Annotated in this window: 42 protein-coding genes (1 of these 42 running past the window's edge); 19 read left to right on the forward strand and 23 right to left on the reverse strand. The window is 66.0% G+C overall.

All coding sequences use genetic code 11. The features are described from left to right. Both ASD87_RS23850 and ASD87_RS23855 read left to right on the forward strand, forming a co-directional pair. Window positions 1–682: the 3' portion of a toxin VasX gene (locus ASD87_RS23850; RefSeq protein ID WP_056327308.1), read on the forward strand. Its footprint begins 2,159 nt before the window's first position; only the last 682 of its 2,841 coding nucleotides appear in the window; the start codon falls outside the window, past its left edge; its stop codon occupies window positions 680–682. Window positions 683–858: 176 nt separating this feature from the next. Beyond that, entirely contained in the window at window positions 859–1,626 is a 768-nt protein-coding gene (locus tag ASD87_RS23855) for a DUF6708 domain-containing protein (protein ID WP_056327311.1), read from the forward strand. Window positions 1,627–1,858: 232 nt separating this feature from the next. On the opposite strand, the gene ASD87_RS23860 is transcribed toward ASD87_RS23855, so the two are convergent. Both ASD87_RS23860 and ASD87_RS23865 read right to left on the reverse strand, forming a co-directional pair. Further along, window positions 1,859–2,857, reverse strand: a complete 999-nt coding sequence (locus ASD87_RS23860; RefSeq protein ID WP_056327313.1) for a tripartite tricarboxylate transporter substrate-binding protein — start codon at window positions 2,855–2,857, stop codon at window positions 1,859–1,861. 261 nt (window positions 2,858–3,118) lie between these two features. Further along, window positions 3,119–4,186 (reverse strand): LacI family DNA-binding transcriptional regulator, encoded by a 1,068-nt coding sequence (locus ASD87_RS23865; protein ID WP_056327315.1) that lies wholly within the window; start codon window positions 4,184–4,186, stop codon window positions 3,119–3,121. A 225-nt stretch (window positions 4,187–4,411) separates the two neighbouring features. Here ASD87_RS23865 and ASD87_RS23870 point away from each other — a divergent pair, with 225 nt between their 5' ends. From ASD87_RS23870 to ASD87_RS23900, 7 genes are all read left to right on the forward strand, one after another. Next, window positions 4,412–5,503: a Gfo/Idh/MocA family protein gene (locus ASD87_RS23870; RefSeq protein ID WP_056327317.1), complete on the forward strand. Its 1,092-nt coding sequence runs from the start codon at window positions 4,412–4,414 to the stop codon at window positions 5,501–5,503. A 31-nt stretch (window positions 5,504–5,534) separates the two neighbouring features. Next, window positions 5,535–6,449, forward strand: a complete 915-nt coding sequence (locus ASD87_RS23875; protein ID WP_056327319.1) for a sugar phosphate isomerase/epimerase — start codon at window positions 5,535–5,537, stop codon at window positions 6,447–6,449. 130 nt (window positions 6,450–6,579) lie between these two features. Then, a complete protein-coding gene (locus ASD87_RS23880; protein WP_056327320.1) occupies window positions 6,580–7,758 on the forward strand; it encodes an aldose 1-epimerase family protein in 1,179 nt (392 codons plus the stop codon). Continuing rightward, window positions 7,755–8,516 (forward strand): SDR family NAD(P)-dependent oxidoreductase, encoded by a 762-nt coding sequence (locus ASD87_RS23885; protein ID WP_056327323.1) that lies wholly within the window; start codon window positions 7,755–7,757, stop codon window positions 8,514–8,516. Before ASD87_RS23880 ends, ASD87_RS23885 begins: the two co-directional genes overlap by 4 nt. 34 nt (window positions 8,517–8,550) lie before the next feature. Continuing rightward, complete coding sequence (locus ASD87_RS23890; protein WP_056327325.1) at window positions 8,551–9,747, forward strand: CaiB/BaiF CoA-transferase family protein; 1,197 nt, start codon at window positions 8,551–8,553, stop codon at window positions 9,745–9,747. Continuing rightward, on the forward strand, window positions 9,744–10,892 hold the full coding sequence (locus ASD87_RS23895) for a hypothetical protein (RefSeq protein WP_056327327.1): 1,149 nt from the start codon (window positions 9,744–9,746) through the stop codon (window positions 10,890–10,892). Before ASD87_RS23890 ends, ASD87_RS23895 begins: the two co-directional genes overlap by 4 nt. Before the next feature lie 10 nt (window positions 10,893–10,902). Further along, a complete protein-coding gene (locus tag ASD87_RS23900; protein WP_056327330.1) occupies window positions 10,903–11,673 on the forward strand; it encodes an enoyl-CoA hydratase/isomerase family protein in 771 nt (256 codons plus the stop codon). A gap of 37 nt (window positions 11,674–11,710) precedes the next feature. Here the strand turns inward: ASD87_RS23900 and ASD87_RS23905 are convergent, their stop codons facing one another. From ASD87_RS23905 to ASD87_RS23925, 5 genes are all read right to left on the reverse strand, one after another. Next, window positions 11,711–12,574 carry a proteasome-type protease gene (locus ASD87_RS23905; protein ID WP_056327404.1) on the reverse strand — a complete coding sequence of 288 codons (864 nt, stop codon included), beginning with the start codon at window positions 12,572–12,574 and terminating at the stop codon, window positions 11,711–11,713. 63 nt (window positions 12,575–12,637) lie between these two features. Further along, window positions 12,638–13,441 (reverse strand): transglutaminase family protein, encoded by an 804-nt coding sequence (locus ASD87_RS23910; protein WP_056327332.1) that lies wholly within the window; start codon window positions 13,439–13,441, stop codon window positions 12,638–12,640. A gap of 13 nt (window positions 13,442–13,454) precedes the next feature. Then, window positions 13,455–14,429 (reverse strand): alpha-E domain-containing protein, encoded by a 975-nt coding sequence (locus tag ASD87_RS23915; RefSeq protein ID WP_056327334.1) that lies wholly within the window; start codon window positions 14,427–14,429, stop codon window positions 13,455–13,457. Window positions 14,430–14,431: 2 nt separating this feature from the next. After that, on the reverse strand, window positions 14,432–15,862 hold the full coding sequence (locus tag ASD87_RS23920; protein ID WP_056327336.1) for a circularly permuted type 2 ATP-grasp protein: 1,431 nt from the start codon (window positions 15,860–15,862) through the stop codon (window positions 14,432–14,434). Window positions 15,863–16,148: 286 nt separating this feature from the next. Beyond that, window positions 16,149–16,820, reverse strand: a complete 672-nt coding sequence (locus ASD87_RS23925; protein WP_056327339.1) for a 5-formyltetrahydrofolate cyclo-ligase — start codon at window positions 16,818–16,820, stop codon at window positions 16,149–16,151. Window positions 16,821–16,889: 69 nt separating this feature from the next. Between ASD87_RS23925 and ASD87_RS23930 the strand changes: the two genes are divergently transcribed. Next, entirely contained in the window at window positions 16,890–19,016 is a 2,127-nt protein-coding gene (locus tag ASD87_RS23930) for a lytic transglycosylase domain-containing protein (RefSeq protein WP_142055916.1), read from the forward strand. Beyond that, the gene (locus ASD87_RS23935) at window positions 19,013–20,131 is read left to right on the forward strand and encodes a tRNA CCA-pyrophosphorylase (RefSeq protein ID WP_056327341.1); all 1,119 of its coding nucleotides are present in this window, start codon (window positions 19,013–19,015) and stop codon (window positions 20,129–20,131) included. The genes ASD87_RS23930 and ASD87_RS23935 overlap by 4 nt, the downstream gene beginning before the upstream one ends. Before the next feature lie 13 nt (window positions 20,132–20,144). Here the strand turns inward: ASD87_RS23935 and ASD87_RS23940 are convergent, their stop codons facing one another. The 5 genes from ASD87_RS23940 to ASD87_RS23960 form a co-directional block, all read right to left on the reverse strand. Continuing rightward, window positions 20,145–21,332 carry a class I SAM-dependent methyltransferase gene (locus tag ASD87_RS23940; protein WP_056327343.1) on the reverse strand — a complete coding sequence of 396 codons (1,188 nt, stop codon included), beginning with the start codon at window positions 21,330–21,332 and terminating at the stop codon, window positions 20,145–20,147. Between the two features lie 88 nt (window positions 21,333–21,420). Next, entirely contained in the window at window positions 21,421–23,217 is a 1,797-nt protein-coding gene (locus tag ASD87_RS23945; RefSeq protein WP_056327345.1) for a DEAD/DEAH box helicase, read from the reverse strand. 276 nt (window positions 23,218–23,493) lie between these two features. Next, window positions 23,494–24,258, reverse strand: coding sequence for a uracil-DNA glycosylase (locus tag ASD87_RS23950; protein ID WP_056327347.1), 765 nt, complete (start codon window positions 24,256–24,258; stop codon window positions 23,494–23,496). Between the two features lie 54 nt (window positions 24,259–24,312). Then, window positions 24,313–24,975 (reverse strand): thiaminase II, encoded by a 663-nt coding sequence (tenA, locus tag ASD87_RS23955; RefSeq protein ID WP_056327349.1) that lies wholly within the window; start codon window positions 24,973–24,975, stop codon window positions 24,313–24,315. Between the two features lie 82 nt (window positions 24,976–25,057). Then, window positions 25,058–25,447: a DUF488 domain-containing protein gene (locus tag ASD87_RS23960; RefSeq protein WP_056327351.1), complete on the reverse strand. Its 390-nt coding sequence runs from the start codon at window positions 25,445–25,447 to the stop codon at window positions 25,058–25,060. A 470-nt stretch (window positions 25,448–25,917) separates the two neighbouring features. Between ASD87_RS23960 and ASD87_RS23965 the strand changes: the two genes are divergently transcribed. Next, complete coding sequence (locus ASD87_RS23965) at window positions 25,918–27,093, forward strand: glycosyltransferase family 4 protein (RefSeq protein ID WP_082586419.1); 1,176 nt, start codon at window positions 25,918–25,920, stop codon at window positions 27,091–27,093. Window positions 27,094–27,149: 56 nt separating this feature from the next. Here the strand turns inward: ASD87_RS23965 and ASD87_RS23970 are convergent, their stop codons facing one another. From ASD87_RS23970 to ASD87_RS23985, 4 genes are all read right to left on the reverse strand, one after another. Beyond that, window positions 27,150–27,614 carry an HIT family protein gene (locus tag ASD87_RS23970; RefSeq protein WP_056327353.1) on the reverse strand — a complete coding sequence of 155 codons (465 nt, stop codon included), beginning with the start codon at window positions 27,612–27,614 and terminating at the stop codon, window positions 27,150–27,152. After that, window positions 27,611–28,060 (reverse strand): GNAT family N-acetyltransferase, encoded by a 450-nt coding sequence (locus tag ASD87_RS23975; RefSeq protein ID WP_056327355.1) that lies wholly within the window; start codon window positions 28,058–28,060, stop codon window positions 27,611–27,613. The genes ASD87_RS23970 and ASD87_RS23975 overlap by 4 nt, the downstream gene beginning before the upstream one ends. 23 nt (window positions 28,061–28,083) lie before the next feature. After that, entirely contained in the window at window positions 28,084–29,550 is a 1,467-nt protein-coding gene (gene pap / locus ASD87_RS23980; RefSeq protein WP_056327357.1) for a polyphosphate:AMP phosphotransferase, read from the reverse strand. An 80-nt stretch (window positions 29,551–29,630) separates the two neighbouring features. Beyond that, the gene (locus ASD87_RS23985; protein WP_056327359.1) at window positions 29,631–30,494 is read right to left on the reverse strand and encodes an MBL fold metallo-hydrolase; all 864 of its coding nucleotides are present in this window, start codon (window positions 30,492–30,494) and stop codon (window positions 29,631–29,633) included. 130 nt (window positions 30,495–30,624) lie between these two features. On the opposite strand from ASD87_RS23985, the gene ASD87_RS23990 reads away from it, so the two are divergent. Genes ASD87_RS23990 through ASD87_RS24000 form a run of 3 tightly spaced genes read left to right on the forward strand, consistent with a single transcriptional unit; the run spans window position 30,625 to window position 31,815 of the window. Beyond that, entirely contained in the window at window positions 30,625–30,960 is a 336-nt protein-coding gene (locus tag ASD87_RS23990; RefSeq protein ID WP_056327361.1) for a helix-turn-helix transcriptional regulator, read from the forward strand. Further along, window positions 30,957–31,388 carry a YeeE/YedE family protein gene (locus ASD87_RS23995; RefSeq protein ID WP_056327362.1) on the forward strand — a complete coding sequence of 144 codons (432 nt, stop codon included), beginning with the start codon at window positions 30,957–30,959 and terminating at the stop codon, window positions 31,386–31,388. Before ASD87_RS23990 ends, ASD87_RS23995 begins: the two co-directional genes overlap by 4 nt. A 1-nt stretch (window position 31,389) precedes the next feature. Then, a complete protein-coding gene (locus ASD87_RS24000; protein ID WP_056327364.1) occupies window positions 31,390–31,815 on the forward strand; it encodes a DUF6691 family protein in 426 nt (141 codons plus the stop codon). A 16-nt stretch (window positions 31,816–31,831) separates the two neighbouring features. Here the strand turns inward: ASD87_RS24000 and ASD87_RS24005 are convergent, their stop codons facing one another. From ASD87_RS24005 to ASD87_RS24035, 7 genes are all read right to left on the reverse strand, one after another. Next, window positions 31,832–33,100 carry a phenylacetate--CoA ligase family protein gene (locus ASD87_RS24005; protein ID WP_056327366.1) on the reverse strand — a complete coding sequence of 423 codons (1,269 nt, stop codon included), beginning with the start codon at window positions 33,098–33,100 and terminating at the stop codon, window positions 31,832–31,834. 81 nt (window positions 33,101–33,181) lie between these two features. After that, on the reverse strand, window positions 33,182–34,018 hold the full coding sequence (locus ASD87_RS24010) for an ABC transporter ATP-binding protein (RefSeq protein ID WP_056327368.1): 837 nt from the start codon (window positions 34,016–34,018) through the stop codon (window positions 33,182–33,184). 106 nt (window positions 34,019–34,124) lie between these two features. After that, window positions 34,125–35,462: an ABC transporter substrate-binding protein gene (locus ASD87_RS24015; protein WP_081100873.1), complete on the reverse strand. Its 1,338-nt coding sequence runs from the start codon at window positions 35,460–35,462 to the stop codon at window positions 34,125–34,127. A gap of 134 nt (window positions 35,463–35,596) precedes the next feature. Beyond that, entirely contained in the window at window positions 35,597–36,661 is a 1,065-nt protein-coding gene (locus tag ASD87_RS24020) for a branched-chain amino acid ABC transporter permease (RefSeq protein WP_056327370.1), read from the reverse strand. A gap of 23 nt (window positions 36,662–36,684) precedes the next feature. Then, window positions 36,685–37,614, reverse strand: a complete 930-nt coding sequence (locus ASD87_RS24025; protein WP_056327372.1) for a branched-chain amino acid ABC transporter permease — start codon at window positions 37,612–37,614, stop codon at window positions 36,685–36,687. Between the two features lie 24 nt (window positions 37,615–37,638). Beyond that, window positions 37,639–38,436 carry an ABC transporter ATP-binding protein gene (locus ASD87_RS24030; protein ID WP_056327375.1) on the reverse strand — a complete coding sequence of 266 codons (798 nt, stop codon included), beginning with the start codon at window positions 38,434–38,436 and terminating at the stop codon, window positions 37,639–37,641. Between the two features lie 5 nt (window positions 38,437–38,441). After that, a complete protein-coding gene (locus tag ASD87_RS24035) occupies window positions 38,442–40,418 on the reverse strand; it encodes a long-chain fatty acid--CoA ligase (RefSeq protein WP_056327376.1) in 1,977 nt (658 codons plus the stop codon). Window positions 40,419–40,586: 168 nt separating this feature from the next. Between ASD87_RS24035 and ASD87_RS24040 the strand changes: the two genes are divergently transcribed. From ASD87_RS24040 to ASD87_RS24055, 4 genes are all read left to right on the forward strand, one after another. Further along, window positions 40,587–41,294, forward strand: coding sequence for a Crp/Fnr family transcriptional regulator (locus ASD87_RS24040; RefSeq protein ID WP_056327378.1), 708 nt, complete (start codon window positions 40,587–40,589; stop codon window positions 41,292–41,294). A 65-nt stretch (window positions 41,295–41,359) separates the two neighbouring features. After that, window positions 41,360–41,821 (forward strand): MarR family winged helix-turn-helix transcriptional regulator, encoded by a 462-nt coding sequence (locus ASD87_RS24045; RefSeq protein ID WP_056327380.1) that lies wholly within the window; start codon window positions 41,360–41,362, stop codon window positions 41,819–41,821. Window positions 41,822–41,983: 162 nt separating this feature from the next. Continuing rightward, on the forward strand, window positions 41,984–42,409 hold the full coding sequence (locus ASD87_RS24050) for an organic hydroperoxide resistance protein (RefSeq protein ID WP_056327382.1): 426 nt from the start codon (window positions 41,984–41,986) through the stop codon (window positions 42,407–42,409). Between the two features lie 791 nt (window positions 42,410–43,200). Continuing rightward, window positions 43,201–43,403, forward strand: a 203-nt coding sequence (locus ASD87_RS24055; RefSeq protein ID WP_156403500.1) for a transposase, incomplete at its 3' end; no start/stop codon positions are given.

The raw sequence follows: 43,403 nt of genomic DNA on the forward strand, positions 1-43,403 counted from the left end.
CATGGCAGCAGCCGCGACTATCAGCAATGGCGGGGCAGCCGTTGCCGCCCTCGGGCTCACTCCGTTGGGCTGGACAATTGTCGCGGGCGTCGCAGTTATTTTCATTGTGGGGTTTGCATTCGGTGCCGACCTGGCCAAACACGGTCCGGTCGAAATCTGGCTTAAACACAGTGCGTGGGGGGTTCACGAACGTCATTATTCCAACCATGAAGAACTCGACGTTATCCACAGTTTGTACTACCGACCGCGTTTGACACCCGCCTGGAATAATGCGCCAGATCATTCAGTGGGCAACCTCCGGATCAGTTGCCAAATCCCTGGAATATGCGACATGCCGGCAGAAAGATTCCAGACAAAACTGGTCTTCTCCTTAAGCGGCATAAAGCTTTCTCCCGTGCATGGACCAATCATCCTCGCCCGCGGGTCGAGCGCGATCGACTACCGCCGAGAATGCCTCGTTACCTCATTAGGCAGCACTGGCAATGAGTGCGGCTGGGCGATTCAAATGCATAAGGACACAAAAGTAGAACTGCAATATCTCTACTTCCCCGACCCCGATGAACACCCTGATCTCATGCTGCGACAACCTGATGCGCCTGCGCCAATGGTATTCACTTCGAGTGGTTGGTTTCGTAACTCAATCGATCCGGCAAAACTCGAACCCATAGGTGCGCCGAGATGACCGGCACAATAAAGCGCCTCCCAAAGAGCTTTCGCTTTGGAGGCACACCTCTATCTGAAAGGGACGCCCTGTCTGCAAGTCCGGAACCGGATGGAGTACGAAGGGTCAACGCGAACTGCATTGAGCTCGATACCTATGCCAACTATGCACAACGCGGTGCCGCAGCATCAATCGGCATGTCCATAAACATCGCCATCGCAACATTTATCGTCGGCGTCCTTGCGGTTGGCCTCGAAAATATGACCCTGGAACGGACCATGATGATGATTGCCCTGTCGCCTGCTCTGACCGTCATGGCGTTTATCTTTTATCTCGCCAGCGGCGCCCACAGAAGTCGTGGCGCGTTCGTACGCATCCATCGAGGCACTCGTAAACTGTATTTCGTCTATCCAAGCCGGAAGCTCCTTCACGTTCTCGACTGGGGCGAACTTGAAGCGATGGCCGGCTACATCCCTATCGTCTCAGCGAGCGGCTATACCAGCCGACACCCGCTTTACCTGATCGGCGTCGACTATGCGATGGATCCGCCAACTGAAATCTGTGCGGCATGCGGCAACCTCGGCCTGTTGGACGGAGACCGATCAGCCAAGTCGCTGTGGTCTTATCTCCAAGCCTTTATGGCTCATGGACCCGAAGGTTTGCCCCAGCCTGCGCCGTTACCCCCTCGACTTAGCCGCACACAAGAGACCCTTCAACCTTACCGAGACTGGTATGCCGGATTGCGCGGCAGACTCGTTCGGCCCTACGGCGTGTTGAAAGCGCCGATCACCATTCCGCTGTGGATCGGCTGGCTCTTGATCATTGTTTTCCCCGACAGCGTGGAGGCCTTCATTCAGTACAACGTGCCTTACGCTCGGTTTCCCAAGGAAATTGACCAGCTGTGCGGATTCGACGATATCCAGCCAGGGGCCATTGGCATCAGCGGCGACCGCATTCCCCCCTAGAGCAGGCTCAAGCGATGACGTCATAAGCCTGCGTCATCGTGAACCAGCGCGGGTCTACCGCCTAGAGCGAAGCCGTCCGAACGCCAACGTCCCTGGCTGCATCAAGTGTTTTCCGACAAGGCCACCGCTTCTGAGGCGTACCCCTTCATTTAGAGGCGTACCCCTTCATACGGGCGGTGCCGAGATGGCCTTGTTTTGTTCCGCCGCGGCGCGCAGGCGGGCGCTGCAGGCCTCAATCCGCGTACACGCCCGCCTTGCGAATTACGCCGCCCCACTTGTCGACTTCAGACTTCAGCCACGTCTGCAGGCCCTCAGGCGTCTGCTTGGCCTCGGGCACGATTTCGGCGCCCAGCTCGGCCATCTTCTGCGTGAAAGCTGGGTCTTTCAGTGCGGCGCGCAGCGCGGCGTTGAACTTGTTGATGGCCTCGGGCGGCGTGCCCTTGGGCGCGTAGACGCCGTGCCATACCTTGACTTCGAAATCCTTCAGGCCGCCTTCCTGCAGGGTGGGCGCGTCGGGCAGGGTCTTGATGCGTTCCTGGGTGGTGACGCCGTACAGCTTGACGCGTTCGGCCTTGATCTGCGGGATGGTCTGCGTGGTCTGGTCGCACAGCACGTCCACCTGGCCGCCCAGCAGCGCGGTCATGGCGGGCGCGGTGCCCGCGTAGGGCACGGTCGTGAACTGCACGCCCAGCGACTCCTGCAGCAGCATGCCGCACAGCTGCGACACGGCGCCCAGGCCGGCATTGGCCAGGTTGATCTTGTTGCCGTTTTCCTTGGCGTACTTGATGAAGTTGGCCATGCCGTCGGCCGGCAGATCCTTGCGGCCCAGCAGGGTCATGGGCACGTCGGCGACCTGGCCGACATAGGCGAAGTCGGTCAGCGGATTGAACGACAGCTTGCGATACAGCGCGGGCGCCGTGGCCATGCCATTGTGGTGGATCAGGAAGGTGTAGCCGTCGGGCGCGGCGCGTGCCACGTGTTGCGAGGCCAGCGTGCCGCCCGCGCCGGTGCGGTTTTCGATGACGACGCTCTGGCCCAGCGTCTTCGCCATGGAGGCGCCCAGGCTGCGCGCCACGACGTCGGTGGGACCGCCCGCGGCAAACGGCACGACCAGTGAAATCGGGTGATTCGGGTAGGCCCCCTGCGCGCCGGCGTTGCCAACAGCCAGGCAGGACAGGGCCAGCATGGGCCAGGCTGCGCGCTTGATCGCGCGCGCGTATCGGTGGGACATGTCTCGCTCCTTGTAGTGTCTTTGGCCCGCGATGCCGCGCATGGCGGGCAGGCATCGGCAGTGTGGCGCGACAAGGGCGAGGTTGGGAATTCGCGGTTTCGCAAGCCGGCCTTCGGCGTGCGGAAAGGAGGGTTTACGTGGACTTGCCCGCAGAAGCGCTAAAAAGCGTGCGTGTAGCGCCTCGGATGGGCTGGATCTTGCCTGGGCCCGGGCAGGTGCGAACTGCGCGCACGGGCTCGCTACTGCGCCCGCGCCGGGCCATCACGGCTCCGGGATGTTTTCCCGGAAGATCACCTGCAGCCGCGGCAGGTAGCTGGGTTCGGGCGCGCCCTTGACGGCCGCCACCAGCAGCTTGACGATCTCGCGCGCCTCGACGCGCGGGTTCTGGTCGATCACGGCGTCCATGGTGCGATCGAGCAGCAGGCGGCGCGTGGCCTCGGTGAGGTCGTGACCGACGAAGACGATGCGAGACGCAGAGGACGCCTTGCTCGGTCGGGCCGCGTCAGGCCCCGCGTCGCCCGCCCATGCCTCAGCCGGCCGCGCCTCCTTCAGCGCCCGCGCGATACCTTGATTGCCGGCGCCGATGTTGTAGATTGCGTGCGGCGGGTCCTTGCGCAGCAGATCCTGCGTGACGGCAAAGGCGCGATCGCGGTCGTCGCCGATCTCAAGAATGTGGGCGATGCGCAGGTGCGGAAACTCTTCGCTCAGCAGCGACCGAAAGCCCATTTCGCGTTCTTCGTGGCCGCGATAGGCCAATGACCCGACGAACACGGCGACCTTCCGTTCGGTGTGCTGCGGCAGAAACCGGCCCAGCAACAGCGCGGCCAGACGGCCCGCGGCGCGGTTGTCGATGCCCACGTACCCCAGGCGCGCCGAGATCGGAATGTCCGACACCAGGGTGCTTACGTGCACGCCGCTGTCGCGCAGCGCCATGATGGCGTCGCGCACCTGGGGATGGTCCAGTCCGACCAGGCCAACGGCCTGCGTCTGTTCGCGCAGCTCGTAGAGCTTTTTTGCGAGCTTGTTGGCATCGAACCCCTCGATCAGATGCAGGCGGGCCTGCACATCGGGGCGGGTGGCGGCTTCTTCGAGCAGGTGCCGGCCCAACGCGGTCATGAAGCTGTTGGTGCCGGCGGGCAAAACGAAATCGACCCGCACGTCCTGACTGGCGGCCTCGGCGCCCGGGACGAAGTAGCCCAGGCGATTGGCAATCGCCAGCACGCGGTCGCGGGTCTTGCCGCGCACGCCGTCGCGGTCGTTCAGTACCCGGTCCACGGTGGCGGTGGACATGCCGGCTTCGCGGGCAATGAGGGAAATGGTGGGGCGCATGCGGGATCGGGCTCTCAAGACACCATCAGGACGATGGCGGCGCGGCCATCATAAGCCATCATTTGCAATCATTCGAGATCAAAAAGGTAACGCTGCCGCCCTATGAGCGCCTTCCGCCTTTACCCCTGATTGTTTTGATGTGAATATCGCGGCTCAATACATCAAACACCGCACGGCAGGGTGCCAGGCAGTCGACAGGGCACACCAGGCCGGCAGGAGGAGACCATGTCGCACCCCACCTTGGTGCCCGACCCGCCCGTCCGGGAACGGCGCTTTCGCATCGGCTGCATCGGCGCCGGCATGATCATGGCCGAATGCCATCTGGCCGCCTACCAGCAGGCCGGCTTCACGGTGGCGGCGATTGCGTCGCGTACCCGCAGCAAAGCGGCCGCGGTCGCCGAACGCTACGGCATCCCGCGTGTGCACGAGGATCCGCTGGCCCTGATCGCCGATCCGCAGGTCGAGATCGTGGACATCGCGTATCCGCCCGACCTGCAGCCCGCGCTGATTCGCGCCGCATTGGCCGCCCCGCACGTGCGCGGCGTGCTGGCGCAAAAGCCCCTCGCCCTCTCGCTGGATGAAGCCCGCGCCTTGCGCGACGAGGCGCGTGCCGCCGGCAAGATCCTGTCGGTCAACCAGAACATGCGCTACGACCAGTCGATGCGTACGCTCAAGCAGCTGCTCGACCAGGGCGTGCTGGGCACGCCGGTGTTCGCGCAGATCGACATGCATGCGATCCCGCACTGGCAGGATTTCTTGCGCGGCTATGACCGGCTGACGCTCTCGAACATGAGCGTTCATCACCTCGATGCCCTGCGCTACCTGTTTGGCGAGCCCACCGAGATCACCAGCATCACCCGCCCCGACCCGCGCACCGAGTTCGCGCATCGGGATGGGCTGGTCTGCACCACGCTGCGATTTGGCAACGGCCTGCTCGCGCTGTCGCTCGAAGACGTGTGGTCCGGCCCGCGGGCCGACGGATACCCCGACGACCAGCACATCCGCTGGCGCGTGGAAGGCACCGAGGGCGTGGCGCGCGGCACCATCGGCTGGCCCACCGGCGAGCCGTCGACCCTGAGCTACGCCTCGCGCGCGGCCCAAGGCCATACCGACGGCCGATGGGTGACGCCCACGTGGGACACGATGTGGTTTCCGCATGCCTTCATTGGCGTGATGGAGCAGTTGCAGTACGCGCTGGCCAGCGGCACCGAGCCTGCGTTGAGCGTGACCGACAACGTACGCACGATGGCGCTGGTCGAGGCCGCGTATACGTCCATCGCCGAAGGCCGCACGGTACGGCTGCCGGCTGTTGAATAACCAGACAGAAAAACAGACGGAGACAACCATCATGATCCAGACCGGAATCTTCTCGGGCTACTTTCCCTATGAGCTGGAGCGCACCGCCAAGGTGATCCGCTCGCACGGCTTCAACACCGTGCAGCTGGACCTGCATTTCAAGGACATGGAGCTCGGTCCGGGGCAGCTGACCGCGCAGAAATGCACGCAGATCCGCGACACGTTCCGCAACTATGACCTGCCGGTGTCCTGCATCTCGGCCTATACCAACATCGTTCATCCCGACCCCGCCGAGCGCCAGCGCCGTAACGGCTATCTCAAGGAAATCCTCACGCACGCGCGCCAGCTGGGTTCGCCTTACGTGATCTCGGAAACGGGCACGTTCGACACCGAAAGCGACTGGGTGCATCACCCCAAGAACAAGACCGAGGAAGGCTGGGACCAGTGCCGCGCGGTGATCGCCGAGCTGTCGCAACATGCCTATGACCATGGCGCGGTGTTCCTGCTGGAGACCTACGTGAACAACGTGGTGGGATCGGTCGAGGAGACGCTGCGCATGTTTGCCGAGGTGGATCACCCGGGCCTGGGCCTCCTGATGGATCCGACGAACTACTTCGAAGCGCACAACATCGACCAGATGGACCGCACGCTCAATCAGGTGTTCGACGCGCTCTCGGACAAGATCTGCATCGCGCATGCCAAGGACGTGAAGCGTTCGGGCGATGACAAGTCCGAAAAGCACAGCGATATCGGTGACGAGGGCGCGGCCGAAAGCCATACGTTCCGCGGGGTCGGCGAGATCGAGCTGCCCGCGCCGGGCCTGGGCGCGCTCAACTACGACCTGTACTTGCAGCGCCTGGCAAAGAAGCACCCCAACATTCCCATCATCATCGAACACCTGACCGAAGACGACGTGCCGCGCGCCAAGCAATTCCTCGACGAGCGGCTGCGCGCGAACGGTCTGTAGGCCGGCGCCGCACGCAAGCCAGGCGCACCGCGAAGCCATCCTCGAACAAGGCCCGCGGCGCGCCGCTCGAACACGATTCTGAACACCGACACCGGCAGACGCGCGCCCGCGCATCTGCCAGGGAGAACTCATGCCTGATATTTACGGAACCTGGATGACGCGCCGCGACGTAGAGGCGCGCACCGGACAGCTTGCGCAGTTTGCCGGCGTACGCCTGATGACGCTGGACGACGGGCTGGAGCGCGGTATCCGCATGCTGGAGTTCCGCAGCGGCACGGGCCTGCGTTTCACGGTGCTGGTGGATCGTGCGATGGACATCGCCGATTGCGAATACCGCGGTTTTGCCATGGGATGGCAATCGCCCTCGGGCTTTCGCCATCCCGGACTGCATGACTACGAAGGCGAGGGCGGGCTGGGCTGGATGCGCTCGTTTTCGGGACTCATGGTCACCTGCGGGCTGGACCACATCCTGTTCATGTACGACGCGCCGGCCGACAACTATGTGTATGGCCCCCGCAAGACGGCCAAGCAATCCATCCACGGCCGCGTCGGCACCATTCCCGCGCGGCTGACCGGCTACGGCGAACGCTGGGACGGCGATCGCTGCGTGCTGTGGGCCGAAGGGGTCGTGAGCCAGGGCACTGTCTTTGGCGAGCATCTGGAGCTGCACCGCCGCATCGAGATCGAGGTGGGCACCAACGACATCAAGCTGTCGGACCGTGTGGTGAATCGCGGCTTTTACCGCACGCCCCATATGCTCTGCTATCACATCAACCTGGGGTATCCGGTGCTGGACGCCGGTTCGCGCTATCTGGCGCCGATCCGCGAGGTGGTGTGGGCCGCGCACGAGCAGGACTACCGCAAGCAGGGCGTGGGCTATCGCCGCATGCCGGCGCCGCAGCTGGGCTTTCATGAGCAGGTGTGGCAGCACGAGATGGCGGCCGGGGCCGACGGCAGCGTGCCGGTCGCTCTGGTGAACGATGCGCTGGGCCTCGGGATGCAGGTCAGCACCTACAAGCATCAATTCCCCTGCCAGTATCAATGGCAGAACCTGCAATCGGGCCAGTACGCGATGGGCATCGAACCGTCCACCAACCATGTGCTGGGCCAGGGCGCGGCGCGCGAGCGCAACGAGCTCATCTGGCTGGAGCATGGCGAGGAGCGCTGCTACGACACCACGTTCAGCGTGCTGGGCTCGGCCGCCGACATCGCAGCTTGCGAAGCACGCATCCGCGCGATCGCGGAGCAGCCCGAGACCGACTATCCGCCGTTGTCGGGTCGCTTTGCGCCCATCGCGGGGCGCACATGAACGCGCGCTTCTCCTTGCAAGGCCGCCGTGTTCTGTACACGGGCGCGGCGGGCGGCTTTGGCGTGGACACCACGGTCGCGCTGCTGCAAGCGGGCGCCCATGTGATCGCGCTGGATAACCACGCCGGGCATATCGATCGCCTGCGCAGCACCGTGCCGGCGCAGCTTGCCGGACAGCTTCAGATCCTGCAGGCAGACCTTGCCGACGCCAGCGCGCTGCAAGCGCATCTTGAGCGGCTGACCGGGGAGGGCACGATCGACGTGGTCATCAACAACGCGGCCATCTATCCCTCGCGCCCGTTCGAGGAATACAGCGATGCCGAGCTGGCGCGCGTGCACCGCGTGAACGTGGAGGCCGCCGTGCAGATCGTGCGCGCGGCGCTGCCGGGCATGCGCGAGCAGCAATGGGGCCGCGTGATCAATATCTCGTCGATCACGCTGTCGGGCGGGTGGGAAAACCTGCTGCCCTACGTGCAGTCCAAAGGCGCGATGGTGGGCGTCACGCGCGCCTTCGCCCGCGAGTTTGGCAAGTGGGGCATCACGGTCAACGCCATTTCGCCGGGCGCGTTCCCGACCGACGCCGAGAAGATCCATCCCGATCCCGAGGGCTACAACCGCATGGTGCTCGAACGCCAGTCGGTCAAGCGCCGCGGGCACGCCGGCGACATCGCCGCGGCCATCGTTTTCCTGGCCTCGGACGAGGCGGGTTTCATTTCCGGACAGACGCTGGCGGTGGACGGCGGCTGGGTCATGCATTGAAAGGCGCATCGGCGCCACGCAGAGGGTAGAAGCAATGAGCATTCTTTCTGGCTACAAGGTTCTGGACTGCTCCATCGCCATGGCGGGGCCGTTCGCGGCGCAGCGCCTGGGCGACCTGGGCGCCGACGTCATCAAGATCGAGCCGCCCACCGGCGAATGGCAGCGGCACGCGCCCGCCGGCGGCATCACGGGCAACAAGATCAACGTGTCCTTTCTTTCGCTGAACCGCAACAAGCGTTCGCTCGCGATCGACCTGAAGAGCGCCGGCGGCAAGGAGATCATCCAGAAGCTCGCGGCGCAGGCCGATGTGTTCATCCAGAACTACCGGCCGGGTGTCGCCGGCCGCCTGGGCGTGGACTACGAGACTTTGTCGGCCCTGAACCCGCGCCTGATTTATGTATCGATGTCGGGTTTCGGCGAGGACGGCCCCTATGCCACGCGTCCCGGACAGGATCTGCTGCTGCAGGCGATGTCGGGCGCGATGCTGTCGTCGGGCCGGGCCGGCGAGGCGCCGCGCGCGGCGGGCCAGTATGTGGTTGACGCCGTCACCGCGTATTGCGCGTTCGAAGGCGTGCTGGCCGCGCTGCTGCACCGCGAGCGCACCGGCGAAGGCCAGAAGGTCGAGGTCAACATGCTGGATGCCATCACCACGATCCAGATGCAGGAGCTCTCGGTGTACACGGTGGGGCACAAGCCGCAGGTGCGCAGTGCCGAGCCGCATGCCCACGTGTACATCCGCGCGCCCTACGGCACCTTTGCGACCAGCGACGGCTATCTGGCGCTGGCCATGCCCGACATGAAGGTGCTGGCGCGCGTGACCGAAGAGCCGCGCCTGGCGGACTACGCCGGCGAGCGCGACGGTTGGGAAAAGCGCGACGAGATCTACGCGCTGGTGCGCGACACGTTGGCCCGCGCCTCGACCGCCGACTGGTTCGCCAAGCTGGACGCCGCCGGCATCTGGTGCAGCCCCGTGTATGGCTACGCCGATCTGGTCGACGATCCGCAGATCGCGCACAACGGCACGTTCGTCGAATACGAGCATCCGACCGAAGGCCGGATCAAGACGCCGGGCTTTCCGATCCGCTTTTCCAAGACCCCTAGCCAAGTGGTGCGCGGCGCGCCGCTTACCGGTCAGCACACCGACGAAGTGCTCCGCGACTTCGGCTTCAATGCCGACGAGATCGCCGCGCATGCGGCCTCGGGCGCGGTGCTGCGAGGGGCCTCGGAATGAGCGAGCGCGCGTTGCCCTATCGCGGCCTGACCTGGGATCACCCGCGCGGCTACAACGCCCTGCACGCGGCCACCGCTCACACGCCGCTGGTGCACTGGGACAAGCAATCGCTCGAGGGTTTCGAGTCGGCGCCCATTGCCGAACTCTGCGCCCGCTATGACCTGGTGGTGCTGGATCACCCTCATCTTGGCGAAGCCCTGGCGCACGATTGCCTGCAAGCGCTGGACACCGTGTTCGCGCCCGACGAGCTGGCGCGGATCGCGCGCGACAGCATCGGGCTGTCGTACGACAGTTATCGCATGGCCGGCCGCCAATGGGCGCTGCCGCTGGACGCCGCCACGCAGGTGATGGCCACGCGCGCCGATCGGTTGGACGGCCCCGTGCCGCGCACCTGGCATGAGGTGCTGACACTGTCACAACGCAGCGGCTCGGTCGCGCTCAGCTGGGGTGGACCGCATCCGTTTCTGTCGCTGCTGTCGATCGCCGCCGCGCTCGCGCCCGATACGGATCTGCGGCCGCACGGCGCCTGGCACGACGAGGCGACGCTCGCCGACGCATGCGACGTGCTTGCCGAACTGGCGCGGCGCACGCCCGCGCACGCCTTGGCTTACAACCCGATCGCGCTGCTGGGCCACATGAGCGCGCGCGACGACATCACGCTCTGCCCGCTGGTCTATGGCTACGTGAACTACGCCACTTCCGCGGTCGCCAAGCCGCTCACGTTCCGCGACGCGCCCCAGGCCGACGCTGGCCGGCCTGGATCGATCCTGGGCGGGACCGGCATTGCGATATCGCGGCGCTGCATCGTGGGCCCAGAGTTGCGCGCGCACCTGTTGTGGTTGCTGGCAGCCGACACCCAAAGCCGCTTCATCCCGCAGCACGAGGGCCAGCCCAGCCATCGCGGCAGCTGGGCCGATGCAGACGTGAACGCGGCCAGCGGCAACTTCTATGCCAACACGGCCCGCACATTGGAAGCGGCCTCGATCCGGCCACGGCACGACGGCTACATCGCCTTCCAGAGCGAGGCCTCGCAGTTCCTGCGCGACGGCGTTGCCGCCCGCGCACCCTCCCACACCTTGGCGCGCGGCCTGACCCAGCGCTTTCAGGCCAGTCTGGCCGCCGCCTCCCCGCACACCGCTGCATAAGGATTTCGACATGAGCGCACTCGTCAATCTCAGTATCGATGGCCATGTCGCCATCATCGAACTCAACCGTCCCGAGAAGCTGAACGCGATGACGCCCGAGATGGCCGACCTGCTGATCGCGGCGGTGGAGCAATGCAATAGCGACGCGCAGGTGCGCGCGGTGATCCTGACCGGCGCGGGTCCCAAGGCCTTTTGCGCCGGCTCGGACATTACCGAGCTGGACCGCTATGCCACGCCCTGGGATTTTCGGAATCGCCTCGATTACTGCGACTGCGTGCGCATGTTGAAGAAGCCCACCGTGGCCGCGATCAACGGTTATACGTTCGGCGGTGGCCTGGAGATGGCATTGGCCTGCGATATCCGCATCGCCTCCGACAACGCGCGCCTGGGCGCGCCCGAGATCAAGCTGGGATGGATTGGCGGCGGCGGCATGACCGCGCAGCTCGTCCATGCGATCGGCCCGAGCAATGCCGCCCTGATGGTGCTGACGGGCGATCCCATCCGCGCCGAGCAGGCGCTGGCCTGGGGGTTGGTGAGCGAGGTGGTGCCGCAGGAGCAGCTGCGCGAGCGCGCGCAGGCGCTTGCCGCCACCATCGCCTCGCGCGCGCCCATTGCGGCCGAGACGGCCCGCGTCAATCTGCGCGCCGCGCTGTCGATGCCGCTGGAAAAGGCCGTGGAATACGAACGCGATCTGCAGGCGATCTGCTTTGCCACCGCCGACGCCAAGGAAGGCCGCAAGGCATTCGAAGAAAAGCGCGCGCCGAAGTTCGAGCGGCGCTGACGCGGGCGGCGCCGTCCAGCGCGGCGCCGCAACCCTATCAGTTGGGCTGGTCCTTGCCCGGGTCTTCGGCCAGCACCTGCGGTGTCACATAGGCGCTGCGCGCCGCATCGGCCGGCTCCATGCGCAGGGGCTGGTGCACCCGCGACGGCGGCACTAGCGAGCCCGGCGCGTCCGGGTTGGTCCACAGCGGATCGGGGATCTCGGCAAAGACCTGGCGCAGGCGTTCGCCCCAGGTGCCGCGGATCATGCGGAAATACTCGTTGTGCTCGTCGATGCTGGCAAAGTGCGTGACGCGCAGCGAATTGGCGTCGTACACCAGCAGATCCAGCGGCAGGCCCACCGAGATATTCGAGCGCAGCGTGGAATCCATCGAGATCAGGGCGCACTTGGCGGCTTCGTCCAGCGAGGTGTCCGGTTGCAGCACGCGGTCCAGGATGGGCTTGCCGTACTTGGCCTCGCCGATCTGGAAGTACGGGCATTCCTGGCCCGCCTCGATGAAGTTGCCGGCCGAATACACCTGGAACAGGCGGCATTGCTCCATGCCGATCTGCCCGCCGAAGATCATGCTGACGTTGAAGTCGACACCCTGTTCGTGCAGGGCGGCGGCCTCGCTGTGGTAGACCTCGCGCACTGCCGCGCCCACCAGGCGCGTGGCCGTGAACATGTCGGGCGCGTTCCAGAGCGTGTCGGCGCCTTCCTCGCGCTGGCGGGTCAGCACGTTCAGCACGGCCTGGCTGACCGCCAGGTTGCCGGAGGTCATCAGGACCATGACGCGCTCGCCCGGCCGTTCGAAGACGGTCATCTTGCGAAAGACACTGATCTGGTCGACCCCGGCATTGGTGCGGGAGTCGGAAAGAAACACCAGGCCGGCGTCCAGGCGGGCAGCTACACAGTAGGTCATGATCGGAAAGAGGGAAAAGCCACCCCGCATTGTATTGCGGCGGAGCGGGTCGGATGTTACGGCTTACTGCTGCGCGCCGGCCTGGACCTGGACGCTGATTTCCATCGATTCCTCGCCGCCGCCGGTGCGCACGCCCCGCACGGGCGACGCCGAGTCGTAATCCCGGCCCACGGCCAGCCGGCAATGGCATTCCGAGGCGAACTGGCTGTTGGTGATGTCCACGCTGGTCCAGCCCAGGTCGGGCAGCCAGACGTCGGCCCAGGCGTGGCTGGCCGCGTGTTCGGCCGTGGTGTACAGGTAGCCGCTGACGTAGCGCGCGGGCACGTTCAGGCCGCGCACGCACGCTAGGAACAGGTGGGCGTGGTCCTGGCATACGCCATGACCCAACGCCAGCACCTGGTTGGCGGCGGTGGTGACGTCCGTGGTGCCGGGCTCATACGCCACGCGCCCGTGGATGGCGTCCGCCAGCGTCAGGATGTCGTCCGAGGTTGACAGTCCGTTTGGCAGCACCGCGCGCGCGAACGCAAGAACCGTCTCGTCCGCCTGCGTCAGCCGTGTCTGCACGCAATAGGCATGCACCGGCAGCCGGCTGTCCTCGCCGCCCAGCACGCCGCGCACCAACGGCGCCACCAGCACCTGGCCGGACACGCGCAGCTCGATGTCGCTGTGCGGCTGGTTCAACGTCAGCGTGTGCGTGATGTTGCCGTAGGCGTCGACCTGCTTGTCCAGCTCGCCCGGCGCCTCGATGTTCCAGCGCAGAACACGCTGGTGTTCGTCGTCGCGCGGCGTCAGGCGCAGGGTCTGGATGCTGTAGTTGACCGGCGCGGTGTAGCGGTAATGCGTGACGTGCGTGATGATCTGCTTCATGGCTGTCTCCGTGTTATGCCGACAGCGGCACCAGGAAGTCCTGGCTGATCCGGTTGCCCAGGTCGTTGATGCGGTCCAGGAACCGGTCCAGGTACCGGTGCAGTCCGCTCGCCAGGATGTCCTCGACGCGGCCGTACTGCAGCTCAGCACACAACATGCCCGCGCGCCGCTCGGTCTCGGTCGAGCGCTGGTTCGCCACGCGCGCCAGGTCGTCGGCCACCGCCCGCATCGAGGCCAGCAGCGACCGCGGCATGTCGCCATGCAGGATCAGCAGTTCGGCCACGCGGTCGGGGGTAATGACGTCACGGTACACCTTGCGGTAGATCTCCAGGCCGGACACGGAGCTGAGCAGCGCCGACCAGCGGTAGAACTCGCTTTGCACGGCCGCGGCGCTGGCCGGTTCCGCGCGGCTCTCCTGCGCGCCCGCGCTGCTGCGTTCATGGAACTTCACGTCCAGCATGCGGGCGGTGTTGTCGGCGCGCTCAAGGTGCATGCCGATGCGCATGAAGTACAGCGCCTCGTCTTCCAGCATGGTGCCGATCGTGACGCCGCGCGCCAGGTGCGAACGGAACTTGACCCACTCGAAGAATTCGCCCGGATTGCGTTCCAGCAGCCCCGTGTGCAGATGCTTGAGCAGTTCGAGCCACGTCGTGTTGTAGGTTTCCCAGACTTCCGTCGTGAGGCTGCCGCGCACGGCGCGCGCGTTTTCGCGGGCGGCGCGCATGCACGAATAGATCGACGAGGAATTCTCCGGGTCGCGCACCATGTATTCCAGCACGTCGTGCGGCGAGATCGACGCGTACTTGCTCTGATACAGCCCCTGCAATTCGGAGATGCGCAGCACGCCCAGCCACGAGCCTTCTCGCGTATGCGTGTCCTGCGGCAGCAGCGACATCTGCAGGTTCACGTCCAGCATGCGGGCGGTGTTTTCGGCGCGCTCGGTGTAGCGGCACATCCAGAACAGGTTGTCGGCGGTTCGGCTCAGCATGATCAGTCCTCCAGCACCCAGGTGTCCTTCGTGCCGCCGCCCTGGCTGCTGTTGACCACCAGCGAGCCCTCGGTCAGCGCCACGCGGCACAGGCCGCCCGGCACGGTGCGGATCTCCTTGCCGCACAGCACGTACGGCCGCAGATCCACGTGGCGCGGCGCGACGCCCGATTCCACGTAGGTGGGCGTGGTCGACAGCGCCAGCGTGGGCTGTGCGATGTAGTTGGCGGGATTGGCACGCACGCGGTCCCGGAACGATTCCACCTCGGCGCGCGAGGCGGAAGGCCCCACCAGCATCCCGTATCCGCCCGCGCCATGCACTTCCTTGACGACCAGGTCCTGCATGTTGGCCAGCACGTGCGACAGCTCGTCCGGCCGGCCGCAGCGCCAGGTCGGTACGTTCGACAGGATGGGTTCCTCGCCCAGATAGAAGCGGATCATGTCGGGCACATAGAGATACGTGGACTTGTCGTCGGCGATGCCGGTGCCGATCGCGTTGGCGAGCGTGACGCGTCCGGCGCGATACACCGACAAGAGGCCCGGCACGCCCAGCGCGGAGTCGGCGCGAAAGGACAGCGGATCGAGAAAATCGTCGTCCAGCCGGCGGTAGATCACGTCGACCTTGCGCGGCCCGCGCGTGGTGCGCATGTAGACGGTGTTCTGCTCGACGAACAGGTCCTGGCCTTCCACCAGTTCTACGCCCATCTGCTGGGCCAGGAAGGCGTGCTCGAAGTAGGCCGAGTTGTACATGCCCGGCGTCAGCACCACCACGGTGGGATCGTCGCCGCCGTGCGGCGCGACCTCGCGCAGGTTGTCCAGCAGCAGGTCGGGGTAGTGCGCGACGGGTTCGACCTTGATTCGGCCGAACGCGTCGGGCATGAGCCGCATCGACATCTTGCGGTTCTCCAGCATGTACGACACGCCCGACGGCACGCGCAGGTTGTCCTCCAGCACATAGAATTCACCGGCGCCCGCCCGCACGAGGTCCACGCCGGCGATGTGGCAGTAGATGTCCTCGGCAACATCGACGTCCTGCATCTCCGGACGGTATTGCGCGTTCAGGAAGACCTGCTCGGCCGGCACGATGCCCGCGCGCACGATGTCGTGGCCGTGATAGATGTCGCGGATGAACAGGTTCAGTGCGCGCACGCGCTGTTTGAGGCCGGCTTCCAGGTGGCGCCATTCCTCGGCGGGAATGATGCGCGGGATGAGGTCGAAAGGGATCAGGCGCTCGGTGCCGGCGGCGTCGCCCGCGACCGAGAATGTGATGCCGACGCGGCGAAAGCTCAGGTCGGCCTCCAGCCGGCGCACCGACATGGCTTCGTCCGTCTGCTCGTTGTGCCAGCGCTCGAACGCCTGGTAGTGGGAGCGGATGCGGTTCTCGCCATCGCGCATTTCGTCGTAGGCGGATGGACGGGCGGGTAGGTCCTTCATGGCTCCTCCGTGCAGATGCTTGCGGCCGCTTGCACGCGGCCGTCATCCGGCCGTGGCCGGCCGGTCAAGGTGTACAAGCAACCCGCATGCCAGCTTTGGCGGCAGACGGGGCGACACTGCATCAATATGCGCTGCGGGCGGGGGAAATGCCATCCCCGGGGCGGACGACGGCGTAATCCGGGGACGGGAGGCCGCCAGGGGGCGAAGGCGGCTGGAGCGCTGCCCGGGCGCGCGCACCAAGCTGGTGCGTCACGCCGGACGAAACTGGTGCGTCAGCGGGGACGCGTCAATTCATGCGATAGGAATGCAGTACCGATCCGCTTTTGCCGCCTTGCTCCAGCGGCGCGTGCGGCACCCAGCCGTCCTGCGTCAGCACCGCGTCCAGCCGGACATCGTGTGCTGCGGGGACATATCCCGGGTCCAGCTCGCCGCAGCTCCAGGCGATGCCGATGGCGGTGAAGGGGTGGCCGCGGTCGCGCAGCGCGGCCAGGGTGCGGTCGTAATAGCCGCCGCCATAGCCCAGGCGGTCGCCGAGTTCGGTGTAGCCCAGCGTGGGCACCAGCACCACGTCGGGCAAGAGTTCCGGACCGGCCACGGGTTCCTGGATGCCGTAGGGGCCTGCGCGCAGCTCGGCCTCGGGCGTCCAGGGCAGAAAGGCGAGCGGCGCGTTGCGCTCGCGCACGACCGGCAGCGCCACCGTCATGCCGGCCTCGCTCCATTGCGTCAGGAGCGGGCGCAGATCGGGCTCATCGGCCATGGGCCAGAAGGCGGCGACAGTGGTGGGTGCCGGATTGCCGGCCTGCACGGCTTGGTCGCGGGCCACATTCAGCCAGGTGAAAAGGCGTGCGCGCATGAGCAAAGCGCCCCGGCTGCGCTGGTCTTCAGGCATTTCGGTGCGCAATTTCCGCAATCGCGTGCGGTGGACTGCGGTATCCTCTGGAGTATTTTGCGTAGTCATGCGGTGGCTGTAACCGGGGGGTTGAATATGAAGGCAAACATGCTGAAGACGAACATGCGTATGCTCAGCATGCGGGTGCGTCGCGAGACAGGCGCCCGGCAGCCCCCACGGTATCAGAATTCGTCGTTGCAAGCCGCCGACGCCCGCGCCGGGCTGCGCCGCTTGCTGCCGCTGGTGGCGCTTTTCACGGCTGCCTGTGCGCCCGTTGATGCGCAGCAGCGCAGCGCTGCCGTCAATCCCCAGCCTCAGCCCGCCGTGCAGGCGGCCCAGCCGATGATCGCCGTGCCTCCCGTGGTGCTGGCGGGCCTGCCGCCGACCGCGGAAACGCCCGCGCTGGCCGCCGTGGTCGCCGCCCGCGAAGCCATGAACCGCAAGCAGTGGTCGGTGCTGGGCGCCCTGGTGCCGCAGGCCAAGGGCGACCCGCTGGGCATGTATCCGGAATACTGGCTGCTGCGCTATCAGCTCTGGACGCCGCCCGCCTCGGGCCGGCCCGTGGCGGCGCTGCAGCAGTTCATCAACAGCAATGGCGACGCCTACCTGGCCGACCGCCTGCGCGGCGACTGGCTGCTCGCCGCCGCCCGCAGCGGCGACTTCGAAACGGTGCGCAAGCTGGCGCCCGTCAAAAACAGCAACGCGCAGATCGAATGCGCCATCCTGGACGGCAAGCACATGACCGGCCAGCGCGCGACGGCCGCGCAGGCAATGGCCGTGTTCTCGCCCGGCAGCGCATGCTGGGCGCTGTACGACCAGCTCGTGGCCGACGGCATCCTGGGCTGGGAGCAACTCGAGCCGCAGCTGCGCGACGCCATCGAGGCCAACAAGACCACCGATGCGCGCAAGTTCGTGCAGTACATGTTCGAACCGCGCGACGTGAAGACCTACGACGTCATCATGAAAGACCCCATGAAGTGGCTGACGCGGCAGGACCGCATGCCCGTGGGTCGCAACGAAAAGGAACTGGTCACGATCGCGCTGGCCCGCCTGGCGCGCTCGGACGTCAGCGTCGCCGACTCCTACCTGCGCCGGGAATGGGCCAAGTCGATGTCCAAGTCGAACCTGGCCTGGGTGCGCGGCCAGTACGCGCTGACCGCCGCGCTGGGCCTGGACAGCCGGGCGAACGATTGGTACCGCGAGGCGGGCCATATCCGCATGACCGAATACAACGCCGCCTGGAAGGTGCGCGCCGCGTTGCGCCAGCCGAAAATCGACTGGAAGTGGGTCATCGAATCCATCGACGAAATGCCGCCTTCGCAACAGGCCGAGACGGTCTGGGTGTACTGGAAGGCCCGCGGGCAGGCCGCGACGGGCAATAAAGACAAGGCGCAGGCCGCCTACGCCAGCATCGCCGACCGCTTTGATTTCTACGGCCAGCTGGCTGCGGAAGAGCTTGGCCGCCGTATCAATGTGCCACCGCGCCCCGCGCCCATCAGCGACCGCGAGATCGCCGAGGCCCGCGCCAATCCGGGCCTGCAACGCGCCGTGCTGCTGTTCCGCCTGGGCTGGCGCGCCGAAGCCGTGCCCGAGTGGAACTTCACGCTGCGCGGCATGAGCGACCGCCAGCTGTTGGCCGCCGCCGAGCTGGCCCGCGCCGAGAACATCTACGACCGCGTGGTCAACACGTCGGACCGCACCGAAAAGGAATTCGACTTCAGCCAGCGCTTCATCGCGCCGTTCGAGGGCCGCGTCACCGCCAAGGCCAACGCCATCGCGCTGGATCCGGCCTGGGTGTACGGGCTGATCCGCCAGGAATCGCGCTTCATCATGGATGCGCGCTCGCACGTGGGCGCCTCGGGGCTGATGCAGCTCATGCCCGCCACGGCCAAGTGGGTGGCCGGCAAGATCGGCATGAGCGACTTCACGCCGGCCAGCGTCAACGATTTCGACACCAATACCGTACTGGGCACGAACTACCTGAACATCGTGCTGCGCGATTTGAACGGCTCGCAGATGCTGGCCAGCGCCGGTTACAACGCGGGTCCGGGCCGGCCGCGTAATTGGCGTTCGACGTTCACGCATCCCGTCGAAGGCGCCATCTTTGCCGAGACCATTCCGTTCACCGAAACCCGCATCTACGTCAAGAACGTGATGTCCAACGCCACGTATTACGCGGCCATGTTCACCGGCCAGCCGCAATCGCTGAAGGAGCGCCTGGGCAACGTCGTGCCGGCAGGCACCGAAACCGCCGCCGCGCCATGACGCGCGATCCGGCGACCGAAGGCCTGCGCGCCTATATCGTTGGCGGCGCGGTGCGAGATGCGCTGCTCGGCCTGCCGCACGGCGATCACGATTGGGTCGTGGTGGGCGCCACGCCTGAAGACATGACCGGCCGCGGCTTCATCCCCGTCGGCGGCGATTTTCCCGTCTTCCTGCACCCCCGCACCAAAGAGGAATACGCCCTGGCGCGCACCGAACGCAAGTCGGGGCGCGGCTACAAGGGCTTCACCTTCTACACGGGCGCGGACGTCACGCTGGAGGACGACCTGCGCCGGCGCGACCTGACGGTAAATGCCATTGCCCAGGACGAAGACGGCCGGCTCGTCGACCCGCTGGGCGGCGTGGACGACCTGCGCGCCCGGGTCTTTCGTCATGTGGGCGATGCGTTCGAAGAGGATCCCGTACGCATCCTGCGCCTCGCCCGCTTTGCCGCGCGGTTCGGCGATTTCAGCATCGCGCCGGAAACGATGGCGCTGTGCCGCCGCATGGTCGAGGCCGGCGAGGCCGATGCGCTGGTGGCCGAACGCGTCTGGAAGGAATTGTCGCGCGGCCTGATGGCGCAGGCGCCTTCGCGCATGCTGGGCGTGCTGAACGAATCCGGCGCGCTGGCGCGCGTAATGCCCGAATTGCAGGGCGTGGACGAAGTGGCTGCGCAGTTGGATCGCGCCGCGCGGCAGGGCTTGCCGCTGCCAAGCCGCTATGCGCTGATGTGCCGCCTGACGCCCCAGCGTGAAGCGCTGGGACGGCGGATGCGCGTGCCCACGGAATGCAACGACTACGCGCGGCTCTTGCCTGAAGTCCTCGACGCATTGGGTGCGCAGGATGGCATGCCGGATGGCCCGGACAGGGCCGATGCGCAGTTGGCGCTGATGGAGCGCGCCGATGCCTTGCGCAAGCCGGAACGCTTTTTTGAACTGTTGGATGCCGCGGCCGTGTTGCGCGCGGTGGACCTTCCCGCGTGGCAATCGCGGGTGGCGGCGGTGCGGGGCGTGGATGCGGGCGCCATCGCCAAGGCTTGCGCGGGCGAGCCGGCGCGCATCAAGGAAAGCGTGCGTCAGGCGCGCCTGGCGCGTCTGGCCGATTTGCAGGCAGTCTGATCCGGGTTCCGCGCTACAGCTTGCCCAGCCGGTCACCGCGCGAGAACCCGCTCAACGGCGCCGTCATGCCGCGGCCGACGGCCAGCACCTTGAACAACTCACCCATCTCCGCCTCCGACAGCAGCTTCTGCACCGGTGCCACCGCCTGCGCGTAGGCCTGCGCATCGGACGGATCCAGTCCGGCCAGCAGGTCCATGAGGCCCGCGTTCATCAGGAAGCGCGCCTGCGACGTGTAGCCCAGCACCTGCATTCCCGCCGCCAGCGCCGCGTCCGCCATCGCGGTGAAATCCACGTGCGCCGTGATGTCCTGCAGGCCCGGTGCGGTGAAGGGGTCGCCGTGCGCGTGGTGCCGCAGGTGGCACATCAGCGTGCCGCCCGCGCGCTGCGGGTGGTAGTACTCGCTGCGCGGAAAGCCGTAGTCCACCAGCAGCGCCGCGCCGCGTTCCAGCCAGCTGCCCATCGCCGCGATCCACGCCTCGCCCTGCAGATTGATTTCCGACACGTAGCCCGGCAGCGCCGGCATGCGCGCCGCGACCGCGGCCGCCAGGGTGGCCGGGGCGGGGCGATCTTCCCAGGTGAAACCGCCGTCGGCATCCACCGCCACGCCACGTTCCAGCACCTGGCCGGCGTCGCTCCAGACAAAAAGGGAAACCGGCATCGCGTCCAGCACTTCGTTGGCCAGCACGCATCCGGAAAACGCGTGGGGCAGGGCGTCCAGCCATTGCACCCGGTCGCCGAAGGGCGCCAGCCGTTCGGCCTGGCGCGCGCGCAGGTCCGCCGACACTTCCAGAATCAGATAGCGCGTGTCCGACAGCCCCAACGCGTCCAGTTCGCGCAGCACGCCTTCGGCGAGCGCGCCGGTGCCGGCCCCGAATTCCAGCACGGCGCGCGTGTCCGTCTGACGCAGCACCTCGGCCGCCTGGCGCGCCAGCGTGCGCGAGAACAGCGGCGTGAGCTGCGGCGCGGTCACGAAGTCGCCGGCGGGTGTCTTGCCGCCGTCGTCGGCATCGGCCAGCTTGACGTTGCCCGCCGCGTAATAGCCCAGTCCCGGCGCGTACAGGGCCTCGGCCATCCAGTGATCGAACGGCAGCCAGCCGCCGCTCGCCGCGATGGCGGCGCGCAGGTGGGCGGCCGTCGCGTCGCTGTGTTCGCGCGCGGATGGGGACAGGGGCGGAAGATTGGCGGGGGCGGGGCGTTGCATGAGCGGAAGGTACGGGGCAAACCGGCATTTTCCCAAAAAAAAGCCCCGCAGCATCGCCGCGGGGCTTTTTTCGGATCAGACGGACAGATTAGCCGCGGCGATCGGTCGACTTGGTGAAACGCTTGGCGGGACCACCGGGGCGCTTGTCGAACGAGGGCTTGCCACGGAAGCCGCCTTCGGGACGATCGCCGCCACGGAAGCCGCCTTCGCGCTGGGGACGGTCACCGAAGCTGGGACGGTCGCCAAAGCTGGGGCGCGCGTCGCGATCGCCACCGCGGAAACCGCCTTCACGGGGGCCGCGCTCGCTGAACGGACGGGCGTCGCGCTGGGGACGGTCGCCGTAGCTGGGGCGGTCGCCAAAGCTGGGACGCGAATCGCGGTCGCCGCCACGGAAGCCGCCTTCACGCTGGGGACGGTCGCCGAAGGGGCGATTGCCCTGGTAGCCGCCTTCGCGCTGCGGACGATCGCCGAAGCTGGGACGGTCGCCAAACGAACGCTGCGGGCGGTCGCCGAACGGACGGTCTTCAAAGGAACGGTTGCCCTGGTAGCCGCCGTCGCGCGGCTTGAACTCGCCACGCGGGCCGCCGAAGGAACGGCCTTCACGCGGGGCGCCATCGCGGGCGCCGTCGCGGGCGCCAGCAAAGCCGCCCGATGCATGACGCGAACCGCCGAAGCCGCCGGGACGCTTGCCGAAAGGCTTGCCAAAGGGCTTGCCGCTGCCGCCACCGGTGGACGGACGCGGGGTGCGCTTGGGTTCCAGACCGGCGATCACTTCAGGCGTGATCGACTGGCCGATGTAGTGCTCGATGCGGCGGACCTTGTGGCGCTCGGAATGCGTGGCCAGCGTGAACGCCAGGCCGCTGCGGCCGGCGCGGCCCGTACGGCCAATGCGGTGCACGTAGTCTTCAGCCTGCATCGGCAGGTCGAAGTTGACGGCGTGGCTGATGCCTTGCACGTCGATGCCGCGGGCGGCCACGTCGGTGGCCACCAGGATGCGCAGCTGGCCGCGTTGCAGTTGCGACAGCGTGCGGGTGCGCTGGCGCTGGTTCATGTCGCCGTGCAGGGCGGCGGCGGCAAAGCCCTGGTCGGCCAGGCGGTCGGCCAGGTCGTCCGCGCCGCGCTTGGTCGACGTGAAGACGATGGCCTGATCCAGCGAGGCGTCGCGCAGCACGTGGTCCAGCAGCTGCATCTTGTGGCTGGCGTCGTCCGCGTACAGCAGGCTTTGCGTGATGTTGGTGTGCTTTTCCTTGGCGCCGGCGATCTCGATGCGCTGCGGCTCGCGCATCATGCGCGCGGCCAGCTTGGCAACGGTGCCGTCCAGGGTGGCCGAGAACAGCAGCGTCTGGCGCTCTTGCGGCAGGCGCTCGATGATGGTCTCGATATCTTCGATGAAGCCCATGTCGAGCATGCGGTCGGCTTCATCCAGCACCAGGGTGTGCACGGTGTTGAGTTTGACGCGGCCCGATTGCAGGTGATCGATCAGGCGGCCGGGGGTGGCGACCAGCACGTCGACGCGGCGCGACAGCGCCTTCAGTTGCGCGCCGTAGGGCATGCCGCCCACGACGGTCGCGGTGCGCAGGTCGGCCAGCTTGCGGCCATACGTGGCGGTGGCTTCCGTGACTTGCAGGGCCAGTTCGCGGGTCGGGGTCAGCACCAGCACTTGCACGCCGACGCCCTTGTTGGCGGGCATCTGGGCAATGCGGTGCAGGGCGGGCAGCATGAAGGCCGCGGTCTTGCCGCTGCCGGTCTGCGAGGACACCATCAGGTCATGGCCGGCCAGCGCTTGCGGAATGGCGGCGGCTTGAACGGTGGTGGGGGTGGTGAAGCCAGCTTCTTGAACGGCCGACAACAGGGCGGGCGCGAGACCCAGGGTTTCGAAAGACATTACTTTCCCTTGCCGCAATCAATGCGACGCAGTGCTTGGTCGGGCCAGGGGATTAGGCGGCCGGATCCAGGCGACGGTTGATGGAGCATCGTGCCGACCGGATCAACCATGCGCGTGGCGCGTTCTCTTGTACTGATGGAACGCAGGGCGAAAGGAAAGGGGTCAGGAATCGATGATAGTTCGGCATGAGGCCGGGGGTTGGTTTCCCGGCGGACTGCAAAAAATTCCGCTAAATCAAGGCGGTAAATGCCGAACTCGTTTTGTGCAGTGCGGCGATCATAACCTGAATTCACCCTGCAAGGGAATTATTTTTTTGTCCAGCCCCCAATCAATAGGGTTTTTCCCTTGATTTTCCAGCCACGCGTTGGTGGCCCGGAAATGACCGCAGCCCAGGAACGGCACCGGGGGGCGTCGGGCGGACAGCGGTGAGGGGTGGTTGGACATCAGCACCAGATGGCCGCTGTCGGGCGGCAGCAACAGCCGCTTGGCCTGGGCGTGGGCGCCCCACAGCATGAACACCTTGGGCGACGGATCGCGCGCGACGTGCTTGATGAGGGCATCGGTCACCGTTTCCCAGCCGCGTTTGGCGTGCGAGGCGGGCTGGCCGTCTTCCACGGTGAGCGCCGTGTTCAACAGCAGCACGCCCTGCTCGGCCCAGACGGTTAGGTCATTGCCCGCCGGTACGCCCACATCCGGATAGTCGCGCGCAATCTCGTTGAAGATGTTGCGCAGGCTGGGGGGGCGCTTGCAGTCGTCCGGCACCGAGAACGCCAGCCCCTGCGCCTGGCCGGGGCCGTGGTAGGGGTCCTGGCCCAGGATCACGACCCGTACGTCCGAGGGCGCCAGGCCTTGCAGGGCGCGAAAGGGCGTGGCGGGATACACCACGGCGCCCTGCGCCAGGCGCGCTTCGACATGGCTGGTCGCGGCGGCAAGGGCCGCGGCCACGGCGGGATCGGTGGACAGGGCGGCCTGCCAGGCGGAAGGCAGTTGCCCGGCCTGCGTGGCCAGGGCGTTGGGTGTAAGGCGGTTGTCGGTCGGCATGGGCGCGATTTTGGCATATCCGCCTGGTCAGCCCGACCGGCGCCGCCCGCCCGTTCAGACCGGCCAGCCGGCCTGCCGGTGCGCCGAGTCCCAGAACATCCACTCCAGTTGGGCGGCGCGCGTGTAGGCCTGGTGCATCGCTTCGACGGTCTGCGGCGAGGCGGTTTGGGCGGCCCGGTCCACGGTGGCGATCACCGCGCGGACCAGCGCGTGAAAGTCATCGCCGGCGTAGGTGTCGATCCAGGCGGCGTACGGATTGGGCCGAACGGCGCGCGCGTGGATGTCGCGCCCGATCTCCGCGTAGATCCAGAAGCAGGGGAGCAGGGCAGCCAGGGCGACCGGATAGGGTGCGCTCCAGGCGGTGGCGATGAGGAAGCTGGTGTAGTGATGGCTCGCCGGCGTCAGCGGCGTGGCCTCGAACGTGGCCGCGTCGATGCCGAACTGCTGCATGAAACCGGCATGCAGGCTGCGTTCGGCCACAACGGCGCCCTTGGCGGCTTCGGCAAACTGCACGACGCCGTCTGCGTCGTCGGCCTTGGCGGCGGCAATGGCCAGCGCGCGTCCAAACGCGACCAGATAGTGCGCGTCCTGGATCATGTAGTGCTTGAACGCGTCCTCGGCAAGCTGGCCGCTGGCCAGTTCGCGGTTGAACGGCATGTCGCGCGTCTTTTCATAGAGCGCGGCGTTGCGGGTCCAGGCGTCGGAGCTGAAAGACATGGAATTCCTCTTAGGCGTCGCCTCGCGCGCGCGTGGATGCGCGGCGCCGGCGGGGCATAAGCGTACCAAGACAGCGGGAGATTCAGGCCGCGCGCTTGCGGTGATGGCGGGCGAATTCCAGGAGCGCGTCGCGCAGCACCACGGCCTGATTGTGTTCGGTGTTGCGCGCACCGTACAGCAGGGTCAGGGGGCGATCGCCCGCGGCCTCCAGCAGGGCCGCCATGCGCGCTTGCTGCTCGGGCGTGGCCAGTTGGGCCAGGTATTTGGCGCGGAATGCGTCCCAGCGTTCCTCGACGTGGCTGAACCATTTGCACAGTTCAGCGCTGGGGGCGATGTCGCGGGCCCATTCGTCCAGGCCGAGGTCCGCGCGGCGCAGGCCGCGAGGCCACATGCGGTCGACGAGGGCAAGGTAATGTCCTTGCGGACCGGTGCCTTCGTAAACGCGCTGCACGATGATGCGGGACGATTTCATGCCGGCTCCTGCGACGTGGGTGCGGACAGTCTACTTCACGGGCCGAGCGGCCAAGGCCACGCGCGCGGTCAGCTCGCACGTCGTTGAGCCGCCACGGCAAGAACCTGAACGGTAACTGAATGTATATAACCTGCGTCTTTCTTCCCTGAAATCGAGGTCTATTGCCACGGAAGTCACGTCATCTGCGGGCTGTGTCCCCGCCTCGAGACAGAGAGGCTTGTCGGGCTGCGGAGTTGTGGTTTACATTCGCTTAAATTCTATGTAACAACTCCGTTGGAGGCCGACCCAGTCGGCCTTTTTTTGAACCCACGCCCAACAGTCGTGGCTTGGCCAGGCTGCCTGGCGCCCCTTGCCGTCATGCCGCCACGCCATCATCCCGTCCTCCTTGCCTTGCCTGGCACCGCCGACACCCTTTGCCGGCATCGGCAGGCCCCTGCGCAACCCCCCTGCAGCAGCCCGCTGCTCCGTCCATGCTGAACTCCGACGATCTTCCCGCTAGCCACGCCGGGACGGGCGGCCCCTTGCGCATCCTGCATACGGAAGCCGCCACGGCCTTTGGCGGCCAGGAATTCTGTATCTATAAGGAGATGGTCGCCATGCGCGAGCGCGGCCATCACCTGGAAGCGGTCTGCCAGCCGCACGCCGAACTGGCGCAGCGGCTTCGCGACACCGGTTTCACCGTGCACACCGTGAACATGGACGGCGCCGTCAATTTCGTGCGCAGCGTGGCGTTCGTGCGGCGCGTGGCGGCGCGCGGCCGCTTCGACGTGGTCAACACGCACAGCCGCAGCGACACGGTGCGCGCGGCAATGGGCGCGCGCCTTGCCCGCACCCCGCTCATCGTGCGCACCCGCCACCTGGCCAAGCCAATCAACTCGCTGTATGCCTATACGTGGCTGGCCCACCGCGTCATCGCCGTGAGCCGGCACGTGCAACGCCAATTGCTGGATGGCGGCGCGCCGCCCGAGGCCGTCGCCACCATCCATTCGCCGATTGTGTTGCCCGAAGGCGACGGCAAGGGCAGTCTGCGGCAGGAACTCGGCCTGCCGGGCGATGCGCTGGTCGTGGGCTGTGTGGCCGTCATGCGCACGGAAAAGGGCCATGCCGACCTGATCGACGCCTTCCAGCGGGTGCTGGCCGCGTTTCCGCAAGCCCATCTGGTGCTGGCCGGGGACGGCATGCCGGTGTTCGAGCGCCTGAAGGGACAGGTTCAGGCGCTGGGCCTGGCGTCCCGCGTGCACTTCCTGGGCCGGCGGCATGACATCGGCAACGTGCTGCAGGCGTTTGACGTGTTCGCCTTGCCGACCCATCGCGAAGCCTTCGGCACGGCATTTGTCGAAGCTGCCGCCATGGGCGTGCCCGTGATTGGCACGGACGTGGGGGGCGTTCCCGAAACCATGCAGGCGGGCGTGACCGGCCTGCTCGTGCCGCCGCGCGATCCCGCGGCGTTGGCCGCCGCGCTGGAAAGCCTGCTGGCCGACCCCGAACGCCGCCGCCGCATGGGCGAGGCGGGCCGGGAGCTCATTCGGGGGCAGGGGCTTTTCAGCGTCGACCGCGCGGCGCAGTTGGTCGAAGCGGCCTACGCACGCTGGCTGGGAGAACGGCGGGGGCGGGCCCCCGCGGCGCCCAGCGGCTCGATGCCGTAGAACGGTTGGTGCGGTAGAAAGCCCAGTGCGGTAGAACGCTCAGTGCGCTGGGCCGCTCAATGCCACAGCAGCGCGTTCATCGCTTCGACCAGACGGTCGCGGTAGCGCGGCAGCAGGGCCGACACCGCTTCTTGCCGGCGCTTCCAGGAATCGGGCTCGGCGCCCGGCGCGATGCGCGGCGCCGCCCAGATCGGATCCGGAAAATGCCGGTCGCCGCGCCAGCGCGGGATCACGTGCCAATGCAGATGCGGCACCATGTTGCCGAGCGATGCCAGGTTGACCTTGTCGGGCGTCAGGATCGCCTGCTGCGTTTCCTCGACCACATACACCGCCCGCATGAGCAGGTCGCGCCCGTGCGTGGACAGGCTGGTCATCTCGGCCAGGTGAGCGTTCCAGATCACCCGCGTAAACCCCGGATAGTCGGGGTCCTCGACCTCGATGATGCGCAGGTGCGGTCCCCGCCACAAGAGCGTGCCGCCGTCTTCCTGGCACAGCGGACAGTTGGGATCGCGCGCGCTCAAGCCATCACCTTGCGGTACTGAATGAAGCCGGACCGGTCGGCAATGCGGTCGTAGAGCTGCATGGCGGTCGCGTTGGTTTCGTGCGTCAGCCAGTAGACGCGGGCGCAATTGGCCGCGGCGGCTTCGGCGTAGACGTGCTCAATCAGCTTGCGCCCGGCGCCCGTGCCGCGGGCCTCCTGGTCCACATACAGATCCTGCAAATAGCAGTAATCGCCCGCGGTCCAGGTGGAGCGGTGGAAGATCCAGTGCACCAAGCCCACCGCGCGGCCGCTTTCGTAGGCCAGCGCCGCGTGCATGGGCTCGGCCGGATCCAGAAAGCGCGCCCACGTGTTGCGCGTGACGGCATCATCGATGTTGACGCGGTAGAAGTCCTGGTAGCCCTTCCACAGCGGCAGCCATGCGTCGAAGTCAGCGGCAACGATGGGACGGATATCTGCGGTACTCATGGGGCGGAGCCTCCTGGCGGAATTCAGAGTTGGTTTTCCATGGCTTCGACGATATGCCGCAGCACTTGCAGCCGAGCGTAACGCTTGTCGTTGGCCGACACCAGATGCCAGGGCGCGTGGGGCACATCGGTCCGCATCATCATCTCATTGGCCGCCGCCGAGTATTCGGGCCATTTTTCGCGGTTGCGCCAGTCCTCGGGCGTGATCTTGAAATTCTTGAACGGCGATTTTTCGCGTTCGCGAAAGCGGGCGAGCTGTTCGTCGGGCGTGACCGCCAGCCAGAACTTGAGCACCAGCGCGCCGCTGGCCGCCAGCTGTTCTTCGAAGTCGTTGATCTCTGCGTAGGCCCGGCGCCACTTGGCGGGGGGAATCAGCTTCTCGACTCGCTCGACCAGCACGCGGCCATACCAGGAGCGGTCGAAAATCGCGATCCGGCCATGGCGGGGAATGCGGCGCCAGAACCGCCACAGGTAAGGGCGTGCCAGTTCTTCGGAGCTGGGCGCGGACACGGGCGTGATGTCGAATTGCCGGGCGTCCAGCGCGTGCGTGACGCGGCGGATGGCGCCGCCCTTGCCGGCTGCATCCTGTCCCTCGAACACCACGATCAGCGAGCGATCCTTGAACTTGTCGGAGCGGGCGGCGAGCGCCAGCCGGCCTTGCAGCAGGCCGAGTTCGGATTCGTAGTCTTCCTTCTCGACCTTGGCGTCATAGTCCAGCTTGCCCAGGCGGTCGACGATGCGCGTCGTGCTGGAATGCGCCACGAAGGCGGGCGGCAGGCGCGGCACGCCGCGCCGGCGCAGCGCCGTCAGCACCGCTTCGGCCGTGCGCGCGGTGCGCATGTTCTCGTCGGCGCTGGGGATCACCACCCAGGGCGCGTGACCGCAGTCCGTGTGATTGAGCACGACGTGCGCGCCCGACCGGATGCGGTCGAAACGCTTGTTGACCTTCATGTCGACCGGGCTGACCTGCCACGCGGTCTCGGGACTGGCGAGCAGGCGCTGCGCCCGTTCCTTTTGCGCCTTGGCCGACAGGTGGAACCATAGCTTGACGATCTGCACGCCTTCCGAGGCCAGCATCGTTTCAAAGCGCATGATGGCGGCGGCATGGGCCTCGATGGCGTCTGCATTGGGCTTTTTGCGCACGGCTTCGATGACCAGCGGCGTGTACCAGGAGCCGAACACGATGCCGGTGCTGCCCTTGGGCGGCAGATCGCGCCAGTAGCGCCACAACGGCGGGCGATCCAGTTCGTCGCCCTCGCGCGGCCCATAGGCCAGCGTGCGGATGTGGCGCGGATCCATCCATTCGTTGAGCAGGTTGATCGTGGCGCCCTTGCCGGCCCCGTCGATGCCCGCCACGACGACCAGAAGCGTCTTATCGGCCTGGCGCAGGCGTTCGTACTGCGCATTCAGCAGTCCGACCCGCAGCCGCGTTTCCAGCGCCTTGAATTCATCTTTTGAGAGGGTAGGGTCTGCTTCGGCTTCGGCGAACATGGATGCGTCGGATCGGGTTGCTGCGATCGGGCGATCTTGCGGGATATGGCCGTGCGGCGCAAGTGCGCCGCGGCCAGGTGTCAAAGCGCGTTGACGGGAATCTTCAGATACCGCACGCCGTTGTCCTCGGCCGGCGGGAAATGTCCCGCGCGGATGTTCACCTGGATGGCGGGCAGGATCAGCGTGGGCATCGACAGTGTCGCGTCCCGCCGGGTGCGCATGGCGACGAATTCATCTTCGGTGATGCCATCGCGCACGTGGATGTTGCCGCGGCGCTGGTCGGCCACGGTGGTCTGCCAGGCGGCGTCGCGGCCCTCGGGCGGATAGTCGTGACACATGAAGAGGCGCGTGTCGTCGGGCAGGCTCAAGAGGCGCCGGATCGACTGGTACAGCAGGTGCGCATCGCCGCCCGGGAAATCGCAGCGCGCCGTGCCGACATCGGGCATGAACAGCGTGTCGCCCACAAACGCTGCGTCGCCGATCAGGTAGGCCATGTCGGCTGGCGTGTGACCCGGCACGTGCACCGCCGTGGCGGTCAGCGCGCCGATCTGCAAGGTCTCGCCGTCGGCGAACAGATGGCCGAACTGCGATCCATCGAGCTGAAACGCCGGCTCCAGGTTCAGGATCTTCTTGAACACGCCCTGCACGCTGCGGATGCTCTGGCCGATGGCGATGACGCCGCCCAGTTGCCGTTGCAGATAAGGCGCGGCGGACAGGTGATCGGCGTGGGCATGGGTTTCCAGCAGCCAGACCGTCCGCAACCCCCGCTCGCGGACATAGTCGGCCACGCGGTCCGCGTTGGCGGTGCTGGTGCGGCCCGATTTGGGGTCGAAGTCCAGCACCGAATCGATGATGGCGCAGGCGCCGCCGGGCCCTGCCTCGTGAACGACGTAGGTGATGGTCGAGGTGACAGTGTCAAAAAAGGCCTGGATGTGCGGATTCATGGGGGCTCGGGAATGGAGGGCGGGCACGTCGGAACAGTTTACGTAAAAAAATAATATTTGCGAATAGTTTATTCAGAAATATAATGACGACGCTGTTGCCTCGTTTTTCCTCCTCTGTCAGCGCCCCGCCATGAATGCCCCGCTTACCGAATGTGAAGTCTCCTCCCTGCGTGAATCGGCCTCCCAGGCCTGCACGCTGCTCAAGGCCCTGGCCAACGAAGACCGCTTGCTCCTCCTGTGCCAGCTGGTCCACCATGAACGCAACGTCGGCGAGCTGGAATCGCTGACCGGGATCCGCCAGCCCACGCTCTCGCAGCAGCTTGGCGTGCTGCGCGACGAAGGCCTCGTCGTCACGCGGCGCGAAGGCAAGTACGTCTACTACCAGATGGCCAGTTTCGAGGTCAGCCAGGTGATGAAAACCCTGTCCAGCCTGTACTGCGGACGCGCACTGGAGTCCCTCAAATGAACGTGGACTGGTCTGCCTTTACGCCGATCGCCGGTACGGCGGGGGGGGTCCTTATCGGCGCCGGCGCGGTCTTGCTGATGCTTGGCGCCGGGCGCATTGCCGGCATCAGCGGCATCGTGGGCGGTCTTTTCACCCCGACGCGAGGCGACGGTTGGCGCGTGGCCTTCCTGCTGGGACTGTGCGCCGCGCCGTGGATTTACCGGCTGTTCGCCACCTTGCCGTCCATCACGGTCGATGCCAGCACGCCCCGGCTGATCGTGGCTGGCCTGCTCGTCGGGATCGGCACGCGATACGGGTCCGGCTGCACCAGCGGCCACGGCGTCTGCGGCCTGTCCCGCGGATCTCGCCGCTCGTTCGTCGCCACGGCGATCTTCATGGCGGCCGGATTCGTGACGGTCTACGTCTTGCGCCACGCGGTGGGAGGCTGACATGGCTGCGATCTACGCTTTTGCCGCCGGGCTCGTCTTCGGATTCGGCCTGTTGGTGTCGGGACTTGCCGACCCCGCGCGCGTGTTGGGATTTCTGGACCTGGCAGGCTTGTGGAATCCCACCCTGGCGTTTGTGATGGGCGGCGCCGTCGTCGTGGCCAGCATCGGATTTGCGCTCTTGCGTCGCCGCCACGCCAGCCTGTCGGGCGAACCCATGCGCTGGCCGCAGGCCACGCAGCTGGACTGGCGTCTGGCCGGCGGCAGCCTGGCGTTTGGCGTGGGCTGGGGCGTGGCGGGATTTTGTCCCGGCCCCGCCGTCGTCGCCGCGGCGGCCGGCATCGGCGAGGCCGGTATTTTTGTGGTCGCCATGCTTGCGGGGATGGCGATCCACGCCATCATCGAACGCGCCCGGCGCGGCGGGGCCTGACCCGGCGTCCGCCGCCTTACTCGTACGTGCGGATGTCGTCGATCACCTTGCCGTCGTTCGGCAGGCCGCCTTCGTCCACCCATTGCACATCGGCGCGCAGCTTGGTCACGTCGCGCGCCGAATCGGCGATGCGCTTGGCCAGGTCATCGTTCTGCTCGCGCGACTCCACCTTGAGCACCATGCGGTCCGAGCCCGTGCTGCCGCTGATGACCAGCCGCGCCCGCAGGATTTCCGGATGCCGCCGGACCACGTCGGCCACCTGCGAGGGGTGCACGAACATGCCGCGCACCTTGGTCGTCTGGTCGGCGCGCCCCATCCAGCCCTTGATGCGGGTGTTGGTGCGCCCGCACGGCGAAATGCCCGGCATCACCGCCGACAGGTCGCCGGTGCTGAATCGCACCAGCGGGTAATCGGGGTTCAGCGTGGTCACCACGACCTCGCCAACTTCGCCGTCGCGCACGGGTTCGCCAGTGCCCGGACGCACGATTTCGACGATGATGTCCTCGCCCACCACCAGCCCCTCGCGGGCAGGCGTCTCGAAAGCGATCATGCCCAGGTCGGCGCTGCCGTACGCCTGGTAGCCATCGATGCCGCGCGCCGCCAGCCAGTCGCGCAGCGAGGGCGGGAAGGCCTCTCCGGAAACCAGCGCGCGGCGCAGCGAATCGAGCTTCACGCCCAGTTCATCGGACTTTTCCAGAATGATCTTCAGGAAGCTGGGCGTGCCGGTGTAGCCGCTGGGCGATAGGTCCTGAATCGCGCGCACCTGCTGTTCGGTCTGTCCGGTACCGCCGGGGAATACGGTGCAACCCACCGCGTGCGCGGCCGTCTCCATCATCGAGCCGGCCGGCGTGAAGTGATAGGAAAAGCAGTTGTAGGCCAGTTCGCCGGCGCGAAAGCCCGCCGCGTACAGGGCGCGCGCAAAGCGCCAGTAATCCGAGCGCGCGCTTTCCGGTTCGTAGATCGGGCCGGGCGAGGCAAACACCCGCATCGCTTCGCCCCAGCCGATCGCGGAAAAGCCGCCGAAGGCCTTGGCGGGCCCAGCGGGCCGGGCGGCGTCATCGCGGCTGTGCTGCTGGCGTTCAAGCAATTCGTGCTTGCGCAGCACCGGCAGCCGGGCCAGCGCCTCGCGCGAGGTGACCGTGGCCGGGTCCACGCCGCGCAATTGCTCGGCGATGGCCGGCGCGCGCGCGATGGCCCGCGCAATCGCCCCAGGCAGGGCCGCCATCAGATCGCGCTCGCGTTGCTCGGGCGCTCGGGTTTCGAGGTCATCGAAAAACTCGGACATGGAATCGCACCTTCTCGTGTGCCGGTTGGCGGCGCCGTTGCCGGCGCCATGCGGCAAGCGCTGGCTTGCCCGCGTCGGAAATCAGGCCAGCCAGCGTTTGCGGCGGCGGTAGAACTTGTTGTCCCGGAAACTCTTGCGCTCGCCGCTGGAGATGCCCAGGTAAAACTCCTTGACGTCCTCGTTCTGCGCCAGGTCGGACGCGGCGCCGTCCATCATCACGCGCCCGTTCTCCAGGATGTAGCCGTAATCGGCGTAGCGCAGGGCGATGTTGGTGTTCTGCTCGGCCAACAGGAAGCTCACGCGCTCGCGCTGGTTCAGGTCGCGCACGATCTCGAAGATTTCTTCGACGATCTGCGGCGCAAGACCCATCGACGGTTCATCCAGCAGGATCATGTTCGGGTTGGCCATCAGCGCGCGGCCGATCGCGGTCATCTGCTGCTCGCCGCCCGAGGTGTATCCGGACTGGCTGGTGCGCCGCTGCTTCAAGCGCGGGAAATACTGGTAGACCCGTTCAAGCGCGGCCGTGGTGTCGCCGCGGGTCATGCTGCGCGTATAGGCGCCGGTCAGCAGGTTTTCCTCGATGGTGAGGTGGGCAAAGCAGTGCCGGCCTTCCATCACCTGCACGACGCCGCGCTTGACCAGCTCGGCCGGCGTCAGCTTTTCGATGCGCTGGCCGCGGTACTGGATGTGGCCTTTGGTGACGTCGCCGCGCTCGCCCTTGAGCAGATTGGAGATCGCGCGCAGCGTGGTGGTCTTGCCCGCGCCGTTCGCGCCCAGCAGCGCCACGATCCTGCCTTCGGGCACCTGCAGGGACACGCCCTTGAGCACCAGGATCACGTGGTTGTAGATCACCTCGATGCCGTTCACATCGAGCAGCACCGGCGGGGCGCCTGCGGCGGCAATATTGGCGTCGTTCATAAACATTCCTGCAGCGTGGCGGCGGCCGGCCGGAAAGCCGGCCGCCGGGTCATATCAACATGCGTTGCGCACCCGCGGCGTGGCCGCCGCGGGCGCTCCAGGGGCATCACTCACACTTGCGGGGCGTAATGTTCTTTTCCTTGGCGTACTTGGCCGCCGATTCCTTGACCATCGGGTCCAGGATCGTCTTGTCGGCCTGATACCAGTCGGAAACGACCTTGAACTTGGAACCGTCCCACTGCACGATGCGGGCCCAGTCGTCGCCCTTGTGGTTGGCGCACGAGGTCTTGACCGGACGCATGATCTGGCCAAAGCCCAGCTTGTCGAGCTTTTCCTGCGTCAGGTCCAGGTTCTCGAAGCCCCAGCGCACCTGCTCCGGCGTCAGCGCCTTGCCCTTGCCGTACTTCTCCTGCGCGGCGCGGATCGCTTCCACCTGCAGCATCGAGATCATCATGCCGCGCGTGTGGGCGATGGTGCCCAACGTGGTCTTGCCGGTCTTGTCCGCGCCCTGGCCCTTGTCGTAGACGTATTTCTTCAGATCGTCGTAGACCTTGTCGCTGTCGGCGCCGCTGTTGTGGATGGTGATGGCGTTGTAGCCCTTGGCGACATCGCCCAGGTCCTTGACGTCGCCTTCCGAGCCGGCCCACCAGATCGCGTACATCTTGTCGCGCGGATAGCCGCTGGCCTGCGCTTCGCGGATGGCGGTGGGCGTCATGATGCCCGCGCTCCACAGCAGCACGTAGTTCGGGCGCGCCTGGCGGATCTGCAGCCAGGTGGACTTCTGCTCCACGCCCGGCGCCGTCACCGGGTACAGCAGCAATTCAAAGCCTTCCTTGGCGGCGCGTTTTTGCAGCAGGGGGATCGGTTCCTTGCCGTAGGGCGAGTCGTGATAAACCAGGGCGATCTTCTTGCCCTTGAGCTTGTCCATGCCGCCTTCTTTCTTGGCGATGTCCTGGATCATCACGTCGGCGGCGGTCCAGTACGTGCCCAAGAGCGGGAAGTTCCACTCGAACACGCTGCCGTCCACCGATTGCGACAGGCCGTAGCCCATCGTTTCCACGGGCACCTTGTCGACGATGGCCTTGTCGCTGACCGCGAAGGTGATGCCGGTGGACTGTGTGTCGAAGCCCGATGCGCCGGTGCCCTTGCCCTTCAGGCGCTCGTAGCATTCCACGCCGCGGTCCGTGGCGTAGGCGGTTTCGCATTCTTCATACGTGATCTTGACGCCGTTCACGCCGCCATCGCGCTCGTTCACGAGCTTCAGGTAATCCAGCTTGCCATCGGCCCAGGGAATGCCCAGCGGCGCGAACGATCCCGTGCGATACACCAGCAACGGAACGAACTGCTCTTCGGCCGCCATTGCCGGCGTGGCCACGGCGCCTGCGGCGCCGGCTGCGGCCATTAAGGCTGCCGCCAACTTCAGGTTAAGACGCTTCATCTCCATTTACCTCCTGCGTGGTGTTTGGGTCGGTCAACCCTGTGACACCGGGATTGGCCCGGTCTTGAGCCGGGTATTCGGGGCGGGGGTCCAGCGCGGTTGTGCTGCGATGAACCCACGGAAATCAAAACGAAACACGATCAGTGCGGGAACGGCCAGATCCTCAACTTCTCCTTGCCGATGCTCCACAGCCGGGCCAGGCCGTGCGGCTCGGCGATCAGGAAGAACACGATCAGCGCGCCGAACACCATGTGCTCGATGTGGGCGGCGGTGTCCACTGACAGCGGCAGGCCCAGCATGTGCGGGATGTTGGACAGCGCCACGGGCACCAGCACGATGAACGCGGCGCCAAAGAAGCTCCCGATGATCGAGCCCAGCCCGCCGATGATGACCATGAACAGCAGCTGGAACGAGCGGCCCAGGTCGAACGCCAGCGGCTCCCACGATCCCAGGTGGATGTAGCCCCACAACGCGCCGGCCACGCCGACGATGAACGAGCTGACGGCAAACGCCGTCAGCTTGGCGTACATGGGCCGGATGCCGATGACGGAAGCGGCGACGTCCATGTCGCGGATCGCCATCCATTGGCGTCCGATGGCGCCGCGCACCAGGTTCTTGGCCAACAGGCTGAAGATGACGACCAGGATCAGCACGAACAGGTACTTCTCCATGGCGCTCTGCACCGGCAGCCCGAAGGCCGTGAGCGGCGGCACCGACACGCTGCCCGAGGACGAATAGTTGGTGAAGAAGGGAATGCGCAGGAACGCCCAGTCCACGAAGAACTGCGCGGCCAGTGTCGCCACCGCGAGGTACAGGCCACGGATGCGCAGGCTGGGGATGCCGAAGATCACGCCGACAAGGGTGGCAAAGCAGCCGCCCAACAGAATCTGCACCACCAGCGGCATGCCGGGAAAGCGCACGCCGAAGTTCCACGCCGCATACGCGCCCACCGCCATGAAGGCGCCCGTGCCCAGCGAAATCTGGCCGCAGTAGCCGACCAGGATGTTCAGGCCCACGGCGGCCAGCGCCAGGATCAGGAACGGAATCAGGATGGCGCGCAGCAGATAGTCGCTGGCCATCGCCGGCACGGCGATGAACGCCACCGCCATCAGCAGCCAGATGAAGACGCGATCCTGGCGGATCGGGAAGATCTGCTGGTCAGCGCGATAGCTGGTCTTGAATTGGCCGTTTTCGCGATAGAACATGTTTTATCCTCGGTGACGCAGGCTTAGACGCGGTCGATGATCTTCTCGCCGAACAGCCCTTGCGGACGGAACAGCAGGAACACCAGCGCCAGCACATAGGCGAACCAGATTTCGATGCCGCCGCCCACCAGCGACCCCAGATACACCTCGGACAGCTTTTCCCCCACCCCGATGATGAGCCCGCCCAGAATGGCGCCCGGCACCGACGTCAAACCGCCCAGGATCACCACCGGCAACGCGCGCAGCGCGGCGGTGGACAACGTGAACTGCACGCCGAACTTCGATCCCCAGATGATCCCGGCCACCAGCGCCACCAGACCCGCCACGCTCCACACGATCACCCAGATGCGGTTCAGCGGAATGCCGATCGACTGCGCGGCCTGATGGTCGTCGGCCACCGCTCGCAGCGCACGGCCCGTCGAGGTGTACTGGAAGAAGAGCGCCAGCGCCGCCACCAGCAGCGCCGCAATGACCGCGGCGGTCAGGTCCTCCAGGTTGATGAGCAGCCCCCCCTCGAACACCGAGTCCAGGATCAACAGCGGATCCTTGGGCATGCCGACATTGATGGAATACACCGAGCTGCCGAACGTGATCTGGCCCAGTCCGTCCAGGAAATAGCTGATGCCCAGCGTGGCCATCAGGAGCGTGGTGGCTTCCTGGTTGACCAGATGGCGCAGCACGAAGCGTTCGATCGCCACGGCCAGCAGGAACATCACGATCGCGCTGACAATGAACGCCAGCACGTTGGCCAGGATCATGTTGTCAAAGCCGAGCCAGCGCGGCAGCCATTCCGAAAAGCGCGCCATCGACAGCGCCGCCACCAGCACCATCGCGCCCTGCGCGAAGTTGAAGACGCCGGACGCCTTGAAGATCAGCACGAAGCCCAGGCCGATCAGCGCGTACAGCATGCCGCTCATCAGGCCGCCGAATAAGGTCTCTAGAAAAAATCCCATGTCTTTTCGCCTTGGTTGTCCGGCTTAGTGCGACACGCCGAGATAGGCGCGGATGACGTCCTCGTTGGCGCGGACCTCATCGGGCTTGCCGTCGCCGATCTTCTTGCCGTAGTCCAGCACGACCACGCGGTCCGAGATGTCCATGACCACGCCCATGTCGTGTTCGATCAGCACGATGGTCGTGCCGAACTCATCGTTCACATCCAGGATGAAGCGGCTCATGTCCTGCTTTTCCTCGATGTTCATCCCGGCCATCGGTTCGTCCAGCAGCAACAGGCGCGGCTCCATCGCCAGCGCGCGGCCCAGGTCCACGCGCTTCTGCAGCCCGTAGGGCAGGCGGCCGACCGGCGTCTTGCGGTAGGCCTGGATTTCCAGGAAGTCGATGATGTTTTCGACGAACTCGCGATGCTGGATCTCTTCGCGCTCGGCGGGCCCCAGGCGGAACGCCTGCGCCAGCAGGCCGCTCTTCATGCGCAGGTTGCGGCCCGTCATGATGTTGTCCAGCACGCTCATGCCCTTGAACAGCGCCAGGTTCTGGAACGTGCGCGCGATGCCCATCTCGGCGGCGCGGCGCGGGTTCATGCGCGAGAATCGCTGGTTGCGGAATTCAATGCCGCCTTGCTGCGGCGTGTACACGCCGTTGATGACGTTGAGCATGGAGCTCTTGCCCGCGCCGTTGGGCCCGATGATGGCGCGGATCTCGTGCTCGCGCACGTTGAAGGAAATATCGGTCAGCGCCTTGACGCCGCCGAAAGACAGGGAGATGTTCTGCATGTCCAGCATGACATCGCCGATACGCTGGTCGCGGTCGTTATGGCTCATGATCTCTACGCGGCTCGGGCGGTGATGGCGGGAAACGTCTTGACGGGGCAGATCCGCAGGTCCGCCGAAATCTTGCCGGTGCGTCCGTCTTCGAATTTCACTTCGGTCTCGATGAACTGCGACTGCTTGCCGCCAAAGAGCGCCTCGATCAGCACGCCATACTTCTGCGCGATGAAGGCGCGGCGCACCTTGCGCGTGCGGGTCAGCTCGTCGTCATCGGGGTCCAGTTCCTTGTGCAGGATCAGGAAGCGGCTGATCTGCGAGGCGGCCAGCTTGGGATCGGTCGCCAGGTCCGCATTGACCTGCTCCACGCATTCGGCAATGAGCTGATAGACCTCGTCCTTGCCCGCCAGGTCGGTGTAGCCGGCGTAGGCCAGGCCGCGGCGCTCGGCCCAGTTGCCCACGGCTTCCAGGTCGATGTTGATGAACGCGCACACATCCTCGCGGTTCGCGCCAAACGCCACCGCTTCCTTGATGTGCTGGAAGAACTTGAGCTTGTTCTCGATGTACTTGGGCGCGAAGAGGCTGCCGTTGGCCAGCTTGCCCACGTCCTTGGCGCGATCGATGATCTTGAGCTGTCCGTCGGTGTCCAGGTAACCGGCATCGCCCGTGTGGAACCAGCCGTCGGCGCTGCGCGCCTCGGCCGTGGCGTCCGGATTGCGGTAGTACTCCTTGAACAGGCCCGGGCTCTTGACCAGGATCTCGCCGTTGTCGGCCACGCGGATTTCCACGCCGGCCACGGGCGGTCCGACGGTGTCGTCGCGCACCTGACCGTCGGGCTGCACGCAGACGAACACCGAGGTCTCGGTGGACCCGTACAACTGCTTGAGGTTGATGCCGATGGAGCGGTAGAACACAAAGAGGTCCGGCCCGATCGCTTCGCCAGCCGTGTACGCCACGCGCACGCGGCTCATGCCCAGCGCGTTGCGCAACGGGCCATAGATCAGCACGTTGCCCAATGCATAGCGCATGCGGTCCCAGGCGTTCACGGACTCGCCGTCCAGAATCTTGGTGCCGACGCGGCGCGCCAGCTTCATGCAGGCGCCAAACAGCTTGCGCTTGAGATATCCCGCGTCTTCCATGCGGATCATCACGTGCGTCAGCAGCCCTTCCAGCACGCGCGGCGGCGCAAAGTAATAGGTGGGGCCGATGTCGCGCATGTCGATCGACACGGTATCGGGCGACTCGGGATGATTCACCGTGAAGCCCGTGACCAGCAGCTGCGTGTACGAGAACATGTTCTGGCCGATCCAGGCGGGCGGCAGGTAGGCCAGCACGTCTTCCTGGTCGGTCAGCTTTTCCATGTCGGACACGGCGCGCGCGCGGTCGATGAGCGCGTGGTGCGTCAGCACGACGCCCTTGGGCTTGCCCGTCGTGCCGGATGTGTAGAACATCGCCGCGGGGTCCTGCGGCTGCACGGCGGCCACGGCGCGCGTGTAAAAGTCGGGGTGCTTGGCCGCGTATTCGCCACCCAGCGCTTCCAACTGCTCATAAGACAGCAGCATGGGATCGGCATAGTGACGCAGGCCGCGCGGGTCGTCGAAGACGACGTGCTTGAGCGCAGGGCATTGCTCGCGCACCTCGATCATCTTGTCGACCTGTTCCTGGTCCTCGACGATCGCGACGCTGATCTCCGCATCCTGCAGCACGTAGACCATTTCTTGCGCGACGGCGTCCTGATAGAGCGGAACCGGAATCGCACCGAGCGACTGCGCGGCCATCATGGCCATGTACAGACGCGGGCGGTTCTCGCCGATGACGGCCACGTGCATGCCGGGCTGGATGCCAAGCGATGCGAGACCCTGCGCGACGTGACGGACATGCTCCGCCACTTCGGACCAGGTCAGGGTTTGCCAGATCCCCAGGTCTTTCTCTCGTATCGCGGGCCGCGACCCACGAACGTTGGCATGCGCGAGCAGCAGCGCCGGAAAGGTGTCCGGCGCCGCCGGCATCTGTGCAGATGCGGGCGATGAATGTGCCACGTTGTCTCCTCCGGTTTGGGCGCATCGCGCGCGGTGCCTGCGTTGAAGCGGCTGCGGCGGCGTGCTTGACCAGTTGGTTTTAGATTTACGGCAGGAGTTAAGGTATAAGGTTGGGTTGCTACCAACTGTCACCATCGCGACATTCAAGGACCTTTTAGGGTATTCCCGATGCAGCTATCCGACTCCCTGCAACTCGCCGCCGCCTGGTTCCGCGTACTCGACGCCGAACAGCAAGCGCGCGTGGAGCGGGACCTTTCCGTGCAGCAGGTCGTTGCCGGATCGATCATAGAGCGCAAAGGCGAACTCGCCCAGGCATGGATCGGTGTGCTCGCGGGACTGGTGAAGGTGTCGGTGGGCAATTCGGAAGGCAAGGTCGCATCGCTGACGGGCGTGCCCGCCGGCGGCTGGATCGGCGAAGGTTCGCTCCTGAAGCGCGAGGTCCGCAAATACGACATCGTGGCGCTGCGCGACTCGGTGGTGGCGCGTCTGCCGGGCGCGACGTTCGACTGGTTGCTGGATACCAGTATTCCGTTCAACCGCTATCTGCTGCACCAATTGAACGAGCGCGTGGCGCAGTTCATCGGCAAGGCGGAGTACGACCGTCTGCTGGATCCCGACGCGCGCGTCGCCCGCTGCCTGGCCGAGCTCTTCAACCCTTTGCTGTATCCGGGCATGGGCATGCGCCTGACGATTACGCAGGAAGAAGTCGGCTATCTGGCCCGTGTCTCGCGCCAGCGCGCCAATCAGGCGCTGCGCAAGCTTGAGGAAGCGGGATTGCTGAATGTCGAATACGGTGCGGTGCGCGTGCTGGATCTGGACGGCCTGAAGCAATACGGGTCGGATCGGGGCACGTCGGAAACGGAGCAGGCGGCGTAAGCCGGGGCAAGCCGAGGCGCAAAAAAAGTGTTGACGATAAATCGCGCGCTATTTAATATTGCGCCATGAAATCCAGAAACAAGACCAAAGGCGCTTTCAACCCGCTGCTGCTGGACAGCCAGTTGTGCTTCGCCCTGTACTCGACCTCGCTGGCGATGAACAAGGTGTACCGCAAGCTGTTGCGCGGGCTGGATCTGACCTATCCGCAATACCTGGTGATGCTGGTGCTGTGGGAAGGCGACGAAATTACCGTGACGGATATCGGCGACCGCCTGTTCCTGGATTCCGCGACGCTGACGCCGCTGCTCAAGCGCCTGGAAGCCGCCGGACTGGTGACGCGCAAGCGCGCCGTGAACGACGAACGCCAGGTAATCGTGAGCCTGACCAAGCAGGGCCGCGACCTGCGCGAAAAGGCCGAAGCGGTGCCGCATGCGGTCGGTGCGGCGGCGCAGTGTTCGCTGGACGAAGCGCAGGGCATGACGAAGACGCTGCACGCGCTGCGGGAAAAGCTGGTCGAAAGTCTTTGAGGTTGGGGGTGATGGTTGTCATCATCCGGTTTTATAAGTAGCGCACGATATTGTTGTTCACGATTTAAAGTTTCAGGCAAGCCGCAAGTTCATCGTTGACCGCCAACACGGGAAGGGTCCCGCAAGGCAAGCAGTACAAACTTCATTCAAAGGAACCACACCATGTCTATCGAAAAAGTCCTCTACCGCGCCAACGCCACAGCCACCGGAGGCCGCGAAGGCCGTGGCGTCAGCGACGACGGCAACCTGGACGTCAAGCTGACCACCCCGCGCGAACTGGGCGGCGCCGGCGCCGCAGGCACGAACCCCGAACAACTGTTCGCCGTCGGCTATTCGGCCTGCTTCCTGGGCGCCATGAAGTTCGTCGCCAACCGCGACAAGATCGCGATCCCGGCAGACGTGTCCGTGAATGGCACCGTCGGCATCGGCGCGATCCCCACCGGCTTCGGCATTGAAGTCGAACTGAAGATCTCGCTGCCGGGCCTGGACCGCGCCGAAGCGGAAAAGCTGGTCGCAGCCGCACACATCGTGTGCCCGTACTCGAACGCCACGCGCGGCAACATCGACGTGACGCTGACGATCGTTTGAGGTTGACGTTGCATCGAGGGTGATGTGACGGCGAAGTGGGCCTTGCAGGGGATGACCGAGTTGGTCGGTTGCCTGCATAGGCCCATTTTTTATTGGGCGACGCCGAGTGCTTCGTAGGTCGCCCGACGCCGCGGTCACCGTGGGCACGATCGCCCACGATTGCGGTCCGGAGCCTTCGCTCCGGACTTCCCCCTCGTCATCTTCGTCCGCCTTCGGCTCCCTTCAGACCTGTGGACAGGGCAGGAGATCTGCGGGGCCGCCGAATTGCTGCCGCCCGGGCGGCGGCAATCGGCATCGGAGACGTGGGTCGTCGGTGCGGGGTGCGCTTGCGCGCGGGCGCAGATCAGTTTTCGAATGACGCTCGTCAGAGGGGGGAGAGCGGTGATGGGCGGCGCGGCGACGGTCAGCTACAACTTGCCGGTCCGTACGCGCCGCCCATCGGGCACCGGGGTTCAAGTGACGATTAATGCCGTGGCTGCCTGAACCTGCCAAGAGCGTCTGCGGCTGCCGGTGTCTGACACCCTTGGGAGACGCACTGGGTGTGAAGCGAATCTCAGCAGGGTGTCAGACACCTTGTATCTTGGCCACTGTAGTGATTAGCTATCGCTACAAGCGGACCGATGAGCGTGTTCAGACACCTAGAGCCTGGACTTTGTCGTTCAGATTACGCCTCGGTTCCGCACCTCTGAGCCGGCTGGACACTGGACGGTAGCCTAGGGCATTGGACCCTGTATGTACAAGGCAAGTGGGCGCAGCGGGCTTCTTTGGTATTGGCAAGGGAGCTTAGGTTTATGTTTTTTCTCGGAATTGACGTTTCTAAGGCGAAGCTGGATTGCGCGCTRCTTGGCAGCGATGCCAACAAACGCAAGACCAAGGTCGTACCCAACTCGATAGCGGGCGTGCAGACGCTGCTGCAGTGGTGCGCCAAGCAGGGAGCCGAGCCGGCGCAGTTGCATGCCGTGCTCGAGCCCACAGGGCAATATCAYGAGCAGGC

The sequence above is a fragment of the Achromobacter sp. Root170 genome, assembly GCF_001428165.1.
GTDB lineage: Bacteria > Pseudomonadota > Gammaproteobacteria > Burkholderiales > Burkholderiaceae_B > Achromobacter > Achromobacter mucicolens.

Bases quoted from the DNA above. Each gene is read 5' to 3' on its own strand.
- ASD87_RS23855 (WP_056327311.1), top strand. From the start codon at position 859: ATGTCCATAAACATCGCCATCGCAACATTTATCGTCGGCGTCCTTGCG.
- ASD87_RS23860 (WP_056327313.1), bottom strand. From the start codon at position 2,857: ATGTCCCACCGATACGCGCGCGCGATCAAGCGCGCAGCCTGGCCCATG.
- ASD87_RS23865 (WP_056327315.1), bottom strand. From the start codon at position 4,186: ATGCGCCCCACCATTTCCCTCATTGCCCGCGAAGCCGGCATGTCCACC.
- ASD87_RS23870 (WP_056327317.1), top strand. From the start codon at position 4,412: ATGTCGCACCCCACCTTGGTGCCCGACCCGCCCGTCCGGGAACGGCGC.
- ASD87_RS23875 (WP_056327319.1), top strand. From the start codon at position 5,535: ATGATCCAGACCGGAATCTTCTCGGGCTACTTTCCCTATGAGCTGGAG.
- ASD87_RS23880 (WP_056327320.1), top strand. From the start codon at position 6,580: ATGCCTGATATTTACGGAACCTGGATGACGCGCCGCGACGTAGAGGCG.
- ASD87_RS23885 (WP_056327323.1), top strand. From the start codon at position 7,755: ATGAACGCGCGCTTCTCCTTGCAAGGCCGCCGTGTTCTGTACACGGGC.
- ASD87_RS23890 (WP_056327325.1), top strand. From the start codon at position 8,551: ATGAGCATTCTTTCTGGCTACAAGGTTCTGGACTGCTCCATCGCCATG.
- ASD87_RS23895 (WP_056327327.1), top strand. From the start codon at position 9,744: ATGAGCGAGCGCGCGTTGCCCTATCGCGGCCTGACCTGGGATCACCCG.
- ASD87_RS23900 (WP_056327330.1), top strand. From the start codon at position 10,903: ATGAGCGCACTCGTCAATCTCAGTATCGATGGCCATGTCGCCATCATC.
- ASD87_RS23905 (WP_056327404.1), bottom strand. From the start codon at position 12,574: ATGACCTACTGTGTAGCTGCCCGCCTGGACGCCGGCCTGGTGTTTCTT.
- ASD87_RS23910 (WP_056327332.1), bottom strand. From the start codon at position 13,441: ATGAAGCAGATCATCACGCACGTCACGCATTACCGCTACACCGCGCCG.
- ASD87_RS23915 (WP_056327334.1), bottom strand. From the start codon at position 14,429: ATGCTGAGCCGAACCGCCGACAACCTGTTCTGGATGTGCCGCTACACC.
- ASD87_RS23920 (WP_056327336.1), bottom strand. From the start codon at position 15,862: ATGAAGGACCTACCCGCCCGTCCATCCGCCTACGACGAAATGCGCGAT.
- ASD87_RS23925 (WP_056327339.1), bottom strand. From the start codon at position 16,820: ATGACTACGCAAAATACTCCAGAGGATACCGCAGTCCACCGCACGCGA.
- ASD87_RS23930 (WP_142055916.1), top strand. From the start codon at position 16,890: ATGCGGGTGCGTCGCGAGACAGGCGCCCGGCAGCCCCCACGGTATCAG.
- ASD87_RS23935 (WP_056327341.1), top strand. From the start codon at position 19,013: ATGACGCGCGATCCGGCGACCGAAGGCCTGCGCGCCTATATCGTTGGC.
- ASD87_RS23940 (WP_056327343.1), bottom strand. From the start codon at position 21,332: ATGCAACGCCCCGCCCCCGCCAATCTTCCGCCCCTGTCCCCATCCGCG.
- ASD87_RS23945 (WP_056327345.1), bottom strand. From the start codon at position 23,217: ATGTCTTTCGAAACCCTGGGTCTCGCGCCCGCCCTGTTGTCGGCCGTT.
- ASD87_RS23950 (WP_056327347.1), bottom strand. From the start codon at position 24,258: ATGCCGACCGACAACCGCCTTACACCCAACGCCCTGGCCACGCAGGCC.
- tenA (WP_056327349.1), bottom strand. From the start codon at position 24,975: ATGTCTTTCAGCTCCGACGCCTGGACCCGCAACGCCGCGCTCTATGAA.
- ASD87_RS23960 (WP_056327351.1), bottom strand. From the start codon at position 25,447: ATGAAATCGTCCCGCATCATCGTGCAGCGCGTTTACGAAGGCACCGGT.
- ASD87_RS23965 (WP_082586419.1), top strand. From the start codon at position 25,918: ATGCTGAACTCCGACGATCTTCCCGCTAGCCACGCCGGGACGGGCGGC.
- ASD87_RS23975 (WP_056327355.1), bottom strand. From the start codon at position 28,060: ATGAGTACCGCAGATATCCGTCCCATCGTTGCCGCTGACTTCGACGCA.
- pap (WP_056327357.1), bottom strand. From the start codon at position 29,550: ATGTTCGCCGAAGCCGAAGCAGACCCTACCCTCTCAAAAGATGAATTC.
- ASD87_RS23985 (WP_056327359.1), bottom strand. From the start codon at position 30,494: ATGAATCCGCACATCCAGGCCTTTTTTGACACTGTCACCTCGACCATC.
- ASD87_RS23990 (WP_056327361.1), top strand. From the start codon at position 30,625: ATGAATGCCCCGCTTACCGAATGTGAAGTCTCCTCCCTGCGTGAATCG.
- ASD87_RS23995 (WP_056327362.1), top strand. From the start codon at position 30,957: ATGAACGTGGACTGGTCTGCCTTTACGCCGATCGCCGGTACGGCGGGG.
- ASD87_RS24000 (WP_056327364.1), top strand. From the start codon at position 31,390: ATGGCTGCGATCTACGCTTTTGCCGCCGGGCTCGTCTTCGGATTCGGC.
- ASD87_RS24005 (WP_056327366.1), bottom strand. From the start codon at position 33,100: ATGTCCGAGTTTTTCGATGACCTCGAAACCCGAGCGCCCGAGCAACGC.
- ASD87_RS24010 (WP_056327368.1), bottom strand. From the start codon at position 34,018: ATGAACGACGCCAATATTGCCGCCGCAGGCGCCCCGCCGGTGCTGCTC.
- ASD87_RS24015 (WP_081100873.1), bottom strand. From the start codon at position 35,462: ATGGAGATGAAGCGTCTTAACCTGAAGTTGGCGGCAGCCTTAATGGCC.
- ASD87_RS24020 (WP_056327370.1), bottom strand. From the start codon at position 36,661: ATGTTCTATCGCGAAAACGGCCAATTCAAGACCAGCTATCGCGCTGAC.
- ASD87_RS24025 (WP_056327372.1), bottom strand. From the start codon at position 37,614: ATGGGATTTTTTCTAGAGACCTTATTCGGCGGCCTGATGAGCGGCATG.
- ASD87_RS24030 (WP_056327375.1), bottom strand. From the start codon at position 38,436: ATGAGCCATAACGACCGCGACCAGCGTATCGGCGATGTCATGCTGGAC.
- ASD87_RS24040 (WP_056327378.1), top strand. From the start codon at position 40,587: ATGCAGCTATCCGACTCCCTGCAACTCGCCGCCGCCTGGTTCCGCGTA.
- ASD87_RS24045 (WP_056327380.1), top strand. From the start codon at position 41,360: ATGAAATCCAGAAACAAGACCAAAGGCGCTTTCAACCCGCTGCTGCTG.
- ASD87_RS24050 (WP_056327382.1), top strand. From the start codon at position 41,984: ATGTCTATCGAAAAAGTCCTCTACCGCGCCAACGCCACAGCCACCGGA.